Annotated in this window: 43 protein-coding genes (2 of these 43 only partly in view); 16 read left to right on the top strand and 27 right to left on the bottom strand. The window is 39.9% G+C overall.

Features of this window, described 5'->3' with window-relative positions; translation table 11 throughout:
* The 7 genes from AC1DDK_RS06075 to AC1DDK_RS06045 all read right to left on the bottom strand — a co-directional run.
* Positions 1-73, bottom strand: the beginning of a protein-coding gene (locus tag AC1DDK_RS06075; protein WP_288879174.1) for a RagB/SusD family nutrient uptake outer membrane protein. The gene continues 1,631 nt to the left of window position 1, outside the view; only the first 73 of its 1,704 coding nucleotides appear in the window; the start codon lies at positions 71-73; the stop codon falls past the left edge of the window.
* Positions 74-84: 11 nt separating this feature from the next.
* The gene (locus AC1DDK_RS06070) at positions 85-3,270 is read right to left on the bottom strand and encodes a SusC/RagA family TonB-linked outer membrane protein (protein WP_288879173.1); all 3,186 of its coding nucleotides are present in this window, start codon (positions 3,268-3,270) and stop codon (positions 85-87) included.
* Positions 3,271-3,465: 195 nt separating this feature from the next.
* Positions 3,466-7,551: a hybrid sensor histidine kinase/response regulator transcription factor gene (locus AC1DDK_RS06065; RefSeq protein WP_288879172.1), complete on the bottom strand. Its 4,086-nt coding sequence runs from the start codon at positions 7,549-7,551 to the stop codon at positions 3,466-3,468.
* Between the two features lie 163 nt (positions 7,552-7,714).
* Positions 7,715-9,406, bottom strand: coding sequence for a hypothetical protein (locus AC1DDK_RS06060; RefSeq protein WP_288879171.1), 1,692 nt, complete (start codon positions 9,404-9,406; stop codon positions 7,715-7,717).
* Between the two features lie 11 nt (positions 9,407-9,417).
* The gene (locus AC1DDK_RS06055) at positions 9,418-10,752 is read right to left on the bottom strand and encodes a DoxX family protein (protein ID WP_172660114.1); all 1,335 of its coding nucleotides are present in this window, start codon (positions 10,750-10,752) and stop codon (positions 9,418-9,420) included.
* A gap of 12 nt (positions 10,753-10,764) precedes the next feature.
* The gene (locus AC1DDK_RS06050) at positions 10,765-12,135 is read right to left on the bottom strand and encodes a RagB/SusD family nutrient uptake outer membrane protein (RefSeq protein WP_172660113.1); all 1,371 of its coding nucleotides are present in this window, start codon (positions 12,133-12,135) and stop codon (positions 10,765-10,767) included.
* Between the two features lie 23 nt (positions 12,136-12,158).
* Entirely contained in the window at positions 12,159-15,146 is a 2,988-nt protein-coding gene (locus AC1DDK_RS06045) for a SusC/RagA family TonB-linked outer membrane protein (RefSeq protein ID WP_246269448.1), read from the bottom strand.
* 451 nt (positions 15,147-15,597) lie between these two features.
* Here AC1DDK_RS06045 and AC1DDK_RS06040 point away from each other — a divergent pair, with 451 nt between their 5' ends.
* Positions 15,598-16,188, top strand: a complete 591-nt coding sequence (locus AC1DDK_RS06040; RefSeq protein ID WP_288879169.1) for a c-type cytochrome — start codon at positions 15,598-15,600, stop codon at positions 16,186-16,188.
* A gap of 6 nt (positions 16,189-16,194) precedes the next feature.
* Positions 16,195-17,439: a sulfite dehydrogenase gene (gene soxC / locus AC1DDK_RS06035; RefSeq protein ID WP_288879168.1), complete on the top strand. Its 1,245-nt coding sequence runs from the start codon at positions 16,195-16,197 to the stop codon at positions 17,437-17,439.
* Here the strand turns inward: soxC and AC1DDK_RS06030 are convergent.
* Positions 17,426-18,055: a hypothetical protein gene (locus tag AC1DDK_RS06030; protein WP_172660109.1), complete on the bottom strand. Its 630-nt coding sequence runs from the start codon at positions 18,053-18,055 to the stop codon at positions 17,426-17,428. The genes soxC and AC1DDK_RS06030 overlap by 14 nt on opposite strands.
* A 71-nt stretch (positions 18,056-18,126) precedes the next feature.
* Entirely contained in the window at positions 18,127-19,086 is a 960-nt protein-coding gene (locus AC1DDK_RS06025; protein ID WP_216854331.1) for a Dyp-type peroxidase, read from the bottom strand.
* Between the two features lie 144 nt (positions 19,087-19,230).
* Between AC1DDK_RS06025 and AC1DDK_RS06020 the strand changes: the two genes are divergently transcribed.
* Positions 19,231-20,154: a bestrophin family protein gene (locus tag AC1DDK_RS06020; RefSeq protein WP_288879167.1), complete on the top strand. Its 924-nt coding sequence runs from the start codon at positions 19,231-19,233 to the stop codon at positions 20,152-20,154.
* A gap of 1 nt (position 20,155) precedes the next feature.
* On the opposite strand, the gene AC1DDK_RS06015 is transcribed toward AC1DDK_RS06020, so the two are convergent.
* The 4 genes from AC1DDK_RS06015 to mobA all read right to left on the bottom strand — a co-directional run bounded on the left by AC1DDK_RS06015 (position 20,156) and on the right by mobA (position 24,569).
* Positions 20,156-22,495 (bottom strand): FdhF/YdeP family oxidoreductase, encoded by a 2,340-nt coding sequence (locus AC1DDK_RS06015; RefSeq protein WP_288879166.1) that lies wholly within the window; start codon positions 22,493-22,495, stop codon positions 20,156-20,158.
* 3 nt (positions 22,496-22,498) lie between these two features.
* Positions 22,499-22,849 (bottom strand): DUF7009 family protein, encoded by a 351-nt coding sequence (locus AC1DDK_RS06010; RefSeq protein ID WP_172660106.1) that lies wholly within the window; start codon positions 22,847-22,849, stop codon positions 22,499-22,501.
* A gap of 53 nt (positions 22,850-22,902) precedes the next feature.
* Positions 22,903-23,799 carry a formate dehydrogenase accessory sulfurtransferase FdhD gene (gene fdhD, locus AC1DDK_RS06005; protein WP_288879165.1) on the bottom strand — a complete coding sequence of 299 codons (897 nt, stop codon included), beginning with the start codon at positions 23,797-23,799 and terminating at the stop codon, positions 22,903-22,905.
* A gap of 200 nt (positions 23,800-23,999) precedes the next feature.
* Positions 24,000-24,569 carry a molybdenum cofactor guanylyltransferase gene (mobA, locus tag AC1DDK_RS06000; protein ID WP_337716797.1) on the bottom strand — a complete coding sequence of 190 codons (570 nt, stop codon included), beginning with the start codon at positions 24,567-24,569 and terminating at the stop codon, positions 24,000-24,002.
* A gap of 216 nt (positions 24,570-24,785) precedes the next feature.
* On the opposite strand from mobA, the gene moaA reads away from it, so the two are divergent.
* The 5 genes from moaA to moaCB all read left to right on the top strand — a co-directional run bounded on the left by moaA (position 24,786) and on the right by moaCB (position 28,613).
* On the top strand, positions 24,786-25,766 hold the full coding sequence (gene moaA, locus AC1DDK_RS05995; RefSeq protein ID WP_288879163.1) for a GTP 3',8-cyclase MoaA: 981 nt from the start codon (positions 24,786-24,788) through the stop codon (positions 25,764-25,766).
* 6 nt (positions 25,767-25,772) lie between these two features.
* Positions 25,773-26,951 (top strand): molybdopterin molybdotransferase MoeA, encoded by a 1,179-nt coding sequence (locus AC1DDK_RS05990; RefSeq protein WP_288879162.1) that lies wholly within the window; start codon positions 25,773-25,775, stop codon positions 26,949-26,951.
* 67 nt (positions 26,952-27,018) lie between these two features.
* Complete coding sequence (locus AC1DDK_RS05985; protein WP_288879161.1) at positions 27,019-27,252, top strand: MoaD/ThiS family protein; 234 nt, start codon at positions 27,019-27,021, stop codon at positions 27,250-27,252.
* Positions 27,253-27,262: 10 nt separating this feature from the next.
* A complete protein-coding gene (locus tag AC1DDK_RS05980; protein ID WP_288879160.1) occupies positions 27,263-27,703 on the top strand; it encodes a molybdenum cofactor biosynthesis protein MoaE in 441 nt (146 codons plus the stop codon).
* Entirely contained in the window at positions 27,666-28,613 is a 948-nt protein-coding gene (gene moaCB / locus AC1DDK_RS05975) for a bifunctional molybdenum cofactor biosynthesis protein MoaC/MoaB (RefSeq protein ID WP_288879159.1), read from the top strand. Before AC1DDK_RS05980 ends, moaCB begins: the two co-directional genes overlap by 38 nt.
* A 21-nt stretch (positions 28,614-28,634) precedes the next feature.
* On the opposite strand, the gene ppsA is transcribed toward moaCB, so the two are convergent.
* The 7 genes from ppsA to AC1DDK_RS05940 form a co-directional block, all read right to left on the bottom strand.
* A complete protein-coding gene (ppsA, locus tag AC1DDK_RS05970) occupies positions 28,635-31,298 on the bottom strand; it encodes a phosphoenolpyruvate synthase (RefSeq protein WP_288879158.1) in 2,664 nt (887 codons plus the stop codon).
* Between the two features lie 171 nt (positions 31,299-31,469).
* Entirely contained in the window at positions 31,470-32,972 is a 1,503-nt protein-coding gene (locus AC1DDK_RS05965; RefSeq protein WP_288879157.1) for an arylsulfatase, read from the bottom strand.
* A gap of 127 nt (positions 32,973-33,099) precedes the next feature.
* Positions 33,100-34,077: a DUF5007 domain-containing protein gene (locus AC1DDK_RS05960; protein WP_216854330.1), complete on the bottom strand. Its 978-nt coding sequence runs from the start codon at positions 34,075-34,077 to the stop codon at positions 33,100-33,102.
* Positions 34,078-34,095: 18 nt separating this feature from the next.
* Positions 34,096-34,791: a hypothetical protein gene (locus AC1DDK_RS05955; RefSeq protein ID WP_288879156.1), complete on the bottom strand. Its 696-nt coding sequence runs from the start codon at positions 34,789-34,791 to the stop codon at positions 34,096-34,098.
* An 18-nt stretch (positions 34,792-34,809) separates the two neighbouring features.
* A complete protein-coding gene (locus tag AC1DDK_RS05950) occupies positions 34,810-36,276 on the bottom strand; it encodes a RagB/SusD family nutrient uptake outer membrane protein (protein ID WP_288879155.1) in 1,467 nt (488 codons plus the stop codon).
* A gap of 29 nt (positions 36,277-36,305) precedes the next feature.
* Positions 36,306-39,554 (bottom strand): SusC/RagA family TonB-linked outer membrane protein, encoded by a 3,249-nt coding sequence (locus AC1DDK_RS05945; protein WP_288879154.1) that lies wholly within the window; start codon positions 39,552-39,554, stop codon positions 36,306-36,308.
* 716 nt (positions 39,555-40,270) lie between these two features.
* Positions 40,271-40,963 (bottom strand): alpha/beta hydrolase, encoded by a 693-nt coding sequence (locus AC1DDK_RS05940; protein ID WP_172660090.1) that lies wholly within the window; start codon positions 40,961-40,963, stop codon positions 40,271-40,273.
* A gap of 195 nt (positions 40,964-41,158) precedes the next feature.
* On the opposite strand from AC1DDK_RS05940, the gene AC1DDK_RS05935 reads away from it, so the two are divergent.
* The 7 genes from AC1DDK_RS05935 (at position 41,159) to AC1DDK_RS05905 (ending at position 50,745) form a co-directional block, all read left to right on the top strand.
* Positions 41,159-42,553 carry a S41 family peptidase gene (locus tag AC1DDK_RS05935; protein ID WP_288879153.1) on the top strand — a complete coding sequence of 465 codons (1,395 nt, stop codon included), beginning with the start codon at positions 41,159-41,161 and terminating at the stop codon, positions 42,551-42,553.
* A 71-nt stretch (positions 42,554-42,624) separates the two neighbouring features.
* Positions 42,625-43,182, top strand: coding sequence for an RNA polymerase sigma factor (locus AC1DDK_RS05930; protein ID WP_172660088.1), 558 nt, complete (start codon positions 42,625-42,627; stop codon positions 43,180-43,182).
* Between the two features lie 92 nt (positions 43,183-43,274).
* Entirely contained in the window at positions 43,275-44,264 is a 990-nt protein-coding gene (locus tag AC1DDK_RS05925; protein WP_288879152.1) for a FecR family protein, read from the top strand.
* A gap of 123 nt (positions 44,265-44,387) precedes the next feature.
* The gene (locus tag AC1DDK_RS05920; protein ID WP_288879151.1) at positions 44,388-47,726 is read left to right on the top strand and encodes a TonB-dependent receptor; all 3,339 of its coding nucleotides are present in this window, start codon (positions 44,388-44,390) and stop codon (positions 47,724-47,726) included.
* 4 nt (positions 47,727-47,730) lie between these two features.
* Positions 47,731-48,507, top strand: coding sequence for a hypothetical protein (locus AC1DDK_RS05915; RefSeq protein ID WP_172660085.1), 777 nt, complete (start codon positions 47,731-47,733; stop codon positions 48,505-48,507).
* A 140-nt stretch (positions 48,508-48,647) separates the two neighbouring features.
* On the top strand, positions 48,648-50,087 hold the full coding sequence (locus AC1DDK_RS05910) for a hypothetical protein (protein ID WP_172660084.1): 1,440 nt from the start codon (positions 48,648-48,650) through the stop codon (positions 50,085-50,087).
* Between the two features lie 217 nt (positions 50,088-50,304).
* Positions 50,305-50,745, top strand: coding sequence for an SRPBCC family protein (locus tag AC1DDK_RS05905; RefSeq protein WP_172660083.1), 441 nt, complete (start codon positions 50,305-50,307; stop codon positions 50,743-50,745).
* A 9-nt stretch (positions 50,746-50,754) separates the two neighbouring features.
* Here AC1DDK_RS05905 and AC1DDK_RS05900 read toward each other — a convergent pair whose 3' ends face one another.
* The 4 genes from AC1DDK_RS05900 to hxlB all read right to left on the bottom strand — a co-directional run bounded on the left by AC1DDK_RS05900 (position 50,755) and on the right by hxlB (position 53,876).
* Complete coding sequence (locus AC1DDK_RS05900) at positions 50,755-52,158, bottom strand: sulfatase-like hydrolase/transferase (RefSeq protein WP_172660082.1); 1,404 nt, start codon at positions 52,156-52,158, stop codon at positions 50,755-50,757.
* An 11-nt stretch (positions 52,159-52,169) separates the two neighbouring features.
* Entirely contained in the window at positions 52,170-52,481 is a 312-nt protein-coding gene (locus AC1DDK_RS05895) for an antibiotic biosynthesis monooxygenase family protein (RefSeq protein WP_172660081.1), read from the bottom strand.
* Positions 52,482-52,623: 142 nt separating this feature from the next.
* Positions 52,624-53,256, bottom strand: coding sequence for a 3-hexulose-6-phosphate synthase (gene hxlA / locus AC1DDK_RS05890; RefSeq protein ID WP_172660080.1), 633 nt, complete (start codon positions 53,254-53,256; stop codon positions 52,624-52,626).
* 29 nt (positions 53,257-53,285) lie between these two features.
* Positions 53,286-53,876, bottom strand: coding sequence for a 6-phospho-3-hexuloisomerase (gene hxlB / locus AC1DDK_RS05885; protein WP_172660079.1), 591 nt, complete (start codon positions 53,874-53,876; stop codon positions 53,286-53,288).
* A 203-nt stretch (positions 53,877-54,079) separates the two neighbouring features.
* On the opposite strand from hxlB, the gene AC1DDK_RS05880 reads away from it, so the two are divergent.
* Positions 54,080-54,952, top strand: coding sequence for a helix-turn-helix domain-containing protein (locus AC1DDK_RS05880; RefSeq protein ID WP_288879150.1), 873 nt, complete (start codon positions 54,080-54,082; stop codon positions 54,950-54,952).
* A 13-nt stretch (positions 54,953-54,965) separates the two neighbouring features.
* On the opposite strand, the gene AC1DDK_RS05875 is transcribed toward AC1DDK_RS05880, so the two are convergent.
* The 3 genes in view from AC1DDK_RS05875 to AC1DDK_RS05865 are tightly spaced (at most 17 nt apart) and all read right to left on the bottom strand, a layout consistent with a single transcriptional unit that may run on beyond the window.
* A complete protein-coding gene (locus AC1DDK_RS05875) occupies positions 54,966-56,225 on the bottom strand; it encodes a polysaccharide pyruvyl transferase family protein (protein WP_337716795.1) in 1,260 nt (419 codons plus the stop codon).
* Between the two features lie 17 nt (positions 56,226-56,242).
* A complete protein-coding gene (locus AC1DDK_RS05870; RefSeq protein WP_337716793.1) occupies positions 56,243-57,628 on the bottom strand; it encodes an SGNH/GDSL hydrolase family protein in 1,386 nt (461 codons plus the stop codon).
* A gap of 6 nt (positions 57,629-57,634) precedes the next feature.
* Positions 57,635-57,671, bottom strand: the final stretch of a protein-coding gene (locus AC1DDK_RS05865) for a hypothetical protein (protein ID WP_337716791.1). 1,898 nt of this gene lie beyond the right edge of the window; only the last 37 of its 1,935 coding nucleotides appear in the window; its start codon lies beyond the right edge, outside the window — the gene reads right to left on this strand; the stop codon is at positions 57,635-57,637.

The raw sequence follows: 57,671 nt of genomic DNA, 5'->3' as shown, positions 1-57,671 counted from the left end.
CCTTTTTACATGAACTCAGTGCCAGTACACCGCTTAATAAAATAAAAACTGGTATGCTATATTTGTACTTCATTTTTACAAGATTTAAAATTTAACGTTTGCACCTAAATTGATGATCCTTTGCTGCGGATAAAACTGTCCGCTTTCGCTGCTACCTTCAGGATCATAGTCTTTTACTTTAGTGATTGTGAATAAGTTAAAGGCACTTGCAAATATCCTTACTCCGGAAACCTTGATCTTTGATAGAAAATCTCCTTTCAGGTTGTAGGCAAGCTCTACGTTCTTAAGACGCAGGAATGAAGAATTATTCAGCCAGAAATTGTTTTTATAAGCACCCCCACTAATGGCGTTACCTGCACGTTCAGTCACTTTTGGAAAAGATCCGTTAGGATTGGAAGGGCTGAACCTATTATCGGCCCAACTGCTATAAAAATTACCTATACTACCTGATTCTGGCAATACATACTGGCTTACCCTTGCCTGTCCTGCGAACAATACCGAAAGATCGAAGTTTTTATAAGAGGCATTGAAGTTAAAACCATACGTAATTTGAGGAATGTTACCATATTTTGCCATGCTCATATCATCTGCGTTGAGCACGCCATCACGATTATAATCTTCATAGATCAGGTCGCCGATTTTCGCTCCTGAAACATGAGGATTATTATCCAGATCAGCCTGGGTACGGAAGATGCCTATCGCATTGTACAACAAATAACTGTTCAGTGGCCTGCCGGTCTTTTTTTGGTAATCTAACGTACCAGAGGCTTCATCGATGAAGATGACTTCACTTTTAGCATAAGTCATGTTACCAGACACACCCCAGTTGAATTCATTTCCACGATGCGTATAGCCCAGTGTACCCTCAAAACCTTCACTGTTGACTTTACCAATATTTTCTGAAGGAACTAATGGATTGTAATTTGAACTGCCATCATTATAAGGATTCACAATACCAGAAGATCCAGGAAGAGAGGCATTACGTGTTGCAAGGATGTCGGACCTTTTTTGTTTGAAATAGATCGCCTCAAATGTGAAGTTTTTCAGGAATGTAGCGTTAATCCCTATGTCAAGTTTTTTTGATACTTCCCAGGTAATATTCGGGTTAGCAAGTTTTGACAAACCCACTCCCGGTTGAATAGTTGGCGCACCACCTGGTGCTTGCGCCACAAAGCCATTACCTACCAGAATGTAATTATCATAGTACTGAAATGCATTAACATTGTCATTACCCAACGAACCATAAGAAGCTCTTAACTTCAGTTCGTCGAAGAACTTCACATTATCACCGAACCATTTTTCTTTATTGATGCGCCATCCAGCAGAAACCGAGGGGAAAGTACCCCATTGTTTGCCAGGAGCAAAGATGGATGAACCATCGCGACGCAGTTGACCTTCAAATAGATATTTATCGTCGTAGGCATACGCCAGTCTGCTGATTATACTTTTGCGGGTATAGTTTGAACTGTAACCGGAATTCAGAAAATCTGTTGCTGCTGTTCCTCCCTGAGAAAGCTCAGGCAATTGGTTTGACAGGTAATTGAAGCGATCAGCGTCAAAGAACTCAAGGTTATTTTTGCTTTGCTCATACCCCACAAAGGCGTTAATATTATGTACACCAAACTTACGCTCAAAATTCAGTTTAATGTTTGAAGTAAGTAATGATTCTCGTTTTTGCGATTCTTTAAGGGTGGCTTTATTGTTATTCCCTCCATAAACACCTGAAGTGTATGTATCGGTTGATGCTTGATACTCATACAATAAATAAGGTTTATTAAAGGTTTTCACAAATACATTAGACTTGTCTACAGAGAAAAATCCATCTGCCGACAGGCCTTCGATACCCGGTATCTGGTAGCTGCCTTTCAAAATAGCATTAAGCACCTGTGTAGGGTTATTGCTAGTCCCCCCCAAATCCGTTACAAGTACTGCAGGGTTTGAGCCTTCTATCCCTCTGGTTGGCAATCCATTTGGATAAAATGCAGCTACAATAGGTTTAGAGCGGTAAAGTGATCTGAAAAGATCATTGGCGCCAGTTATTGGAAATTTGCGATTTTCTTCGCGGCCGGCAAGTGATAATCCCACTTTCAGACGCTTGCTCACATTTGCATCAATATTTGAGCGGAAATTGTATTGTTTATAGTTGGTAACCCCATTTTTATAGATTCCGTCCTGATCGATCATACCAAGCGACATGTAATACTTCACATCATCAGTTCCTCCGTTTACAGACAAACTGTGCTGATTCTGCAGCGCAGATTTCTTGAGCACTGTTTGAGCCCAGTCTGTATTCGGGTACAAGATCGGATCAGAACCATCCCTGAATTTCTGAATTTGTTCTTCGGAATAAGATTGGTTCAAACCTCCGGATTCACTTGCGTAATAGTTGATCTCGTTCATGATCTGCGCATACGTTGCTGCATCCGCAAGTTTTGGCAAACGGGTAGGTGAACTAAAACCCTGGTTAAAGCTGTAGCTTATGGTAGGCTTACCTGTTTTACCTTTTTTAGTGGTTACAAGGATTACTCCATTGGCAGCTCGATTACCATAGATCGCTGCCGAAGCATCCTTCAGTACCGACACGCTTTCAATGTCGTTCGGATCCAGGCGTTCCAAACCTCCGATTTGTCCGGGTACACCATCTACCACTACAAGCACGGCATTGCTACCGGTTGTGGCTTGCCCGCGAATTGTGATGCTCGAACCATCGTATCCTGGTTCTCCTCCTCTATTATTGATTACCACACCCGAAAATCTTCCTGCCAGTGCATTGGATAGGTTGGGCTGTGGACTTTTAACAAGTTCAGTTCCCTTTACCTGCGAGATAGATCCGGTTACCGTTTCTTTCTTTTGGGTACCATACCCAACAACAATCAGTTCATTTAATGAAGTCTGATCGGGAGTGAGCTGGATATTTAGCAAAGTCTTTCCTCCAACAGGCAATTCTATTTTTGTATACCCAATATAAGTGAAGACAAGGATGGCATTGTCAGGCGCATTTATACTGTATTTACCTTGTGCATCAGTGATTGATCCGGTTGTTGTTCCTTTCACAATTACACTTACTCCCGGTAAAGGGTTGCCTGCTTCATCGCGCACTGTACCTGTGATCACAGCTTGCCGAGCATTAAATGTTGAGGGTTTTACTATCAGCTCTGATGCTTGTGTCGACTGCGCCGAAAGCAGTACCGCGTTTATTACCGTTGCAACAAACACCTTCTTTGTCATCGGCCAAAGCGGAGAATATACATTTCGTATAGTTTTTCTCATATCGATTTATATTTGGTTTTGAAATTATCCTGTCAACTGCTCCCGTTCAAACACAGGATTTATGTTGTGCGCACAACATAAATACCCGATCTTCGATTGAGTCGACAGGGCTAAATTCGATGGATTTACAGAGAATCAAAGGGGGTAAACAACCAATATTAGAGGGGTAAAATTTAGATTCCACCTCAAAAAAGGCTATTTCCTTACTACATCCTTGTTTAGGGTAATATTTTTTGAAAAATTCTTGCGGTATTTCTTGATGTAGTCTGAAGGATTCATCTCGAACAATTTATTAAACTGCTCTCTGAAATATTTAATGTCATTCATGCCCACCATAAACATGGTCTCTGAAATGGTATTGTCTGTATTAATAAATATTTCAGCAGCTTTCCGTAAACGTATAAAACGAATAAAACTGTTAGACGATCGTCCGGAAATAGATTTGATTTTGTTAAACAAGTTAGAGCGCGACATACCAATCTCATCGGCCAGGATCTGAATATTAAAGTTTGGATCAGTAATGTGTTTTTCTACAATCCTGATGCAGTCTTGAAGGAAATCTCTGTACTCAGCCGAGATTCTAAAATTATTTGGGTTCAAAGTAACCTCATTGTAGAAATATTGCTGAAGGCTGCTCTTGCTTTTCAAAATACCCGCAACCCTGGCCACCAACAAATCCTTATCAAAAGGTTTACTGATGTAATCATCGGCACCGATCTCAATACCTTTCAATTTAATTTCAGGCGATGAACTGGCGGTCAGCAACACTATTGGAATATGGCATAAAGAGGTATCTTCCTTGACCAGGCTACAGATCTCTATTCCGCTAATGCCTTGCATCATGACATCACTGATGATGAAATCAGGAAGAAATTCCCGGATCATCTTCATCCCCTCCTCCCCACTTGCAGCAACATACAAGTTGTACTGGGTTTTAAAAACCTCAACCAGATAATCCCGGATGGATTTATTGTCATCTATGATAATGAGGGATTTTCTTTCTGAAGCAAAGGCAGCGTCATATTGTTCTACAGTTATACTTTCTTTTTGATCAAGCGGATTCACCTCATCATCGGCCAATTCCTTTAACAGTAAAGAACTCGTTTCCGAAACCGGGAGAATCTGATCTATGTTAAGGTGCGTTCTTCCTTTCAGCAACGTGATAAAAAAGGTAGTCCCCTGATTCTGGCTACTTTTATAACTGATCGTACCGCCATGACTCTCAATGAAATTCTTTACCAGATATAATCCGATACCGAAGCCAGTTCTTAAAGAATTGTTATGATCAGGCTCCTGATAAAACCTGCTGTAAATTTTCTGTCCTGCGTTGTCGGGAATGCCAGATCCGCTATCATTGACCTGAATCTTTACTGTATCCAAAGTTTCTGACACCTCAAGGGAAACGCGTCCTTCATCTGGTGTAAATTTTATTGCATTTGAAAGCAGGTTAAATATGGCAATCTCTAATTTTTCGCGGTCTGCATAAATCTGTATATGATCTTGTGAAGAGATAAATTCATAGTTTATCTTTCTTGAGCGAGCCTGATGTGAAAAACACAGGTATACTTCTTTACACAAATTGACGATATCCAGATCTGCAGCTTTCAACTTATCTGCCTGGGTATCAGCCTTTCTGAAAAGCAGTAGCTGATCAACCAGGCTCAGTAGTCTTTTTGCATTCCGATAAACGATATTAAGGTTACTGGTATCTACATTTTTATCATCATGATAAAGCAATTCCTTAATCGGATTGATGATTAAAGTAAGAGGAGTTCTGAATTCATGAGAAATATTGGTAAAAAAAGAAAGTTTTTTCTCATTGAGTTCCTTTTCTTTTTCACTTTCGATATTGGCTACCTTTATTTTATACTTCAGGTCTTCCTGTTTATTTCTGTACAGTATATATGCGTAAATGGCCAGGCAAACTGCTGCCGCATATAAAAGATACGCCCACCAGGTCCAGTACCATGGCGGACTGATATGGATAACCAGAATCCTTCCCTTATTGTTCCATACACCATCATTATTAGACGCTCTTATCCAAAGTTTATACGTTCCCGGATTTAAGTTTGTATAAGTTGCCTTACGTTGTGAACCAACATAATTCCATTTCTTATCAAAGCCTATTAATATATATGCATATTTATTTTTTTCTGGATACCTGTAATTTAGGCCCACAAATTCAAATGAGAAAACACTTTGCTCATAGTCAAGAGTCAGTTCCTTTACGATATTCAGGTTTTCTTTTAAAGGCCCTTTGGAGGTTGGGAGAACAGATTTATTGAACAATTGAAAATCAGTAAAATATACTGGTGGTATGGTTTTATTTGAATGGATAGCCAAGGGATCAAATTTGATAATTCCCCTACTTCCGGCCAGATGTATGTTTTGCCCATCATTAAACATAACCGAATTCACGTAAACCCCATCAGCCTCATCGAAATTCCTAACTGATATATGCTTAGGATCAAATGTTGATATTCCACTTTCAGTAGTTACCCACATATTTCCTTCAGCATCTTCAGTAATTCCTCTGAATACATTATTGGAAAAACCATCCTTTTTCGAATATGTAACAAAACGTTTCTCTTTAGCTACATATTTGTTTAATCCATCTGGTGTAGAGATCCAAATGTTATCATTGGAGTCCTGATAAAGGCTTCTGATAATGTTGCTACTGATTCCAGTACCTGAGCGTTCTGAAGACCGGATCACCTGAAAGCGTTCTGAGTTTCTGTCAAAACGGTTTAGTCCGCCCCCATATGTTCCAATCCAAATATCACCTCTTTTGTCCTTTAACAAGGAATAAAGGTGGTTATTGCTTAAGGAATACCTGTCGTCCTTTTTGTTATAATAATGCTTAAAAGTATTGTTATTGCTATTGTAAACTTTAAGCCCCGCATCGGTTGCAAGGTAGTAGATGCCGGGGTCAACCTCAAGGATATCCCGAAAAACATCTTCGTTAAAAAGACTGCCCAAAGCGGAGTGATGATTATGGTGAACAAATAAGTTGCGCTCCTGATCGTAGCTATCAAATCCATTTTCGGTCAAAATCCATAAAACCCCCTTGCTATCAAAATAAAGCTTACTTATGTCATTGCTCTTTAAGCTAGTTGTTTGTACATTTTTTTTAAAGCCAGACATCTTTCCAGATTTATAGTCTAGCGTAAACAGTCCCTTGCTGGTACCAATCCAAAGCGTATTACTTTTACTTGCCAGGCTATTCACTTCGCAATTCTCCAGCTTAAGATCTGTCAAATCAAACTTATATTGCTGACGATCAATCTTCAAAACACCATTCCTGCCGTTAATCCAAATGATACCATTACGATCTATGTAGGAATCTCCAAAAGCATAGTTTATCACATTTTTAATAGGCTCCCATTTAGAATTCTGAGTATTCAACCAATAGAACCCATTACTTGCTCCAACAATGAGCGTGTTTTTTTGTATTGGCAAGATACTGTAGACACCATTACTGGCCCTATCTGGCAACAGAACTGACTTGAAATTGTTTTTTTCCGGATCGAACTTAAACAGACCACTCCAGTAAGTACCAATCCAAATTATACCATTTTCATCATATGCAAGTGACCAGATGTCGTTTGGATTTTTAAGTCCGGGTAACTGCGTCTGCTGAAAATTGGTGAAACGCTTTGTGTGCTTATTAAACTTATTCAGTCCACCACTCCAGTTTCCAAGCCATAAGCTTCCGTGTTTGTCTTCGACAATAGCGTTAACTGATTTCCCAACCATAGCACCTGGTATACCCGGATTGGGCTGATAAGTGGTGAAGGATCTGGTTTGTTCATGAAATCTATTAAACCCATCATCTGTTCCAACCCATATGGTTCCCTCACGATCACAAAGTATCGACCATATTTTATCATTACTGATCGAAGAACCTACTTTTTCATCATGATGAAAGCCCTGAAACTTTTCAGTAAGTGGGTCCAGTAAATTTAAGCCATCCATTGTCCCAACCCATAACCTACCTTGATGATCCTCTACTATTGTGCTAACATAATTATTGCTGATAGAAGTATGATCTCCTTCCGCATGGTAAAATACTTTAAATGTATAACCATCAAAACGACACAAGCCGTTTTCAGTACCTATCCAAATAAAACCTCTTCGATCCTTAAGAGTGGCTGTCGTATTTTTAGAAGGCAGTCCATCTGCAATAGTATATGTTTTAAATGCATAGCTTCGATACAAAGATTGTTCATTGTTCCCCTCTGAACTTAGCTGTGCTTGAACAGGCAGAGACTGAACTTCCATCCATATTAAAACAATAAAAAAATAAAGTAAACGCATGATGAACCTATGGATAGTAGGGTATAGTTGAGACGGAAATTATCCTCGAAGATAACATTTAGCCATCAATTTCAACAACCATCATGAATTTTTCGCTCATACGACCCATATGAGCGAAAAATTTTGTTTAGTATTTTCCTGCGCTAAGTTTACTTTCAGGCAAAACGTATTTCCTGTTAACTTTATCCAATACAACATAAAGAGAATCATTATTCTCATTTAATCCTTCCAGGATAACTTTGTTTCCATCAGTGGTATGGTAATTCAATGTCAACCTGGCCCGATTTGAACTCCGCTCAGGACGAGCAAATTCACGGTCTCTTCTGGTAGACCAGGCGCGTTTATCGATCATCCTGTTTTCATCACCTATATTCTTCCATGCCACTTTACTGATCCAGTTATCTGTTTTACCGCTTTCCTTCTCGTCGGAGCCACCCCTTCTGCCTCGTCCACCTCTAGATGCAAGGGCATTTTTATCCTGTAGATAAAGTACATGTTCTACAGTATCAGCATAGTAATGAAAAGCACGCTGTCCGCCTGCGGTACCGGCAATTTCGAATGTACGTTGTATATCGCGCATTGGACTGCCACCACCATTGGACGGGTCAACTACTACTGGTTTATTAATCCTGAATGTCAGCGTGGTCCATTTTTCAAAGGTGGCTTCCTTCCATCGTACACTATCTAATGGGGAATACGGAATCTCCTGTCCATTTATTTTAAACACCGTAACATTATAATTGCCCCTTAGTGTTTTCACCCCTGCTGTTGATGGCTGTTTATAAGGATCATACTTAAAATTAATCACTTCGGTATAAGTCAGAATTACAAAGAAGATAAGGATGGTAAGTCCTTTTAATGCAAACCTGGTATATTTATATATCGGCTTACGGTAATCCGGATAGTAAAATTGTGGTACGGTATAGCGTTCAAGAATCAGCAGGTTGTATAATCTTGGCACATCTGCAGCAATGACTAAAGTGCCCAGCAAAACAAAATAGAAGGCATATACATGCACTCCACCATCATAAGCATAGTTCACAAAAGTGATATCGCCCAATGCACCAATAAGTAATACAGCACCATAGGTAGCTGTCTTTCTGAAGAGCAATAAGGCTCCGGCAGCAAGTTCTACTATACCACCAAATACCTGATACCAGGGTACTATACCTACGGAAAGCCAGTAGATTTTTTGTGCGGTAAAGTCGCCAAAATCTGTATTCAGGAGGCCCAGTGAAGGAAACGGCATTTGAGTTGGGAACAATTTTGTAAAACCAAAACCAATAATCCCTATAGCTGCCCTAAAACGTACAACTACGGTTAGCCAGTAATATAATACATTGTAAGACTGCCTTTTTCGGTCGAGCAAACTCCACACCAGCCCTACTACTACTGCTATAGCCAATGCATTTCCCCATGAACTGTAGTCGCTAAGCCAGCTTCTTTTTCTCTGAACATTACTTTCATTGCGTTGTGATCTCTCTTTATCTGAATCAATCTTTGATGATTCAGCACCTTTTGCCCGCGTTAAGGAGTCGCTGCGACGCTGTTTTTGAGGACTGGCAGCTTCTTGTCCTTCCCCATCAGCAATGTTTGGCCGTCCTGAACCACCAAATAGCACAGGGGGTGTATTGGTACCGAAGCGTGCAATATCATATATATCACGATAATGTGGATTTAGCCAATCGATGGCAATTAAATTTTTATACCAACCACTACTTAGCGGAATGGATACCAGCAAGAAGAACACAAACGTAATGCGAAATGCTATTTTTTTGCCTGTCGACCACTGAGTTGGTGTATTTTCTGAATTATTCATTTTCATTTGTATTAAAGTTTCAGACGATTACGACGGCCAAGTTTAATGGGATACTTCTTGTCTATTTTGTTCAGTAAAACGTAAACAGAATCTTTTGAATTGTTAACGCCCGAAAGGATTATTGTTGCGCTATCTGGCCTGCTATACTTCAGTACCAGTTTATCGTTCTTGTAATTACTGTTTTTGTTTTGCAGTAATAACAGATGGTTTACTGTATCTGCTTTATAGCTGTAATAATGTCTTCCACCGGAACCGGCCAACTCGTAATTTCTGTCTTTATCTTTATAGCTGATCTGTTCATAGTTGGTAGAATCAAGTATAACCGGTCTGTTTGAACGGATACTTATTGTGGCCCATTTTTCAAACACCACATCCTTCCATCTTGTTGAATCCGTAACAGAATAAGGGAATACTTTGCCATTGAGTTTAAACTCACTAACATTATAAATCCCACTAGCTCCTTTTAATCCTTTTGCTTTTGGAAACTGATAAGGGTCGGTCCTATACCCTTTGTAGGTCTTAAACCCGTAAACAAATACAAAAAAGAAGATCACTGCACTTTTCAAAACAATCCTGCCATTTTTTAACCATCCGGTAAATACGGGCTTAAATAAATTCGGAGCAGTTGGTTTGCCCAGTGAGATCAGGTTATAGATTCGCCCTGCATCATAGGCCAATACAAATATAGCCAGCGAGATCAGGTAAAAGCTGTACACATATTCTCCGCCTTCGTAAGCAAGATTTGAAATGAATACATTCCCTGTAAACACCAGTATAATAAACGCGCCTATTGAGGCTGTTCTTCTGAAGAACAAGAGAATGCCTGCAAGCAGTTCCACTCCACCAAGAAAAGACTCGTAACCCGGCACTACACCAAGGCTCAGTGAGAATATCTTCCAGTCGGTAAAGTCGCCATAACTGGTATTCAGGTTACTGATGGATGGAAAAGGTGCCTGCAACGGAAAAAACTTGATAAGCCCGTAACCGATAACTCCTATAGCCAGCCTGTACCTCAATATGGTCCTTAACCAGTAGTACAAAATGCTATAATCTGTATCTGGTTTCTCTTTTTTAGCCCATACTGCGGCCCCAATGGCGGCTATGACGGCAATAATGATCCAGTCGATGAAACTTCCTGTGGCAGAACCAAAGCTGGGGAAATACCTGGTAATGAAAAAAATATCTCCATAATTGAGGTTGAGCCAGTTAATGGCAAAGATTCCTTTATAGTACTTCCAGTCCAGCGGGATGGTTTGAAGAATGAAATAGATGAAAAAGAAGCGCAGAGCGGTTTTTTCATAACCATTCCATTCAGGAGAAGATTGATCTAATTTAATAGTTGTCATAATCTATAAATTTTAATATCCTGGATTATTTGGCCCTAATGCCGGATCTATCAGCAGCTGATCATTAGGAATAGGCATCAGGTATTTTCTGACGTCAGTAATGTTCAGTACAACGGATGCTCTTCCTGTTCTTACCAGGTCAAACCAGCGGTGCGGCTCAAAAGCAAATTCAACTCTTCTTTCATTTTCAATAGCCAACAACACATTTGCTTTGGTAACTGCAGGTGTTCCCGCCAGTCCAGCGCGGTCTCGCACCGCATTCAGGTCAGCAATGGCACCGGCTAACTTATCATTAGCAACAGTCGCACCGTCGGGAGCCTGGTTACTTCGTGCTTCGGCGCGGATCAAATAAAGTTCAGCTATGCGAATCAGATAAGAAGGATCTGTTGCAGGACTCCTGTAATATAAATTGCCATACCAACGGTTCTGGTTGTCTTTTGCCACCAAAACACTTCTTGTACCTCCAATCAGTGGATCATTTACCAATGCTACAAATGCATCATTGGGTGCCCATTGGCGAGTTCCCCCATTTTGCTGAGGCTGCCATTGTCCACGATGCCCATTGGTTTCTGCAGCGCTGTAAAAGAGTTCGAACACAGACTCCTGAGTGGCCCTGGCATCGTTCTGAAAGAAACTTCCAAAAGGTTTCAGTAATTTGTAATTCGCGTTATCAACAATCAGCTTTGTTGCATACAATTCTGCATTTGCCCAATCGCCTCTATATAAGTAATACCGCGACTTTAGCGCCCATACTGTTTTTCGGGTAGCTCTATGTCTGTCCGTAGTTTCAGTCAACAGAGGTTCTGCTTTATCCAGATCGTTCAACACTTGTGCGTATACTTCATTTTGCGGACTGCGCGGAATCCCACTGTTATCAGTTGCCGTTTCAGTAGGCTTGGTGATCAGCGGTACGCTGCCCCAGGTTCGGGCCAGATCGAAATAGGCTAATGCACGAATAAAATAAGCCTGACCAACGATCTGGTCTTTTGTACTTTGGTTAAGGAGTGGATCTGTTACTCCAGGAACCTTTTGAATAACCTGGTTCGCCCTGCTAATGGTTAGGTAAATGGCCGACCAAGCGCTGCTGATGGTAGAGTTGTCAGCACTAACATTATGATTTATGAATTCCTGAACCTGTGATTGTGAACCTGTCCATTGTATGTTATCACCATTGAGATATCCAATTGACTGAAATGTGGTACCATAATAAGACCCGGATGCCAGTGCAGCATAAACCCCGGTTAGTGCAGTTTGTGACGATGCATTGTCGTAGATCGTTTGCTTGTCTGACACTGATGCACGAGGCTCTACATCCAGGTATTTCTCGCAAGAGGAGAAGGACAGGATGCTAAAGAAGGACAAGATATATATTGCTTTTTTCATGATTTCTAATTTCTTATCCCTAATTATAGGGACACATTTATACCAAATTGAAAACTCCGTGGCTGTGGTGGTGTACCCAGATCAATTCCCTGCGCATTTTGTGAACTACTGGCAGAAGACTCAGGATCAAGGCCTGTATAATTGGTGATCAGGAACAGGTTATTAGCCGTCACAGACAATCTCACCCTATCCAGCTTAACCCGTTCTGTAATCGATTTAGGAAGTGTATAACCAAGTACCAAAGAGCGTAAGCGCAGGAAAGAGGCATCTTCCAGCCAACGACTGCCATCATCTTTATAGTTGTTGTTGTTAATTCCATCTGGCCTTGGTGTGTTCGTTACATCACCAGGCTTCTGCCACCTGTCTACGTTACTGGCAAAAATGATACGGTTGGCATCACGTGCTCCGCCAGCTTCACCAAAAAACCTGTTGTGGTTATACACCTTGTTTCCATAAGAAAAGGAAAAGAATACACCCAGATCTAATCCTTTATAAGCAAAATTATTACCCATACCGCCAAAGAACTTAGGCCATACGCTCCCGTAGACCTGCCTATCTGCAGCAGTGATCTTACCATCCTTATTGTAATCATCATACACCACGTTACCCGTTTGTGGGTCTACATAAAGCTCTTTATATAGGTAGAAAGAGTACAAAGGGCTTCCCTCTATATTCCAGATCAGGTCCCTGCTTCCAAACTTCACCGGTGCAGATAATTTCTCTATTTTGTTCTTATTTCCGGATATATTGAAGCTCGTTGTCCAGTTAAAGTCCTTTCCTTTAATATTGGTAGAGCTGATTCCCAGCTCATAGCCCCTGTTACTAATCTCTATCTGATTTTTAGTATAACTACTAAAGCCTGTTGTAGCGGCTAACGGGCTGGAAATTATCCCATCACTGGTATATTTTCTGTAGTAATCAAATGAAAATGCCAGCCTGCCCTCAAATAAAGAGAGATCAAATCCTGTGTTGAACTGAGTAGTTTGCTCCCAGCCAAGATCAGGATTGGCAATTTGCTGAGGTGCTGTACCTGGGTTTCCAAGGTATGATGAACCTCCAGACCAAAGGCCAAGTGAAGAAAAATCATCGGCACCATTCTGGCTTCCTGTAATACCATAACTAGTTCTGATCTTCAGATCAGTGATAAAGTCCACATTTTTCAAAAAGTTTTCTTCTTTAACCTGCCATGCTGCACCTACGCCGGGAAAATACCCCCATTGCTTGTCCTTTCCGAATGCAGATGATCCATCCGCACGCAGACTGAAATCAAGCAGGTATTTGCCATCGAAATTGTAATCAAGCTTAGTAAAGAAGGCAGCAAGATTCCTTCTCGACCACCTTTCTGAACCAGTAGTTACCGCAGCGGAGGAAATAAGCTTATACGAATTGTTGGCAAAGCCTCTGCCGGTGGCCGAAGTGGTACTACTCACATCGCTTTGCAATGTATTACCCACTAAAATGCCAAATGTATGTTTGTCATTAACCTTAAAACTATAGGAAAGTGTTTGCTCATTAAGCAGCGAGGTGCGCTGACCAACGGATGAAGTGGCCAGACCATTTGGACTTCCCGAGATCAGGAAAGTATTCCAATATTCAGATTCAGGATAATTGGTATAGTCCAAACCAAAACTGGAACGGAACTTCAGTCCTGGTAAGAGTTCTGCCTCACCGTATAGGTTACCAATGTAACGTAAACTGGTAGAGTTGATGTCGTAATTTTCAAGCAAAAGCTGTACATTATCAAAGCCGGCTCTACCAACCAATACACCCTGTGCATTATAAGGTGACAGATATGTAGGTGTGTGCAGTGCCGCCTGAAGTAAACCACCAGCTGGCCCATCTCCTGCCCGGCCTTCATTGCGGTGGGTCCTGCCAAGGGTGTTGCTTATACCCACTGTTATTTTATTAGTGATCTTCTGATCAAAATTTGCCTTGAAGCTGGCGCGATCGAAAGATATAGGTGCCAGAATGGACTCCTGTTTGTTGTATCCCGCCGAAATGTAATATTTTGTTCCGTTGTTTCCTCCAGCCAAAGAAACATCGTAATTCTGCAGCGCAGCAGTACGAAAAACCTGACTTAAGCGGTCGTAAGTTTGCTGCTCTTCAGGTAAGCCTCTGCCTCCTTCTGAAACAGGACGGAACGGGCGGGTAGCAAAAGTTCCACCAGTATTGATGTAATTCTCGTTAATCAATTCAGCATGTTGTGGGCCGGTTGCCAGATCCCATAGTTTAATGGCTTTTGCAAAACCATTATTTACATTCAGATCAAGCTTCGGCTTCTGGTTAAAGTTACCACGCTTAGTGGTAATGATAACAACCCCATTGGCTCCCCTAACCCCATAAAGCACAGTTGCTTCAGCATCTTTCAACACAGAAATACTCGCAATATCGTTCGGGTTAATATCAGCAATAGGCGATGTGGACTTACCACCTGTATCATAAGTCTGCAAGCTGGTATTACTTATAAATACCCCATCTATCACATACAAAGGATTGTTGTTTCCGTTAATACTATTAGCCCCGCGCAGTCGAATGTTTACAGTCTCGCCTGGCACACCCGTATTATTGGTGATCTGTACACCAGCTACTTTTCCCTGAAGCTGCGATTCAAAGCTACCACCCGGAATGTTCTTTACATCATCGAGACTGGTTTTTACGACAGATCCGATTACGTTTCTGCGCTCCTGCGAACCGTAGGCCACTACTACCACATCATTTAATTGGTTAGTAATCTCCTTTAATTCTATTTCTATAGCTTCAGTTCTGGCTATCACTTCCCTTTTCTCATATCCGATAAAAGTGATAACCAAAGTATAGGGCAGTTTCTGGCCAGTTACAAAGTTGAACCTACCATCTTTGTCAGTCTGTACCGAATGTGTAGTACCTGTAATGCTTACACTGGCACCGGCGATTCCTTTTCTGGTTACCTGGTCTATAACCTGCCCTTTTAATGTAGAATTGACAATTGTTTGGGTTTGAGACCTGGAAATCAATGGAATAAATAAAAACATTATAAGACCGCTAAGCAGCAGTAATGTTTTTTTAACAAAGGAGCGAGCACTAGATAAAGGCCTCTCCTTTTTAAAATTTTGCATAACTTTAAAAAGTTTTAATTAATTAATCGTTGGTTGAAACTAGTGGCATTTCAGTAGGTGATTGGCGTTGCATACTGATGGCCAGCGTAAAGGCAGGATCTTATCCTGTCTTTATTTTTTTAAGGGAGTAGCAAAAATGCTATTGCTCGAAACAGCAACAACAGTAAGCTGAGAATTTCAACTTCAGGCGAATAGATGTGGCGTCTTCTTTTTTGTGGAGTAATTGTTTTTCCATGTGTTTATTTAATCATAGTAATTGATTCTTTTTCCACAAATGTAACGGCATTTTTTACAAAAACAAATTAATTCTATCGATTTACTAGATTTTATTATATTTGGCCGTCATAAGGTCAATTGTAAATTAGAAATGAAAATAAAAATTGTTGTTGGAACAGCCCTGCTAGGTCTGAATTTATTTCATCAGGTATCTGCCCAGCAGCCCGTCCCATCAACGCATAAAAATGAGACAGGTTATCCTTCAAGATTTGGCTTTGGCAGGTTGGCTACAACAGCAGAAATTGCCTTATGGGATATAGACGTACGTCCAGATGGAAAAGGACTTCCTGCGGGGCAAGGTGATGTATTAAAAGGTAAAGTAATATATACATCAAAATGTATGGCTTGTCATGGCAATAACGATACAGATCTTTCAAAAATCAAACTCCCTGGTCCCGTCCTGGTTAGCGATACTTTAGCGAAAAGCAGGCCTAAGGCCATCGGAAATTACTGGCCGTATGCAACTACATTGTTTGACTACATCCGTAGAACAATGCCTTACAACCAACCCGGATCATTGACCGATAACGAGGTATACAGCATTACTGCCTATCTTCTTTATGCCAATAAAATCATTAAACAAAATCAGCTGCTGAATGCAAAAACATTACCAGGCATCGTTATGCCTGCAAAAAAACTGTTCATTATGGATGACCGTAAAGGAGGGCCTGAAGTCAGGTAAGGAACAATGAAAGCGCAAAAAAAAGACAAACAAGTTATAAAATCCAACAAGATAAGCCGCCGGACCTTGCTTGGCAGTATGGTTGCTGCCGCTGTTTTACCAGTGAATTCGATATTTGCAAAACATGTACAAACAGGACCGCATATTGCCCCTGAACCACCAGAAGATCCGACAAAAGCAATAGGCCCCGGCCCAAGTGCGCAAGGCAAGCGCTCAACGTTTGAACATCCTGTACGCAAGTTTTCGGAGACCTCTTCACGTAGCCCTTTGCAGGATTTTCATAGCACCATCACTCCTTCCGATCTTCATTACGAAAGACACCATGCCGGCGTACCAGCCATTGATCCACAAAAATATGAGCTGCTCATCCATGGAATGGTTGAGCGTCCAATGAAATTTACACTTGCAGAGCTGAAGCGTTTTCCCGCTGTGAGCCGAATCTGTTTCCTGGAATGTGCCGGTAATTTTCGTGGAGGAAAGGAAGAATTAACTCCACAGGAGATACTAGGGCTTACCAGTCAGAGCGAATGGACCGGAGTTATGCTGTCAACCCTTTTTCGTGAAGTGGGTGCTGATCCAAAGGCTTTATGGTTCCTGGCAGAAGGCTCAGATGCTGCTGTCATGACCCGCAGCGTTCCGGTAAAAAAGGCCTGGGACGATGCTATGATCGTTTATGCACAAAATGGAGAGGCTATCAGACCAGAACAAGGATATCCGGTACGCCTGCTGCTCCCGGGATGGGAAGGCAACATGAACATCAAATGGCTGAGAAGAATAGAGTTATCAGACGAACCCTATATGACCAGGGAAGAAACCTCAAAATACACCTACCCTGTAAAAGATCGTATACGAATGTTCAGCTTTGAAATGGATGCCAGGTCGATTATTACTTTTCCTTCTTATCCTCAAAAGATAATGCCTGGCTGGGTTGAGATCAGGGGAATTGCATGGAGTGGCAGAGGAAAAATTGAAAAAGTTGAAGTGAGTACTGATGCGGGGAAAACCTGGCAGGATGCCAGACTACAAGATCCGGTGCTAAGCAAGGCGCATACTTATTTCAGGCATCTCTGGCAATGGGATGGTAACCCAACGGAAATACTAAGCCGCGCTGTTGATGAAACAGGATATGTACAGCCAACCCTTCGGCAACTGGCTGAAGCACGTGGCACAGCTGTGGGTGGTTACCACATGAATCCCATTACATCATGGCAGATTAAAACAGACGGCAGCACATTGTTTAAGCCCGAATAGATAGCAACCCTTTTACAAGGGCTTTCCATTGAGGATAAGACAGCCCAATTTTAGCACCCCAACCTACAAATACATTGCGGATGTTATCAAGGGTGTTATCGGTACCGGTATTAGGCATCTCGTTCCTACCGTGTTCCTCTGCACTAACAGTATTCCCCATACGTTTGACCTGAAAGGTCGAGGTTGCCTCATCTGTGAGAAAATGCGCTGTATCCTCTTTGTCGTTTAAAGGGTTAGCAGAAGGCCGTACCGTGATGCTCAATACTTCTGCACCATCCAATTCCTCGGTTATAATCTGTTCAATCCGAACCCAATCATAGCCTTTACCTGCAACAGTTCCCGGACCAGGAATATCAATTTTAATATGATCGCCATCTATTGCAAACCTGCTTACCTGATGACCACTAGAATCGGTAAGGTAAAAATTTGACATTTCAGTGCCTGCGATCTTTGCCCATTGGTTTATATCCAGCAATCTTTCCTTCACAATTTTAAAAAAATCTACCGCCTCGGCTACCGAGGCTAGTTCGACCTTTTCTACGGCATTCATTTCTGTTCCGTTCTGTTGTTCAGGGACATGACTTGCTCCCGGATCATTGTTATGATTTGTTTCCATGATACCAATAGCAACTGATACAATCCTAAAAAGTTTTGATTTTAAATAAAATTATAGTGGTCTTCTCTTAGTCAGGAAACACCATCTGCTGTATACTGCTTCAACATATTCGTTGATGGGGCAAAAAACAAGCTGCCGGTGCATGCAGTGCTGAAATCGAGTATCCTATCGTAATTTCCAGTCGGAACTCCAATAAACATTCTTTCCAGCATTTTATGAGTAGTGCTAAAAGTGCTGGCATATGCAATAAAGTATGTGCCAACCTCATTTTTTGATGGAGATCCGAAGGGCATATTGTCTCGCACGATCTTCAGCTCGTTGCCATCTTCATCTTCTATAGCTGCCAAAGCACTATGTGAGTTGTCAGGTTTTAGGTCATCAGGCATCTCAATATCGCTCATTTTATACCGACCTATTACTTTTTCTTGTTCTTCGACTGGCAGTTTTGTCCAGCCTCGCATATCATGCAGATACTTTTGTACAAAAAGGTAACTTCCCCCTGCATAAACCGGATCCTCGTCACCAACCGTGGCAAAGAATTCGCGTTGATCGCCTACGGGATTTTCTGTGCCATCCACAAAACCGAGGATCGATCGGCCATCCCAATACCTAAAACCATGTATTTCTTCCAAACAATCTGCAACCGGGTCTAATATTTCGGTTATAGCGGTCAACATATCAAAACAAACGGACATATCGGTACCACGTAAATGAAAATGCAGATCCCCTGGAGTAGCTACAGCCGTATGTTTTAAACCGGTAACAGGTTCAAAATTCTTAAGTTCTTTGGGTAGTGGTGTGGGCAATGAAAGTTGAAGCCAGGCATCATGACCAATACCCAATACACAACTTACCCGCCCACCAGGAACCCGTATAATATAAGAATGGTTAAGGTTAGCTACCAGAGCGCAAAGTTTTTCGAATGCAGGTTTGATTTCTATATTGTGCTTAAACTTCCACACAGTGAATATGGTATTATTATTTGGGTAGTCCGTTATATTTTGTGACTCTTGCGTTATTGGTCTTTTCATATCATTCTAATTTAAGATTTAAAATTAAAAACATGAGACAAGATTTCTGCAGAAAAAAAAGATTCAGAGGCTTTTTTTGTAATTTTGTTATCCTTTTGATTTATGAAATAAAATCTCCACTATAAGTAAATACTTAAATAAAAGATGATCACAAGACAGCGCACCAATTGGCTGAAAATGTTATTTATATGGAAAGGATCCGTAATAAATAAAATTATCGTCCAGCTTATAGTTATTGCAGTATTATCATTGATCACCCTATACTTTAAGGGGAAAATATATGACTATAAAGTACACCTTAATCCCACAATTTTCACCTTAATTGGCCTGGCTTTAGCTATTTTTATGGGCTTTTGCAATACGGCAAGTTATGATCGGTATTGGGAAGGGCGAAAACTTTGGGGCGCATTAGTTATTGAATCCAGGTCTTTGACAAGGCAGGTGTTGACGCTTATAAATGATCCTTCTCCTGAAGGAAAAAAAAGCAAAGAAGATTTCATAAAAATGATAGCAGCATTCTGCTGGTCTCTTAATTATCAATTGAGAAATAAGTCCGGAACAGAACATCTTTCCCGACTGCTTTCGGCAGAGCAAGTGGATTATTTAAGAGATAAAAGACATATTCCAGTGATCATTTTAGATTTTATAGGAGAATGGGTCAGCAAACAAGCCAAGAAAAATCATATTGACACCATTGTTTTAGCTTCTATAGATAACAGGCTTAATCAGTTTTCACAAATCGTTGGAGGTTGTGAACGAATTTCCAATACGCCTTTGCCGTTTGCATATAGTGTCTTATTACATCGTACCGTTTATTTTTACTGTTTTTGGCTACCCTTTGGTTTGGTAGATAGCTTAGGCTGGATGATGCCTTTGATCGTGTTACTTATTAGCTATACTTTCATTGCTTTAGATGCGATTATACAGGAAATTGGCGAGCCGTTTGGAGAAGAAGAAAACGACCTCGCTCTTAATACCATTTGCAGGACTATTGAATATTCGATTTTTGAGCAGGCACAAATTCCACAGGAAGACTATAAACCTACCAATTCCTATTTTGTAGACTAACTTATAATTGGTCTATTAATTCGTATATTTTAGGATTATGCTTTTTGATCTTAATTTTAACAAATTTTGATGCTGGCATATTACTTCCCCGAACAACATTATTAATAGAAACCAACACGTTGGTTTCAGGAAAATAAGTCATGGTGTTCCCTTCTGGTATCTGGTATGAAACGATAATGAATAATGGAGCGATCCGTTCGATGCCGTTGTCATAATTAAACAAATCTACCTTTTCCCCATCGGCAAATCCCGCTTTCTCAATATCTTTTTGATTCATAAATATTACCCGACGCTCATTCTTAATCCCTCGGTACCGATCGTCAAGCCCATATATAGTCGTGTTAAATTGGTCATGCGTACGCGTTGTCGCCATCATATATTCATCCGGAGCTAGTACATTTTCAGGTATGGATGTTAGGGTAAATGGAGCCCGATCGCCAAATTTCTTGGTAATGAAGTTCCCTTCTCGTGCAGCATTAGGCAAATAAAATCCTTCTTTATGCCGCACCCTTAAATTATAATTCTCAAAACCTGGGATGCACTTTTCAATGTCGTCCCTTACCGCATCGTAGCTATTGGCATAGCGTTGCCAGTCGATAACCGACCTCCTCCCTAAAGTTGCAATCGCCATTCGGCATACAATCTGTGTTTCGTTCACGAGCTTATCCGATATTGGCTTTAGCATGCCCTTAGATGATTGTACTACGCCCATTGAATTTTCCGTACTCACAAACTGTGGTTCACCATTAACCATGTCGATATCACTGCGTGAAAAGGTTGGAAGAATCAATGCTTCCTGCCCATGCACCAAGTGGCTTCGGTTAAGTTTGGTAGAAACCGAAACGCTTAAATTAAGCTTCCTTAATGCTTTAGCAGTAAAAGTAGTGTCGGGTGTTGCCGATAAAAAATTTCCACCCATACTAAAAAAGACTTTCACTTTGCTTTCGTGCATAGCTTTGATTACCCCAACCACATCGTATCCATGTTCACGGGGAGGATCAAAGCCAAAAACTTTTTGAATGCGATCCAACTGTTCGTTACTGGGTTTTTCGTTAATCATCATGGTTCGATTGCCCTGAACATTGCTGTGTCCCCGAACCGGACAAACACCAGCACCAGGCTTACCTATGCTTCCTTTAAGCAACAGTAAGTTTACGATCTCCTGAATCATCTCTACTCCGTTAGGTTGCTGAGTAAGCCCCATTCCCCAACAAAAAATAATCCGCTTTTTGAATGCCAGCATTTGGGCAGCCTCATAAATTGCAGCTTGTGATACCCCAGAGGCAGCTGCAAGATCTTCCAGTTTGTAATGGTCAAACTGTTTGATAAAGGCATCGTACCCAATAGTTTTATCTGCAATAAATTTTTGGTCAAATACCTCGCCTGGAGATTTTTTTTCAAAATCAATCAGCAGGAGCCCGATAGCTTTTAAAAGCTCCATATCACCATTTATTTTTACAGGCAGATAAAGATCTGCAAGCTTAGCACCACTTCCAATAATGCCATTTATTTGCTGCGGGTTATGAAAACCCATCAGTCCGGCCTCTGGCAAAGGATTAATCGCAATGATTTTTGCCCCGTTTTTTTTACCTTTTTCCAATGCACTCATCATTCTGGGCGCATTGGTTCCCGGATTTTGCCCAATGATCACAATCACATCTGTATCGTAAAAATCATTTAGTTTTACAGTTCCCTTTCCAATACCAATGGTTGGCAACAAAGCAGTACCCGATGTTTCATGACACATATTAGAGCAATCTGGCATATTGTTGGTACCAAATTCTTTTGCGAATAGCTGATATAAAAATGAAGCTTCGTTACTCGTTCTGCCAGAGGTATAAAAAGCAGCTTGATCCGGTGTTTCTAGTGCATTTAGATGTTCCGCTATTTTTTTAAAAGCATCATCCCAGCTGATAGGCTGATAATGAGTGCCGCCTTTTGGCAAATAAACAGGTTCGGCCAATCTCCCTTTACGGCCTATTTCAAAATCCGTTAATTTGGCCAGATCGAAGACAGAGTTCTTTTTAAAGAAGTCTGCAGTAACTTTTTTGGTAGTTGCTTCCTCTGCCAGAGCCTTTGCCCCATTTTCACAATATTCGCCCAAAGGAGATCGATCATCATCTGGATCAGGCCAGGCGCAGCTTGGACAATCAAAGCCTCCCATTTGATTCATCCTAAACAAAGCCCTTGTACCACGAATGGGTACCCCCTCCTCAAAAAGATCACCAAATGCCGCCATCACAGCAGGAATTCCTGCAGCCCATTTTTCAACCTTTGTTAATTTCAGGTCTAATAATTTGTATGGATTTTCTGCAGCCGGTTCTTTTTTCTCTTTTTCCATAGCTCATTTGTTTAGTAATGGATTGGGAAAATTATCACTCTGGTCCTCTTCAACATTATCAAGACAAGTAAAGTCTTTTTCAATGAGTAAGCTAACAGGCCCCTTCCGATCATCAAAACCCACCCTATCTGTATTGTTGAGTTCATCAACCATTGTTTTTGGTATGCTTAGTACAATCCGATCGCCAATGTAATCAGCCGACAGACCATCACCATCTATAGTTTCAATGGCATACACCAGCGTTTTACCCACAAACTCAGAACGTTCCTCTAGAAAGCCTTCAGATCCCAGCTTTGCGACGTCAGATTTGGTCAGTCTATATCTCAGCGAGTTGCCTTTAATTCTAATTTTCATCTGTGTTTTATTTGTTTTTCAATTGCGACGAAGCTATCAGATTTTTCACGCCGCTATGTGGTTTGAGAAATCATGATGGTTTCGTACGATGTTGGTATTAATATTCTACTGCTTAAATTGTAAATATTGAACCTGTCTTCTTTAAGGAAACCCAAAAGCGTAATATCAAATTCCGCAGCAAGTTCCACTGCAAGACTCGATGGCGCGCCAATGGCTGCAACGATTGCAATGCCAGCCATGGCGGCTTTCTGAATTAATTCAAAACTTGCCCTTCCGCTCAGCAATAAAATATGCCGATCCAATGGCAGGTCGTCGTTCAGTAACGCCTTGCCAATTAACTTGTCAAGCGCATTGTGTCGCCCAACATCTTCCCGCAACAGTACTAAATCACCTTTGACAGTAAAAAGTCCTGATGCATGAATACCTCCGGTAGCTGCAAATCCGCTTTGGGCTGCACTTAACTTTCCTGGCAATTCATATAAAATATCTGTTGATAAATTTAATTGAGGTTTATCCTGATTACTAAAGGCGCTAACTGTTCTAATGGATTCAATAGAGCCTTTTCCGCATACGCCGCAACTAGAGGTGGTATAAAAATTCCGGTCGGATTGCTGCAACTGAGGCATGAAATTTTCAGCGAGTTCCACCTGCACAATATTCTGCTTTTGTGAGGAACATTTCATATCTAGGTGATAGGCATCAGTCACATCCTGATAAGAAGGAATGATTCCTTCTGTAAATAAAAAACCTATTGCGAGTTCCAGATCATTACCTGGCGTGCGCATGGTTACAGATATGTTCTTTTGTATCCGCTCTGACCGGGGGCCATAAACTATTCTTATTTCAAGGGGTTCTTCTACGGAAAGTAAATCCGATAACGGTGTACTTGTTAAACCATTAACCTTTCTAACAAGTATCTGCTTAATGGAAACTAATTCTAAATCCTCCATTTCCGTACGGTTTTAATAAAATAATCGTTCTTAAAATTAAGAAAAAATCAGTCTAAAAAGAATTGTATGAGAGATATTCGCTCTTTTATGGTGATATTTTCACATGCTCCAATCTTTCTGAAAACGAACAAAGCGCACAAAAACGAATAAAACGTACAGAAACGAAAATTACGACAGGTGGCTTTTTTATTTCCACGACATTAATCACTTAGTGTGTTATAATTATCGAAATAAGCCTTCCATTTTTCAGAAACAGGGAGATAACGGACGTCTAGTTGATCAAGCGCATACTTCATACTATGCTTGCGCAGTTCTTGATTCATATACAAGGCATATATCTTGTCCAATGCCTTTGCTGAATATATGCCGCATAGCGGTTCAGGTTGCTGTTCATTCACAAAGACCAATGCATCAGCCGGCTTATCGTTGTACCGGTGAACAAGGAAGTCTAAAAGATCAACTTCCATGTTTATCATGTCACAGGCAAGTACAAGTAAATCTTCCTTCGGATAAATAAGATGCACGGATAAGATGCCTTTAAGTGGACCTCCGATAGACAAGGCAGGATCATCTGTGATTAATGAAGAGGTTGAGAAGAGAATTTGGTATATTGGTAATTGTTGTGTATTTACGGATATAGAGACAGGAATTAGTAATGATGACAACTTAGCAAATGCTTGTTGCGCCCATGTTTCTTGTCCATTTTGCAACAAACCTTTATCCTTACCCATTCTTAGGCTTTGACCACCTGACAGAACTACTCCAATCATTTTTATCAGTTTATTGAAACAAACTTAAACATTCTATAAGCATAATTACTATCCAATAAGCATAGAATTTTGCTTTATTTCTATGATTTAACATAAAAAAAAGCAAAATTGCGTCAAAAAAAACGTATTTTAATAGCTTGTTCTGGAAGCAGTTCCAATTATTGATTCAATACAGGTAAAACATGCAATAGATTGCAACAATTTAATTAAATACTAATGATAACAGATTCTTTTGGACGAGTGCACGATTACCTGCGGATATCACTTACTGATAACTGCAATTTCCGCTGCTTCTACTGTATGCCAGAGGAAGAATATGACTTTACCCCAGCTTCAAGGCTGATGCAGACAGAAGAGATTGTTCAGCTTGCAAAAATATTTGTAGAACAGGGTGTAAAAAAAATCAGGTTAACCGGTGGAGAGCCTTTGGTGCGTAAAGATGCAGCCGCGATCATAACTGCTTTAGGCAAGCTTCCTGTAGAATTGGTGATCACCACCAATGGAACGCGTATTGCAGAAATGCTCCCTGCACTAATTGCAGGCGGCATTAAAACAGTTAACATTAGTCTAGATACTCTTCAGCCAGAAAAATTCTTATTCATTACACGTAGAGACCTGTTCCATCAGGTACGTAGCAATATAGAACTGCTTTTACATCACAAAATTACTGTTAAAATAAATATGGTAGTGATGAAAGGGCTCAACGATAATGAAATTAAAGATTTTATAGATTGGACAAAACATAATCCCATCCAAATCAGGTTCATTGAATTTATGCCATTCAGCGGGAATAAATGGACCAGCAATAAAATGTTTTCCCTTGATGAAATACTGGCTACCATAGCTAAAGATTTCACCATGCTTCCGGTTAAAGCCGCACCACACGATACAGCAAAAAGTTTCATGATTCCGGGACACGAAGGTTCTTTTGCCGTTATAAGCACCATGACAGCACCATTTTGCAGTACTTGTAACAGGATGCGGTTGACTGCTGATGGGAAGCTCAAAAATTGCCTCTTCTCTGATGGAGAGACAGACCTATTGGGCCCTTTAAGAAACAATCAAGACGTTCTTCCGTTGATCCAAGCTTCTATTTGGAGTAAGAAAAAAGAACTTGGCGGACAGCTTATTGAGCATTTCGAAAAACTGGATGCGGACTCTATCAAGAACAGAAGTATGATTACCATAGGAGGATAATTTAAAATGATAAGCGTCAACGAGGCAAAACAACTGATTTCAGATCATACTCAACCGTTGCAAGCTCTAAAATTAAGTCTAAAAAAGGCTTCGGGGCACATTTTAGCTGCAGACATCTATGCGCGCTATGATATTCCGGCTTTCAAACAATCGTCTATGGATGGATATGCTTTGGTTTATCAGGATTCCTCATCAGAATTAGAAATGATCGGGGAAATGGCCGCTGGCACCAGCCAACTGTTGTCCATTAACCCCAATCAAACCACCAGGATTTTTACCGGAGCCCCCCTGCCTGAAGGTGCGGATACAGTTGTGATGCAGGAAAAGATCAGTAGACAGGGAAATAAGATCACGCTTCAGGATCCAAAGCTGTTGCCCGGAGCAAATGTTCGTCAAATAGGATCGGAGATTAAAGCCGGAGCACTTGCCATGCAAAAAGGAACCGCGCTAGGCCCCGCTGCTGTAGGATTTCTGGCCGGAATTGGCATTCAGGATGTGGAAGTTTTCCCGATGCCTAAGGTAGCCATCATTTTAACAGGTAAAGAACTTCAGCAACCTGGCATGGAGCTTAATTTTGGTCAGGTATATGAATCTAACTCCTATTCCTTAACTGCCGCAATAAAAAATGAAGGAATCACTGAAATTGAAGTAACAGAGGCTGATGACAATCTGGAAATACTAACAGATGTGCTTAGGTCAGCATTACAGGAACATGATGTTGTTCTGCTTACCGGCGGTGTGAGCGTAGGAGATTACGATTTTGTACTGGAAGCCTCAAAGAAATGTGGGATTGAGCAGATCTTTCATAAAGTAAAGCAAAAGCCAGGTAAACCATTATTTTTCGGAAAAAAAGATCAAAAACTGATATTTGGTTTACCGGGAAACCCATCTTCGGTTCTTAACTGCTATTACAATTATGTATTGCCGGCTCTGAAAGCAATTTCGCACAAAGAAAATAGCGTAAAAGAAATAAGTGCCGAACTGACGCATGACTGTCAAAAACCGGCTGGGCTTACCCATTTCCTTAAGGGAAGTTACAAAAATGGCAAGGCAACACCATTAAATGCTCAGGAGTCGTTTCGGTTAAGCTCTTTTGCACTGGCAAACTGCCTGATCTATCTTCCCGAAGAACAGAAGGATTTCAAACAGGGAGATGTGGTAACCATTATGCAATTGCCTAACTAGAACCATGACTGGGCGATTATCTTGCAATTTATTAGCAAAATCAGCATTTTAAGGGTAAATTAGCATTATGGAAATTCAGATTATCAGTTTTGGAAAAATATCCGAATTTATAGCACATCAGAAGATCGAAATCTCTGACATCCGCAATACCGATGAGTTAAAAGCTTATCTGGAAACATCATTTCCATTGCTTAGCAATATGAAATATAAGCTTTCCCTGAATAAGGATATTGTTCAGGAGAATATGGCGATTTTAAATCAAGATACAATAGGCATCATGCCGCCTTTTTCAGGAGGATAATACCATAGAAGTGGAAAGAAAAGTAAAAAAAATATTTATTGACGGAAGGATCGAACCTGCATTCATAGCTGATAGTATTTCCAAACACAGCGCAAAAACAACTATTGGCGGTCACAGCATATTTATGGGACAAGTGCGGAAAGATGAGATTGAAGGAAAGCTTGTGGCAGCCATTGAGTATACAGCTTATCAGGAGCTGGCACTAGAGAAAATGCATCAGATCAGGGAAGATATTTTTCAAAAATATCCGCTTCATTGCATGCATGTTTACCACAGCCTGGGCACAATAAAAGCGGGTGAGATCTGCCTTTTTGTATTTACCTCATCTACACGCCGCAAACCGGCAATAGATGCCTGTGCAGAAATCGTGGAGAGATTAAAAGCAGAACTGCCAATTTGGGGCAAAGAAATATTTGAAGACGATACACATCAATGGAAAGAGAATAGCTAATATGGTAAACATTACAAAAAAATCAAGCACACTAAGAATAGCTATTGCAACTGCTACAGTAAAAGTATCTAAACAGGAAACCATTGCAGCCGTTGAACAAAGAAAAATACCCAAAGGCGATGTTTTCGAATTTGCCCGTGCGGCCGGACTTTTGGGTGTAAAAAAAACGAGCGACCTCATACCTGATTGTCATCCCCTTCCAATAGAATATACCTCCATTACCTACGAAATTGATGGACTAAACATCCATATTACTGTTGAAGTGCATACTATTTACAAAACAGGTGTAGAAGTTGAAGCCATGCATGGTGCCTCCATTACTGCCCTCACCATGTATGATATGCTCAAACCCATCGATAAGGGTGTTGAGATTCAAAATATCAGGTTGCTAGAAAAATCCGGTGGTAAATCTGACCTCAAGAATTTACAGTTTCCAGATATCAAGGCAGCTGTAGTAGTCTGCTCTGATTCTATATTTGCAGGTAAGGCTCAGGATACATCAGGAAAAGCCATTGTTGGATTATTGGAGCAACTTGGCATCGAAACACTCAAATATGAGATCCTTCCAGATGAAGTTGACAGTATCAAAGAAAAGGCTATTGAACTCTGCGGAATTGAACATCAGCTCCTGATTTTTACAGGAGGTACCGGACTTTCTCCGAGAGACGTCACGCCAGAAGCCATTAGCCCCTTAATTGAACGTAAAATTGATGGAATTATGGAAACAGCGCGAAGATACGGTCAGGAACGCATGCCTTACGCCATGTTATCCCGTGGTGTTGCAGGATTTATAGGCGAAACACTTGTACTCACCTTTCCAGGTTCGAAAACTGGGGTAGAGGAATATATGTCGGCCTTGTTTCCACAATTACTGCACCTTTTTAAGATCAATAAGGGGCAAAAACATTAAACCTTTTGTCCAGATTTTTCCCTAAAGTATTTCTATATATCCGTCACTTCCGTTCAGCCTGATGCGCTGACCATCTCTGAGCAGCTTTGTAGCATTGTCTACTCCAACAATTGCCGGCAATCCATATTCGCGTGCAATTACTGCTCCATGCGTCATCATTCCGCCAACTTCTGTAACCAGACCTTTTATCGATACAAATAAGGGCGTCCAGCTGGGGTCCGTGAAGGTGGTAACCAATATATCTCCATCTTCCAGGTTTGCATCTTCCATATTTAAGATTACACGTGCCCTACCCTCTATCACTCCTGAAGAAACCGCCAGACCTGCAATAGCATCGGTCGGAAGGTTTTTTTCATGCTTGTATTTACCCGAAACAATTTCACCGTCTGATGTGATCACCCTTGGCGGGTTTAGTTTTTCGTATGATTTGAACTCGTCTTTTCTTTTGCCGATGAGCTGGTTGTCTGGCTTATGGGTACGTACCATTTCGCGAAATTCTTCAAAGGTAAGATAGTAAACATCTTCCCTATCTGGAATGATGTTGGCTTGTGCAAGTTGTTCCGCTTCTTTCAGCAAAGCCTGCTTATAAACGAAGAAGCGATTAACTATCCCGTATTTTGGATATTCGCGATAACCTGCAAAACTCCTGAGCAGGCTGATCATTTGTTTTGTCTCCCTGATTTTTTGTTCTCCATCTGGTAATGATGCCAACCGGCCTACTAATTCTTCTTCTTTTTTCAGAGCTTCCTGTCGTCCTTGTTCAAATTTTCGCTTGCCGGCCCCAGATTCAAAGTTTTTAATATTGCTCAAAATTAAAGGGACAAGTATAGTAGGGTTTTCGCTCCAACGGGTTTTGGTAATATCGATCTCACCGGCACATCGCATACCATATTTATCGAGATATGCGTCAACAGCGTGACGGGCGTCTTGTCCACCGTTAAACTTAGCAAGTTCGTCCAGATAATCATCTGCTTTTACCTGTTGCAAGTATTCAATTATTTCCGGATAAGGGCGGATTACATCCGCTACATCCAATAGTGCCAAACCCATCTCCGAAGTAATATTGTTTGATACGGATTGAGAAAGTATGTCTGCCACATTTTTTTCACCTAGCCATTCGCTCATCTTTTCATTGAGCCACGATGAAGCATTCATTGCAGCTATGATCACACCCATATGTTGTGCCTCAAATATTGTCTTCTTTGATTGCTGGATATCTTCCAGAATAAAATCAAACACATCCGTTCCTGATTTCGTTTGGATGTTTTGTTTTAGCGCTTCTACCGATGTCTCATTGTGTTTAATCAAGTCAACAACGATTGCCGGGTCGTTTCCCACTTGCGCCAAAATATCCGTGGACGATATACCCTTAGTACTTTTAACCGGCATAGGTGCTTTTTCATCATTTGGTAACGATTTTATAAAATCTCGCCGCTCTGCAATGGTCAGAAGCGCCTCTTTTATGAGCGGATCATGTTGCCCCATCGCCTCTAATAAATTTTCCCTGCCAGCAGGTGTAGCCAGAGTATCTGCAACATCAACAAACAGCCTTCCTCCAGCTTTGAACATGGGTCTGGCAGCTCTTAACTGCCATAGCGACAATCCCAGTGGTTTCATAGGGTCAGTCATCATTTGCTGATGACCAACAGATATATAAACATGGTTCTCCTGATCATCCGCTTCGGGGATCGGGTAAAAGGTAGTAATGGGCCGGCTCTGCACAATATAAAACGTATCATCCGCCAAACACCACTCGATGTCTTGTGGGTTACCGAAATGCGCTTCGATCTTTCTACCCATGCGTTCCAACTGTAAAATCTGCTCATCCGTTAGCGCCTGGGCATTCTGCTGATCCGGCCCGATTTCCTGCTCCTTCGTGCCTCCCTCTTTTAAAGCATAAATAGCCAGTTTCTTATTGGATATCTTCCTATCGATAATATTGCGCTCAGAAACTTTATAATTATCTGCATTCACAATTCCGGAAACCAATGCCTCGCCCAATCCAAAACTGGCCTCAATAGATACTATTTTTCTGTTTGAGGTAACCGGATCTGCTGTAAACATAATTCCTGCCACATCCGGGGAAACCATTTTCTGAACAACAACCGACAGGTGGACCTTCCTGTGATCAAATCCGTTCTGCAAACGATAAGTTACAGCCCTATCTGTAAACAGTGACGCCCAGCATTTGCTGATGTATTTTAAGACTGCCTCTTTACCAATAATATTCAGATAAGTGTCCTGCTGCCCGGCAAATGATGCAGAAGGCAGATCTTCCGCCGTTGCACTAGATCGTACAGCAAACGCATCCTTTTCATCAAACTTTGTGAGAAATCCTACAATCTCTTTCTCCATATCTTCAGAAATGGATATTCCTTCGATAACCTTACGTATTTTGTTGCTAAGCTCCCTGATTTTAACTCGCTCTTCTACCTTAATATCACTTAATTCATCCAGCAAACTGTTAAACTTCTGATTATTTTCAGTTATTCTTTTATACGCTTCAGTGGTCACGCAAAAACCTTCCGGCACCCTTATTCCTTTGATTCCAACGAGTTCTCCCAGATTGGCGCCCTTCCCTCCTACAGTCATAAAACTTGATCTGTCGATGTACTGAAAACCAATTACATTTGTGTCCGTTTTTCCTGGCTTTTTTGCTGAGTTGAGTTTGTTATCCGGTATCATACTGATGGCTTTTAGAGATGTGCAAAGCCAAAAATATAAGTTATAACGTATCAAAATGCCGTTTTTCAACTATATTTTTTCAAGCGCAATAATGAGAAAAGTATCAACGTTATCTATACAAACAGAGCATAATAGCAACCATACGGGGTTCTACTTTAAATCGACTCCAGCTTACTTTTTCCCAGATTTATTTTCCAAAAACTCCCATTCCAGCAAATGAGAAACTTGATGCTCTTTCTTAACGATCTCGTCAAAACGCTTGGTTAATTCAGGATGTTCTGAAGCAATATCTGTTGTTTCGTTCCGATCTGTTTTCAGGTTAAAGATCTGCCATGGATTATTTAAATTCTTGCGAAGATTTACTTTTACACCTTTCCAATCCCCCATCCTTATTGCCAGTTGTCCTCCCTTTTCAGGGTATTCCCAATAGATATAATCGCGCTGCTTCTGCTCTTTATTTTTTCCCAACAATGTTGGCAGTAAAGATATACCATCTGTATTATTCGGTTTTGTACCCGTTATCGCGGCAAAAGTAGCCATCATGTCGAACTGTGCAGATACAAAATCACTGGTCGTATTTGCAGGTATCTTACCAGGCCACCTGGCAATAAATGGTTCTCTGATCCCTCCTTCATATACATCCATCTTTAATCCACGCAAGCCATCGACACTGTTAAAGAACTTAGCATTTACCCCACCATTGAATGTGGCTCCGTTATCGCTTGAAAACATAATGATCGTATTGTCGTCTAGCCCTAGCTTTTTAATTTCGGCCATAATAATCCCAACCTGATCATCCAGATAAGTGATCATAGCAGCATAGGTTGAATATGGGTACTTAGTTGGTGCGTATCCCTGTTGTCCGTAGTAAGGATACTCATTGAACTGCCCTATATACTTTTTAACATATTCATCAGGTGCTTGTAACGAAACATGTGGAATAGTATAAGGCATGTATAAGAAAAACGGCTTCGATTTTTGCTCATTAATAAAACGAACAGCCTTTTTAGTCATTATGTCTGGCGAATACACTTTGCCTTTGTAATAATCAAAATCCTTATCGGTCGCTTTTGTAGAATCGAGACCTTTATGGACGTACATATAAGGATTATCAAGCATAACCTTCTCATCATTTTCCCAAAGGTGAGAGGGATAAAAATTATGGGATTGCTTTTGGTCCAGGTATCCATAATAATAATCAAATCCTTGCTTTAAGGGTGACCCTGTTGTGTTGTTCATTCCTAAACCCCACTTGCCGGTTAGAGCTGTGACATAACCAGCTTCCTTTAACATTTTCGGAATCGTAAATGTTCCTTCGGGCAATGGCATCTGCCCGGCTTCCAAGCTATCTGGGAAACCGCCCATTTCATAGTTACCACGGATGTAAGAATGGCCACCGTGTTTGCCAGTCATTAGCATGCAACGGGCGGGAGCACAAACTGGTGTACTGGTATAATGTTGAGTGAATTTCATCCCCTCTTTGGCCAGTTTATCCAAATTAGGAGTCTTAATCTTTTTCTGTCCGTATGGGCCAATCTCAGCGTAACCCAAATCATCCGCGTAGATGTAAATGATATTTGGTTTCTTTTGTTGTGCCTTTCCCTGCGAAAAGACGAGTTCAGGAAATAGCAACAGTAGTGCAACTACAATGTGTTTTATCTTGACAATGTTCATCCTCTAAATACTTTAATAGCTAAAGTAATAAATAATGAAGATGACCAGGTCAAGAAAAGTCAATAGGAGTTTCTTATTAAGGGGTGCCAAAGAAATATTGGCACCCTTTTTTGATGTACACTACTTGCTACAAGACATCTCTTGTGGCATTTTTAATTCTAACCGTTACCTCGTAAGTTCCCTCCTGATAGATTCGGAAAGTAAATCGCGGATTAATGCTATAGCCTCGGTCTGGAGTTGGAGTAAGACCTGGGTCGAGTTTGGCAAAGTTGCCTGGAATTCTGTAATAAATGGTATAACCCTGTCCAGGAGGGCCCGCAACAAGCGGGAATGGAACTACTTCAAAGTTACAGGCCATTGTAGAATCTGTTAATACGAGGGGATGGAACCTGGCAAAAGTATCAAAGCTATTCCTGTCTCCACGTTTGATGAACTCATTTTTCTTTGGATTAAATGGAGTGCCGTTTTTATCTACTATTTTTAGAATAATCAATGTACCTTCGTTGGAAGTCTTTTTAATCTTAACTTCTGGCTCTCCAATATCCCCAGACGCGCTGGATCCATCCTTAAACCACGCACCGCCCCCTGCAGATTGCTCCGCTACGGGCCCATCATATAAAGAAAACTGGCCAATGTTTTTAAAATCCTTTGAACCATTCTCATTGGTTGCCCGAATATCAAATTCATAGGTCCCAACAGCCACATTTGCGGTTGTTCCATAAAAAGTAAATGCTCCGGTATGTGTATTAAATTCAACCGGCGGTGCGTTTAATAATTGCCTGTGCTTATTTAGCAATTCAACAGTTGTATCCCTATTCACATCAAACTGAGAGATAAAAATATACCGCTCGTAGTTTGTATATAATAGTTCTGCATGTTTTTTTGTAACCGCATCACGAATATCTAACAATTCATAAGTTACCGGTGCACTGGAGCCATCATTGTCTACCGGCTTAGTTTGAACTGTTATGCCTTTTTGAATTTTTATTGGGCTATCCCGGTATCTGATCTGATTGCTGAGAAAACCGTTTTCGACTTTTTTACAAGAGAATATGATCCCCATCGCTACAAAGCCAAATGTTATAAGTTTTATATATCTTTTCATATTATTAGCTTAAAATCATTAATTCTTGATATCACCGAAAAAAGTAAACGTGTGGTTGTTATTTACCACATGTATCACACCGGTGTTGGTAATAATCCCTGAGGTTTGCACACGTGCCTGCAGCAATTGTTCAGGATCAACCAATGGGAGTTGTGTAGAGTCAGTAGGAATGGTACCCGTTCCATCCTCCTTTTTAACTATTTTAGTGAGGTAAACATATTTTGGTTTAACTGGGAAGATGTTAGGGTCGGTATAATCTGTTGTTGGAATGGCCTGAATTAACCTGAATTCCCCATCGTTAGATTTCCTTAATTTCCCCACTTCACTTAGTGCCTCTACGGGGAGTCTGTCTTTAAACAAGTAAGCCCTCAAAGAATCCTTCAGCTCTGGGAGCTTTAAAGAATCGAATGTAAAAACAAGGTTCTCATCATTTAATTTAATACGCAGATGTGCCTGTTTTTCTTTAACATAATTACTTATAGCGTAATTAGTTAAAGCAAAAACCGTCCCACTGGCATTTACTTCATCTTTTAGACCCATCCGATCTACCATGATGATGAGCGTATCAAACAGCTTTTTGGTTTTTAGATAATCGTATGTGGTCATATCAACCTTAGGGTTGTAAAGACTACCACCGATCACATAATCTTTCTTGCAAGAGTAAACAGTAACCACTGTGACTATTGCAATGCATATCATAATTAATTTTTTCATATCTGATTCATTTAATGATTAAAGCCTTCCTTGCCAGTATGGCGTTTGTGTTAACGTAAAGTCGTCTTTGAACATTCCAGGATCTATTGGCCATAACCAGCCACCTTCAGGAGTGCCATTCATGAACTGGTCTTTAAAGCGTTCGTTATAGGTAGGAAGTGTTTTGGTTCTTACCATATCGTAGTAAGACTGGCCTTCGAAATATAGTTCACGAAGCCTTTCTTCTAGGATTGTTGTGCCCAAAGCTGTGCCTCCCCCGACATACTCAGCAACCTTAGCTCTTTTTCTGATGGCATTGAGCAGTATAACCGCCTCTCCATCACGACCCAATTTGTTCAACGCTTCTGCTCGTAGCAAATAAATATCTGCCAAACGGAATATGATCAGGTTATTGGATAGCCTCGGATCATTTTTTGCCGAACCATCGGCGTAGGTTACATTAGAGAATTTAATGGTCTGACCCTCTGACGACTGCGCCTGGAAGAAGAAAGTTCTATACCTGATATCAGTAGTATCTTTATAGATTTTATTGATGTAAGAGGTATTTACAGGCCATTGAATATCTGCCTTGTTGGCTACATAAGGTCTTCTTAGAGTTGGGGCATACCCTCCTCCGTTTAAAGAAATACCTTCACTTTGTCCATAGCTGATGTTGATCTCGAAGATTCCCTCAAGAGATTTACCGATAAACACTTTTGAATAGTTTGTAGAGTCGCTTAAAGCATACCCTCCATTCTTAATTACATCATCCGAAGCGATTTCGCTCCCTGCATAATCTCCTGTCCAGGCTTTTATGTGTGCTTCCAAAGCAAGTGCACTTCCCTTATTTGCCCTTACAGCTCTTTGATTTTCATCACTGTAACCAAAAACAAGATTAGCTTTGGCAAGTTCAAGATCCTTGATGCATTGAGCAAGCACTTCGGCCCCAGGTGTACGAGGAATATTTTTTGCCTGATTAATATCAAGATCAGGTTCAAGTCTTAACGGAACATCGCCCCATATTCTGCTCATGTAGAAATAAGTGAAAGCACGAAGAAAATAAGCTTCTCCTATGATACGTTTCTTATCATCCTGATTGGTAAATTTCTCGATAGCGATACCTGGAACCTTGTTAATTATCAAATTTACCTGCTGTAACAGTTGATAATAAGATTGCCAGTTCCAGTTCCCGGAACCTACGTTTAAACCAGTAAATTCTCCATTTGAAATGTTATAATTTTGATTGTCCCTATCAGATCTGATGCTAAATTCACCTGAAGGCGCATCACCATACACATGCCACGAATAATTGTTTAGCAATACCCTTCTTAGAGAAGAGTATGCTCCGGAAATGGCACTATTTGCATCTTGTCCATTAGTAAAATAAGCTCCGGTAAAGGTCGAATTATGGGGTTCGAGGTCCAGAATTCTTTTGCAAGCAACAGAGCTGATGACTAGTATTAAAAGCAAAAGCCCTGTAATATGTTTTTTGAAATGTATTTTCATGATTTCATATTTAATAAATGATAAAACTATTAAAGCCCTATTTCCAGACCTATCGTATACTTTTTAGGTATGGCGTAACCGCTGCCGTTGTAAATACCAAAGGCATCAACCTGCTCAGCATCCGGTAAATTGGCCGATTGAAAAATATGAAGGTTATCTGCCATAGCATACACCCTTAGCCTGCTTAATGATAGTCTTTGTAATACTTTTGGCTTAAATGCGTAGGCTAAAGTGGCCGTTTTTATACGGATATAAGATCCGTTTTCAACCCATCGAGAGCTTACTGCAGCGTATTTGTAACGCGTGCCAGAGAATGAACTTAAAGAAGGATAATTTGCATTGTCTCCCGGATTCCGCCAGTAATTAATGCCATTTAAATATGGAAATGCATTGTTGCTTAATGCGTGCAAAGGATCAGGATCACCATCATCTGTTGGTACTAAATGCGAGAGCTTTCCTACCAGGTAATCGTTATAGATATCTCGTCCTAACGTAAATGTCGCAAATACGGAAAGGCTAAAATTCTTATAGCTGAAGGTATTTACCATACCTCCTGTCATTTTTGGATTTGGATTCCCGGCAGGTACATAATCTGTAGCGTCAAGAATTCCGTCTCCGTTCTGATCCTTCCATATTGGATCTCCACCTTTAAAAGGATATCCATAAAAGCTCAGCACACTTCCGTCGATGGGATTTACAGGAACATCTCCATCAGTGGCATATATGCCTGTTTGCTCAAATACATTATACTGATTGATAGACTGCCCTTGTCGCAAAAGGAATTTATCTAAATAGATATCCCGGCCACCATTTGGCAGCGATGTGATCAGATTTTTATTGAAAGCAAAGTTGAAATTGGTTTCCCACTGAAATGCTTTTGATGGATTGAAATAATGAGCAATGAATTGAGTTTCGATACCACTATTTCTTGTACCAATGGCATTTGAAGTTATAGTTGAGTAACCTGTAGTAATAGGGAGTGCAAGTGTAAATATTCCCTCGGTCGTATTTCTGACATAAGCATCGGCCACAAAATTAAATCGGCCATTTAAAAAAGTCAGGTCTACACCAATATTCGCTTGTTTTGAATGCTCCCAGGTAAGTTCACTGTTTGACAAACCTCCTGAAAAGTTTGGAGACACTGAAGGAACTCCATTATACGTATTCGATTCGTTTTGACCTGTTGATGGGTTTGAGCTACCCGGGAAACTGCCCGCCCCAACGTTATAGGTATTGAACGATAGGTAACTATCGCCACCATCCGGTTGTCTGCCTGTGATACCATAGCTACCACGAATTTTAAATAAGGTTAACCAGGAGCTGGCACCTTTCATAAAAGGTTCATCACTAACGATCCATCCAGCGGAGAATGATGGAAAGAAACCTACCCGGTTACCTTTACCAAATTTTGATGATGCATCGGCATTTATTACGCCCGAGAACAGATATCGCCCCTTAAAATCATAGTTAGCTCTGAAAAAGGCAGTTTGGATACCGCTTTCGATCAAATCTGAATAGGCATAAGAACCCATTTTATTGATCACTTTTACTACACTAATCTGATCGTTAGGTATACCATCAGCCTCGGCATATGTTGCCCTGTATTGATGGAACTCTGTATTCTGTCCGGCAAGTAAATTTAAATGATGGGTATCATTAATAGTGGTCGAAAACTGAATGGTATTGCTCATCAAATAGTTTGCAGAATTGTCTACAAAGCTCGTTGCATACCCTGTTCCACTTCTGCGAACTGTTCCTGGTGTGAAAGTATCCTTTCTGCTATTTGCAGTTTCATAAGATATGATGGTGTTAAATAACCATTTGTCAGAGATTTTCCAATCGATGGTCGGACTTATGCTTAAGCTGTTATTGGTATTGGCATCTGTTTGGATATTTGTATTTCCAAAGATGAAATCTCTATTTGCATCAGGGAGAAAAAGATTTGAAGATGGCAGTGGACTGCTTGCATAGTATCCTCCATTAAAAGGGCTGTTACCTCCGCTTAAATCACTAACAGATCTTGGTCTGTCGAGACGGTTATAGCGAATCTGAACACCAACGTCCAATTTAGGGGCAAGTTTTACGCCCATTCTGCTGTTGATACTATACCTGTCGAAACCTGATTTTTTAATGATACCGTCTTCAGAATAATAATTTAACCCATAACGATAAGTAAATTGCTCTGTACCACCGGTAAATGACAGATCATAATTATCCACTTTACCAGTCTGATAAAGTTGGCCTCTATAGTCATTCGCATTATTAAAAGCACTGTTTAAACTATCAGTAAGTATTTGAGGAATGTTTTTTAGGTTATCATACGTTCCATAATGGTTGATCAGTTCCATTTTTGCGCGGCCTTCTTCTGCTCCTATCAGTACCTTATCAAGGTTTGGGCGTTCTGTAATACCATGGTAGGTAGAGAAATTAATTTGCGTTTTTCCGGTTAATCCTTTTTTTGTTGTGATAAGAATAACTCCATTGGCTCCACGAGATCCATAGACTGCTGCAGCTGATGCGTCTTTTAAAATATCGATGTTCTCAATATCACTAATAGGTATACCTGCTAAGACATCTGTACTGGTTCCGTTACCAAAATTCAAAGCCGCAATATCCTCCGTACTCTGCATTACGTTATCCACTACATATAGCGGTCCGCTAATCGCTCTGGCCAAGCTGGCTTTACCAGAAGCCGAATTGGGATTATTGTCGATGTTTCTGCTCACGGCGGTATTTCCGCGCAATACAACAGTACTTCTTACCCCTGGTTCGCCTGAAAAGTTCTGCACGTTTAATCCAGCAACACGACCTTGCAATAAGGTACTTAGGGACGGCGCCGGAACATCAGCAATAGATTTAGGATCAACTGAGGTTATAGCAGCACTGGCCTTTCTTCTGGAAACTTTCTGGTAACCAATAACAACTACATCATTTAACGTCTTTTGATCAGATTCCAGCTGAATTTCGATATTGGTATCACCAGCTTTTACTACAATTTCTTTTGCTTTATAACCAAGCATACGAAACACGATTGTACTTCCAACAGGCATGTTTATTGAATAACGCCCCTGATCGTCTGTAGAACTGCCGTTGTTGGTACTCTTATTTATTACCGACACCCCTGGTAATGGCTGATTGTCGGTTGCATCTTTAACGACACCGTTAATATGGATTGCTGTGGTGGATTGGGCGTAGCCACTAAAAAATATAGTTCCTAGTGCTATCTGCAATAGCATTAGTACGCCTAGTATTTTATTCTTATATAAAATTGCATTCATGAATTTTAAATTAATACCTGCTCCCTATTTGTCATCAGGAGTCCAGGAGTTCAGATTGATTGGTTTGGTTTGAAACATTAAAGTTTCCATTGGTTGGTTTAATTTTGATTGTTAGGTTATTCCATAGGCTAAATTGTTTTAGTTAGATTTATTTGTTTAATAGTCGGTTTATTATTATATGTTGATAATTTTTAGGTAAAACGATTTAGCTATTTAGAACTAATTTGGCTTAAATGTCAAAAAGTGAGCAAAAAAAGTTTGGTTTTTAAATAATCCGAATGAAAATCAGGCTACAAAGAATACAACACCCAACAATTCAATTATTTCATGAAGCTAAAGTAATATAATTTTAAATTCACTGGTATTTATTTTGATATTTTTAATAAAAAAACTTCAAAAACTAATAAAAAATAAAATAAATTAAATAAAAAAGCGTAAAAATATATGCTATACAAGAACTTAATACTCTATTTAACAAAATAAAAGCAACAAAACAACATTACAATTAAACTTAATAGAATATTTACTGTCATTGGCAACACAACAGAATATCTATTAGGAATATCTCAATAAAACCTAAGCTACTGACCGTATTTATAACTTTGAAATTCGTTTGGAGACATGGCAGCATGTTGCTTATAAAGACAAAACAATCCATTTATAAAAAACCGTATACCGGCTAACCGGTATACGGGTAAATATTCTTGATTTTATTTCTATGCGTTTTCAGCCGCCTTAACAATCATTTCTGCAACAAGTTCAGGTTGTGACATAAAAATAACGTGGCTCCCTTTAACTTCTTCGACAACGGTATTTGAACGTTTGTACATATTTCGCTGAATTTCAGGATTGATGCTTTTATCTTCAGTTGCAATTAATCCATATGAAGGTTTATTTCTCCAGGCAGCATCTGTAATTGGAGTTACAAAACCCTTTGCATAAAACGCACCCTGAGAGGCATACATAAACTCAGCTTCTTCAGCATCGATATCCGCACAGAAACCTGCGTGATATTTGTCTTTATCATAATAAACTATACCTTTTTCATCAGGCGGCAAAACGCCGTTTTCTGGTGCTGGCGGAGCAGTTTGCAGCCATTCCAAAGCTGATTCTCCATTATCTGGCTGGAATGCTGCGATATAAACAAGTGCAGCCACATTTGGATGATTCCCTGCTTCGGTAATTACAGCTCCACCCCATGAATGGCCAGCAAGAATAGCTGGTCCTCCTATTCTATCAAGCGCCACATGTGTAGCAAGGACATCATCCTCAAGTGAGGTTAATGGATTTTGTACCACTGAAACATTGAAACCTTTTTTTGTCAATACGTTATAAAGTGCTTTATAACCAGAACCATCAGCGAATGCGCCATGTACCAGAACAACATTCTTAACATTTAAATTTTCCATCGTTTTATTTTTTTATGAGTGATTGAACAATACAAAGTTGCACCATAAATTCTGGGTTAGGAATGGACAGTCTTCCCGAAGGATTGTAATTTTTTCCCTTTTTAACTTATTGTAATTAGAATAACTATCGTAACCGTAACTTAATCCTCGCTTAATCCGGATCATTTACCTTCATCTACGATTTAAAGTAGTGAAATGGCAATCTCTGGCAAGAAATTCAGCATATTCTGTATTAGTTGGCTCCTGCTTTCATTGCAATTTATTGCTTGTCGGAAATCTGACCCAGAAAAACCAGATTACCCTGCAGGTTCCAACGAAAAAATCAACAGCTGGGTATTAGACAGCATGCGGGTATACTACTATTGGCAAAATAGTCTACCTTCTAATCCAGAAATTACTAAAGCTCCTTTGGATTTTTTTTCATCAATTAAAAGTACTGAAGACAGATTTTCGAAATTAGTCAATCCAACTTTGCCAGAAAGCTACTATCCCTCACTGGTACATAATTTCGGATTTGACCTAGCGATTTATCGCGATAGTTCGGGAGAAACTAAGACGGTAGTGACTTTAGTTGTACCTGGCACTATAGCAGAGCACGATGGGCTGAAAAGAGGAAGTATTATTCTAAGTATTAATCAAACTACTCCGTCGGCTATAAATGCACCTAACCTCATCGCCGCAAGCATTAAACAGCGTAAAATAGTATTAAAACTTCAGCAAGGAGAAGAACTCATTCTCGGAGCAGCAATTGTGGCTGAAAATCCTGTATACAAATATAAAATCATCAGCAGTACCGGTAAATCTATTGCCTATCTGTTTCTAAATTCTTTCGAAGGGCGATCAAAATATGACCTTCAGAATGCTTTTGCCTATTTTAAACAAAATAATGCAACTGAACTCATATTAGACCTTCGATACAATCCAGGAGGAGATATCGCCATGAGCGCGGTAATGGCAGCCGCTATTGCACAGGTTCAGGCATCTGACGTATTTATAGAGTACAGGGGTAATAAGAATGCCCCCTTAAGAAGGGAAAATTTTGCCAGTACGATAGCCAATATTTCTGCAGGATACAATTTCAGTTTTGAAGAAATAGCTTCTATGCGCCTACAAATAAAACAGGTATTCATTTTAACCGGAAACCATACTGCTTCGGCAGCTGAATTTTTGATTAAGGGTTTAAGACCCTGGTTAAGCGTAATTCAGGTCGGGCAGAAAACCTTGGGCAAAGACATGGCTTCCTTTCAGATCAAGGAGAACGAGAATACCCATACTTTGGCCAATTGGAGCATAGAGCCTATGGTATTTAAATTATTTAATAGCAATAGTGAGGGAAATTACCCCACTGGCCTAAACCCTGATATCACAGTAGATGAATTCAGCGAAGATTTGATCCCTTTTGGTGATCAGGCTGATCCGCTGATAAAAACCGCAATCGGTCGAATTGCAGGAGAGTCACTAAAAAGATCGTCCTTAAGCAAGGACAACATCCAGATACTATTCGATTCAAGGGACATGATAGATCAGATCGGTAGATCTGTTAGTGTTACAAAAGTGCAAAGCCCACCTAAAGGATTAACAAATAGATAATTGTAAGTTAACTTAACTATGAGGTGCCTTAAATACTTTTGTGTACCATCAACCCTTATATTAAATGACCAATGAAAAACTTAGGACACAAAGTTGTGGAGGGCTTCATCAATGGCAATGAAGAATCTTTCAATCAAGTTTTTGACGTATTTAGTCGCTCCATATGGTCGTTCTTTTATCAAAACACTCGATCGAAGGAAATCACCGAAGAGCTGGTGAACAACACCTTTATGAGGTTATGGAAATACAGAAGTAATATAGAGCCTGAAAAGGGTATTAAAAATTACCTAAATAAAATTGCACGAAGCATATTTTACAATTGGCTGGAGCAAGTTTCCAGAGATGAGAAAATGAAAGAGCGGTATAGCTCCGATTGCAAGCACAACGAGCAAAATCAACAGGAATGCAATGACCTTGATACATCAATTGACCTTAAACTCTTAATTGATCATGTACATGCGCTTTTGCCAGAAAAAAGAAGAAAAGTCTTCCTCCTTTCCAGATTTGGCGGTATGTCTTATGCCGAAATCGCCTCACATCTTTCTATTGGAAAAGAAACGGTAAAAGACCACTTGTCTAAAGCATCGCAAACACTTTCAGCATTAAATAAGACGGGAGACTATATTTAAAATATATTTTACCCTCAAGCCCCCCTTACCCACAAGTTGTACTGTATATATTCATGTAAAGGCAGTTAATTGAACTGTCTGAATAATATACAATGGATAACGATAAAAGAAAAGAACTGCTCGAAAAATTTGCGAACAGAACATTAACGCCTAAAGAGCTTGACGAGTTTTGGATGATGATAAAATCCGGAGCACACCAGGAACTTTTGGACGAGGATATTGATTTAGAGCCTTTAAATGTCAGAGAAGTACCTGTAGACATAGATGAGTCCTTGTCAAATATAAAAAATAGTCTCTCTAGTCAGATTGCACAAAAAAAACACCCACTAAAGCTTATTTACAAAATCACCGCAGCTGTAGCAGCCATAGTTTTACTTGTTGGAGGGTTTAAAGGTCATCAATATTTCAATTATATACAGGACACAAAAACTTTTATTACGGTAAATGTTGCCGTTGGTAAAATGCAGAAATTGATTCTGGCGGACAGTTCAGTTGTTACAGTCTCTTCCGGATCAACTTTTAGCTATCCTAAAGCATTCACAAAAACAGAACGACGCGTTTTTCTTACAAATGGAAAGGCATTGTTTGAAGTAAAAAAAGATCCAAGTAAACCATTTAGTGTAGAATCCGGAGACTTACAGACTACAGCTTTAGGAACTTCTTTTACCGTTCAATACAATGAGAGTTACCAGTGGGAAAAAGTAAGCCTTTATACCGGAAAAGTAGTCATCAAACCGAGGAACAAGGCATCTAAACAAGCACCCGTATTCCTTACCCCAGGCAAGGCCTACGAATACAATTATGGCAGTGGAAACATGAGTAGGTTTGATGTGGTTGTTAATGATCCAATTGGCAAACCAGAATTACTTTTTGAGCATACTTCCCTTAATGAGGCCTTATTTAGAATTAGCTCTTATTACAAAATAAGGATTGACTTCAATCCCAAAACCACACTTTCATTTACAGTTAACGGAGATTTCAGCAATCAAACTGTTGATGAAACATTAAAAAACCTTGCATTTATTCACCAATTAAAATTTAAGAAAACTGACAGTTTAAACTACAGATTAATGAAGAAATAAGCTACTAAAAATTAAATCTCAAAAAGAAAGTGCCGTTCGGTAAAACGGCACTTTACAATGCGGGAGCAACCCGCTACTAAAAATTAAATTTCATACTAATAGTAAAAAATTTGTAACAAAAATATGCATTTTAAGATTCATATCCTAACGGATAAATTCATACAAAAAAAACCTAACAGCCTTAAATTCAACCTCTCATTTTTATTTATTCTGTTCGCCACACCTTTATTTTCTCAGGCATATAAAGATATCAGTATACCAGTAAGCATTCATTTTACAAAAGTAAAGGCCTCTGCCCTTCTTAAGGAGCTGAATAAGCAAACAAATTACAAATTTTACTATGATGATATGCTGGAACAGGTTGAACTGGAAAGCCTCAATTATACAAAAGCACCTTTAGGGAAAGTGCTCTCAGAAATGACTCCGTTAGGATTTGGATTCTCCCTTGCTAACAACTCCATTTCGGTAAGGTATTCCAAAGCTTCTTCCAATATAAAGCGTATTAAGCAAGGCAAGATCACAGGAAAGGTGATTGACGAAAAGGGACAGCCTATGCCTGGAGCTGGTATAAAAATAATTGAGAACGGAAAGGTTATTCAAAGTAGTGTTGATGGCACATATTCCATAAGCATTGATCCGGGAACTTACACCTTAGAGGTAAGCTATGTAAGTTATCTGGCAAAACGTATTGGAGGTATACTGGTTGAGGAAGGCAAAACCACACCGCTTAGCATCGCTATGCAACCAGCTAATGAAATGCTGAAACAGGTGGTTGTACAGGGTAGTTATAAAAAAGAATCAATTGCCGGACTTTATGCCCAGCAAAAAAATGCAGCATCATTAACCGACGGTATCTCAGCCGAGCAAATTGCGAAAACACCCGACAATAATGTAGGTGCTGTGTTAAAAAGAATTAGTGGTGTAACAACTCTTGATAATAAGTATGTGGTTGTCCGTGGTTTAACAGAGCGCTACAATCAGGCCATGATAGATGGAATTGTAGTTCCCAATACAGATATGAACAGGCGTAATTTTTCTTTTGACCTGATACCTAATGAACTAGTGGCCAGTGTTGTGGTAAATAAAACAGCAACACCTGATGTGTCTTCAGAGTTTGTTGGCGGACAAGTTATTGTAAATACATTAAGTATCCCCGATCAGAATTTCTTAACGTTAAGCTTTGGAAGCGGTGGGAACACTCAAACTACCGGAAAAGATTTTTTAACTGCCGGAGGAAGAGCAAATAAAGATTATTTTGCATTTGATGATGGCAGACGTGAAAAGCCTGCCGGTCTTGTTTCGTGGAGCTTTGCAAATCGGCAGGACGACCCAAGAATAGAGCATACAGACGAAACAGGATATAAAACCGGCTACAGTGGCGCTATTGAACAAAGTAAAAAATTCGATAACAAGTCATTTGCGATTTACAAAAACCAGGCAATCCCAAATCAAAACTACCGCTTTACTTTAGGGCGTGTATACGAGATTAATGAACAAAAAGGACTTAAAATTGGCTTTACCGGTGGGTTGACATATCGTAATACGCAGCAAAGCAATGAATTTGAATCGGCCAGAAGTTTTGGGGCGCTTATTGATGGTTTTAAATCTCCTGATACACTTGGCCGTGGTACAGGCTATATATTCAATACCACAATTGGTGCAGTATTAAATGGAGGTATACAAGGTGAGAAATTCAAATTAAACCTCAGGAATTTATATACAAAAACGCTCAATGAGGATTTTTACCAAACAATTTTATTAGAAGATTCACAACAGAGTTTGTTCCAGACTAATCTTGTTGATCCTGTTTTCAGCAGCATAAATCAGCATAAAATAGAAGGCGAGCACCTTATAGGTAGCAATGGATTTAAATTAAGCTGGAGTGGAGCTTACACCCATTTAAATCAGGCACACAAAGACCTCAGGAGTTTTAAATATCTCCAAATGAAAAACACGCTTGGAAAGTTTTATCAACAACCCAATGTAATGGCGGTGGACGATTTGAAAGACAATTACTCTGGTGACTATCGTTTATGGAGTGCAGTGAATCAGGATGATTTAAACTGGTCTTTGAATTTAAGCCAGCCATTTAATTTTTTGAACGAGAAGAGTTTGTTAAAAACAGGATATACCGGCTGGTACAAAGAAAGAAATCAGGATGTAACTATTGCAAAAATATACGGTAAGAGTAGAAATGCTGAGCCGGTAGGTGCCCCTGATTATATAGATAAATATGAAGACCTTTTAACTCCAGAGCGTGTAGGCTATGGGTTAAATCAAGCCTATTACTGGCTTGATATTGGGAATGGAGACATCAGCAAGGCAAATTCAAAATATCACGCAGGTTATTTAATGCTGGATCAGCTTCTTACCAAAAAGTTGCGCCTGGTATATGGAGTTCGTGCTGAAAACTTCAATCTACAGAATAAACAGGAAGCCGAGATAAGAAAAAGAGAGCAGGAAGAACAAAAATTTCCAGACAAAATATATCAAGGCACGGTACCAGAACAAACAGGTGAAAAAAACTGGTATTTTCTTCCCTCTGCGAATGCGATTTACAGTCTGACTTCAAAAATGAACTTTAGAGGTGCATATAGCCAAACGATCATACGTCCGGATTTTAGAGAAACCCAGGTTTATGGTTTTCCTGATCCTCTATTACAGGCATTTATTATTGGAGGCAATATTAAAAGCACCCGCGTACAAAATATTGACCTTCGTTATGAGTTCTATCCTAATCCCGATGAAATTATCTCCATATCGGCATTTCACAAAAAACTAGACAAGCCCGTGGAGCTGGTGAATGAAACACCTCATGCAACTCAAACTACTTTGACCTATAAAAATCAGCATTCTGCAATAAATTATGGATTTGAAATGGAATGGCGCAAATCTCTGGGTATCATTGCCGAAGAATTGAAAAATTTTAGCTTGTATGGAAACGCTGCGGTAATTTGGAGCGAAATAAAAACATTTCAAAAGATGGAAAATCCTGATTTTAATCCGGATAAACCAAAAGACGCACCTCGGTATATTGATGTAATACAATCATTAAAGCGACCATTAATTGGTCAATCTCCATACATTATCAATGCGGGACTCGCTTATCAGTCCAAGTATTTCGGGACAAATGTTTCTTTCAACAGGTCCGGTTTTCGTTCTTATATCGTATCCACTCCTTCTGCTACGGAATTTCAACGGCCTAGAAGTCTATTGGACCTGCAGCTGAGTGGAAGAATTCTTAAACAAAAGGCGGAGATCAAACTGAACATCAGCAATATACTCAACGCAGCAGACGAGTATTATACCAACGCGAACTCCTGGTCAGAAACCTCCGATTCATTAGAGCCTTTCAAAAAACTAAAGGGAACAGACAGGTACGAACCTGAATTAGGAGACTTATTACGCTACCGGGTTAAGTACGGCCGCAGCTACAACTTATCTTTTACTTATAACTTTTAAAGGCATGTCATTCTATAAAAAAATAATCCTTTTAACACTGTCACTAGGTTGTTTCCTACTTGCATGCAAGAAGGAAATTGCACTAACAGCTCAGCGATTTGGAAAAATAAATTTTGGAAATCAAACATTGGTTAATCCATTGATCATCGATTATAACGGAACCACAATTTCGGTGGGACTTGATCTCACTAAAAATATCAAAGTTCCCATTGGAAAAGGCAAATTGAGTTTTAAAGACGACAAAGGCAAGGTATTAACTGATACAATTATTACTGTTGAAGAGAACGGCATCAAGAATTTAGTACTGTTTCAACCTTCGTCTGAGGCAAAGCCAGCATTAGTTGAAAATACCCAGGAAAATGAGCCGAAACCCGAAGAAGGTTTTATGAAAATTAAAATTGCCAATCTCGCGCAAAAATGTTTACCGAAAAACGTAGATATCATTATAAAAATGTTTGACAATAATCTTGGAGATTTTGCTGATCTGGATACCATTGAAAACGTTAGCTCTAACTTCGGAGGATACACTAACTACAAAACCTTTACTCCTGTAACTGGCGACGGCTACCTCATATTCTATATTATCGATTCCACAACAAAACAACCTTTACATGAAGGTTTTGCTGGGGTTGTTGATATTAACGATTATAATAATGGAATCTTTTACAATATCATCACCTTATATATCAATGAGCAGACTGTAGAAGCATCAGGTGCGAATATGGTGGGTACTGACGGCAAACCCTACCAAGTGCAGGTAAACGCATTATTTATGAATTAAATCGGCCTATCTTTATATAAATAAATACTTAATATAAATAACATAACAATTTGAATATTAAATTATTAAAATAAATAAATAATATTAATTTAACACTACATCCCTTAACTTAGCAGTACTAAAAATTAAAATCAAAAAAAATGGTAAAACATTTGAAAAACGCAGGCCTGGTAGCTATGGTAGCCGCCGCCGCTCTTACAGTATCAAGCTGTAAAAAAGATCAAAACAACGACGGAAGCGGTAACTTCAATCGTTCTTTATCAGCAGGATTTTCGAATCCAACTCAAAGTATTCCGGTAAACACAGATGGTGTGATCCAGGACAACTTTGACGGAAATGCAACAGACAACATCATTAATCTAACCAGCAGCAAAGTTTGGTTAATTGATGGAGTTAGTTATGTACCTTCTGGTAAAACTTTAAAAATTCCTGCAGGAACAATTCTTTCCTCAGGAGTAGACAAAAACTACACCGGTACTCAAACCAATCCTGATACAGGATTACCGGAAACTGTTACCAAACCAATCCACGGTGTTCTAGTAGTAGTTAAAGGTGCTAAAATTGATGCTGTAGGTACTGAGGCTTTGCCAATTGTATTTACCTCTCCGGCAGCTCCAGGTAGTCGTGTTGCAGCAGATTTTGGTGGTATCATTTTATTAGGTAGTGCACAAACTAATAAACCAACCACTACTGTAATCGAAGGATTACCTACTCCTCCTGCTGGCGTTGATGTTAGTTATGGTGGATCAACAACTGCCGACAATTCAGGAACATTAAAGTATGTAAGGATTGAATATCCTGGATTTAAACTTTTTGCTGACAATGAAATCAATGGTTTAACCTTAGGTGGTGTTGGTTCTGGTACTACTTTAGATCACATCCAGGTAACCTACTCAGCTGATGACAGTTTTGAATTCTTCGGTGGAACTGTAAATGCAACTTACCTTGTAGCTGCTGGTGGCGATGATGATGATTTCGATTTCGATTTTGGATATACTGGTTCTATCCAGTATGCAGTTGGGTTAAAAGCAATCAATTCTACTCACAGTACTTCATCTGGAAGTTCTGATGCAAATGGTATTGAGTCTGACAATGACAAAACAGGAAGTGCTGCAACTCCAAGAACAAAACCTACTTTAAAAAACTTCACCATACTTGGAACAAATGCAAATAACACTGCATTAAAGTTGGGTAATCGCTGGAGAAGAAATTCAGGTCTTGACATTCAGAATTCTGTGATCGCTGGTTTCCCTGCAGGTGTTATCTATGAAGGTGGTGCTTCAGGTACTTATACCAATAACATCCTGCATGCTTTTGCCGCAGCAGGTGGTTCTGTAACTCCTGACAATACTGGTGCTTCTGCAAATGCTTATCTAAAATTAGGTTCTGCACTCCCTACTTCTTTCTACGCAGGCCCTACAGCAGCAAATTATACAACTTATAGCTATAGCCCTGATGTATTGATCCCTCAGGCAACTTCTCCGGTAGGAACCCGTGGTGCAATTGCAGCCGGAACAGCTGCTGGTACTACCTGGTTAAAAACCTGGACAGAGTTTAATGCTCAGAAAAAAGTTTATTAACCCTCAATTCCCCTTGTTCCCAGAGCAGCCATTTCATGGCTGCTCTTTTTTATGTTGAAAAAATCTGCCCTATCCAAACCATATAAAAATGAAGCTGTTTATAAGAGATAAAACAAGTCGTAATTAAGCCCTTAAATTGTCGCATCAATACCTCATACGCGCTTACTTTTTTCTATAGTTTTGTTAAACAATATATTAACCCTAAAAAAATATTACTATGAAAACATTACAGTTCACAAAAGAGATCAAAGCACCGGCCCAAAAAGTTTGGAGCACGCTTTGGAATGAGCCAACTTATTCACAATGGACAGACGCCTTTAATCCTGGTGGTGGTTCCAAAGTAGAAAGTGATTGGAAGGTTGGTGGTAAAACACTCTTCCTGGATGGAAAAGGTAATGGTATGGTTAGTACCATTAAAATAAAAAATGAGCCTTATCACATCGTGTTTGAGCATTTAGGTGAAGTAATAGATGGCAAAGAAGATACCACCAGCGAAAGGGTGAAAAGCTGGGCAGGCTCCCTGGAAGAATACCATCTTTCTGAAGACAATGGTATTACTAAACTTAAAGCTTCTGTGCAGGTAGGCGAAGAATGGGAGGAGGTTATGAATAACGGCTTTACCAAGGGCCTGGAAGAAGTAAAAAAACTTTCAGAATAGATAAAATAATTATTTTAGTTTAGGAAGTGATGTCCACCATTTATCCAATTTGGTTTTCAATCCCTGAACAATTTTTGGGTTATCTGCGGCCAGGTCTTTGGATTCATTTTGATCTTTTTGAATGTTATACAGTTGTGCATTGCTACCATCGCTGTTCATCAAAAGCTTCCACTGCCCTGACCGTATAGCCAGATTAGGACTTTTATCGCGACCTTTGGGAAATTTAAATGCGATATCATTACGGCCATATTCCCAATACATATCCATATTTCTGGGAGATGGCTTTCCCAGCAACGCTGTACTACGGTCTTTACCGTCGCCGCGATAGCTGCTAGGTAGTTTTACCCCTGCTATTTTAGCTAATGAAGGTAACAAATCAAGTGCGCTTAATACCGAGGTCTCGTCGGTTGTACCGGGTGTTATGTGGCCCGGCCAACTGATCATAAATGGCATGCGGGTGCCCCCCTCATACAAAGAAAGTTTAGTACCGCGTAATCCGGCAGCCCGAGTGCCTCTAAAGCTTGGCAGCGGCCCATTATCGCTGGTAAAAATAACAATGGTGTTTTTATCTAGCCCAAGCTTTTTCAACCCATCCAGCAGCCTGCCAATCTGGATATCGTATTCTTTTAATACCAATTTAAATGCAGCCTCTTCTTCCGGATTCATCGGATATTGGCCTGTATATTCTGTTTCTTTTCGAGGTACCCATGGAGTATGTACATCATCAGGCCATAAATTAATAAAACAAGGTTGTCCTTTATGTTTCTGCATAAATTCCAATGTTTTATCTACAAAGTATTTAGTACGGTCCCATCGTTTTATACTATCTTTTTCAGACCAGATCCAGTTTGTAGCAGTAATTAAAGGATCGGGATCAGGACTTTCGTAGGTACTAGCATGCTCATCAAACCCATATTTCTCAAATCCAGGCGCATTGGTAACATCACGGCCTCCACCCAAATGCCATTTTCCGAAATGTCCTGTAGCATATCCGGCGCTTTTAAAAATTTTAGCAATAGTGGGTGCTTCAGGGTCAAGAAAATCTGCTTGCTGCGCATTACGGTTATGTTTGCGATTATCTAAGTAAGTCGAAAAATTCCATCTTGCTGGATAGTTACCTGTTATAAAACCCGCCCTTGATGGGGAACAGATTGGCGCAGCACTGTAAAAATGAGTAAATTTCCTGCCGTTAGCAGCAATCCTGTCAATATTGGGTGTAGGTACAAAATTACCCCCAAAACTACTCACATCGCTATACCCCATATCATCAGTAAGTATATAAATTATATTTGGCCTGTTAACCGGCGGATTAGGTTTTGCTTTCGAAGGAAATACCCACCCCAGCAAAGGCACTAGTATAAATGCAATTATTCCGAAAGCTTGTAATTTCCTTTTCTTTTGATTTAATAACATATTTTACGCCTTTAATGTGCTGGTAACGGATTGGTAACCACAACATGAAAGTGTTCTACTATTGGAAATGGATCGTAATAATGATGTAAAGCCTCTTTCCAATTGTTATATACTTCAGATTGTCTGAATCCAATTGTATGGTCTTCGAGATTTTCCCATTCAACAAGTAATAAGTATTTGTTGTCTTGTTCAATACATTTCTGCAAACTATGTCTGATGTATCCGGTTATTGAACTTATATATTGACCCGCTTCTATAAAATCTGATTCAAATTGATCATTTCGTCCTTCCTTAATATACAGGGCAGCAACTTCTAATATCATATTGGGCTTTTTGTTAATGATTAACAATATAGAAAATTATAAATTGAAAATGAATTAAGAAGGTCTTTCAATTGCGATTAAAAGACCTTCTTAATTCATTTTCAAAATCGTCTACATTCTTAAATAGCAAACTCAAATGGCGCTATACCGCATCAATTGCCTCACGCAATTCCTTCGCAGCTGCTGCCGGATCTTCGGCTCCATAAATTGCTGCACCTGCAACTATCACTTTTGCTCCCGCTTCGACAACAGCGACCACATTACTGATGTTTACACCACCCGCTACAGAAACAGGAACTCCAACTCTTGCAGCTTCGTCTATCAATACCTGAATTGAATAACCATCTGTCCACTGTTCGTCTAAACCAGCGTGAAGCTCTACAAATTCCACTCCCAGTTTACTTACTTCCTGAGCGCGTCTCACCCGATCCGGATAACCAATCGTGTCTACAACAACCCCTTTGCCATGGGCTTTTGCTGCTTTAACAGCGCCAATGATTGTAGCATCTCCCGCTGCTCCCATTACTGTAACTAAGTCTGCACCAGCAGTAAAGGCGACATCAGCTTCCAACTCACCTGCATCTGCAGTTTTAAGGTCTGCAAAAACCAATTTATCAGGATGCGCGTTTTTCATCGCTGTAATAACTGCCGACCCCATGTTCTTAATCAGAGGTGTCCCCAGTTCAATAATATCTACATAGGGTGCTACTTTAGCTGCCAATGCCAATGCCTCTTTTGTGGTTAATAAATCTATTGCTACTTGTAATTTTGCCATAATGATAATATATAATTGATTGATTGTATTTATTCAAGATTTGCATGCCTTTTCCATAGCTCTGCGGCTGGTATACCATTAAATTTCCACAATGACTGAAATACTGAATCCATTAATAACAGCAAGAATTGCTCAAACAAACTTCCTGCATATTGCCTAGAGCGACTGCTCTCAAGATCTTGCTTTCCTGCTGCAGGTATCAAAATTAATTGATCTGCAAGACCAGAAAGTAGCGAGTGCTCTTGAGTTGAGATCGCGACAACAATGGCTTCAACTTCCTTTGCCTTCTGTGCCGCCCTTACAATTGTACTAGTTGTTCCGGATCCGGAGGCCGCAATTAATAGATCTCCTTTTAGTATGGCAGGCGTAATGGTTTCGCCCACAAAGTAAACTTTAAGCCCCAGGTGCATAAATCGCATTGCAGCCGACCGCATCGCAAAACCAGAACGCCCGGCTGCAATAATAAAAATATGATTAGCAGACCCAACATAATTAACCAGAGTGGCCACTTCGTTGAAATCCATTTGTTTTAACAACCAGGTATTTTCAACTAAAATCATCTCCAGACTGGCACGGATATCATTAGCAATCTGCTTCTCACTTATGTTTTCAATCTCCATTTTTCTTATTGTTTAATCCTCCGTAAAAGTAATGAGGGCTAATCGGTTTAGCCTTACACAATCAGCGCATTATGTGGGACAATCAGGAAAATAAAGGGTCAAAAAGTCATAAATAAGCCACAAAAAAAGAAGGGTTTCCGAATAGTCCACCATAATTTCCCAATCGTCCAATACAACAAACTCATAGTCCTTATCTTTATGCCATGATAAATGCAGCACTGCAACCGGGACTTGAAAAATCGTTAATTTATATACGGAATTTGGGTAATTGCCCTCCGAGTTATCTTAATGACCCCGGACGGAAGGATTTTTTTGAGATTGTCTGGCTAAAAAATGAAGAAGCCCTACACGCACTAAAAGACACAGAACTGGAGGCAAAGGCTGACTGGATTTATCTGATCCCCCCATATAGGGTTCATCAATTGAATAAAGCGGGAAAAAATGGCGAGCTGATTTCTTTTAAAAGAAGTATGCTGGAAGAAGAAGATAAAGAATTTCTTCTTGATCTTTTCAAAATATTTAATGTACAGGGTGAATTTTCCTGCCTCAGGCTAAATGAAACATCAGCCACTGAACTTTCGGGAATATTCCAATTACTGGATAAAGAATATACCAGCAATAATATTATTATGGTAAGGGCATTGCTCAAAGTTTTTTTGCTTAAACTGATCCAGGTAAAAGAACATGAATTCACCACCCAGGATATCCATCAAAAAAGGGTATATGAATTTTTAATGCTGTTGGAAAGTAATTACCAGCAAGTTCGAAACACTGATTTTTATGCAGGCAAATTAGGGATTAGTTCTAAACGCCTCAACCAAATCCTTAAGGACAAACTAAATAAGACAGGTATGCAACTGATTCATGACAGACTTATTTTGGAGGCAAAACGCAGTATCATTCACAGCGAGAATACCATTAAAGAGATTGCTTATGAGTTGGGTTTTTCTGACCGTCCGTACTTTAGCCGATTCTTTAAAAAGCAAACCGGGCAAACACCAGAAGAATTTCAGAAACAAGCCAAAACTCATATAAAGATAAAATTCAACACTTTAGTTGGCGATATAGAAGGCTAAACTTGGGTATTGATTATATCTTATGTATGGAGTCTTTTTGCCTGCTGACCACAAATTCTTTTGCTTTTGCCAATTTCTTTAATGTTTTGGGATAATTGGAGTGAATTTCCATCAGGGCATCTCCTATCTGATTTCCGCTTGTAAAATCTATTTCAAAAAGCCACTCTGCAAGACCAATATCGGCCCACATTTGTCCTTTTCGGGTATCTGTGGGTTGCCTCAGATGAATAGCAGGAACATTTGATGAAAAGGCTATGATCGGGGAGTGCATTTCAAAACTGACCAGTGCTCTTGCCTTAGCATAAACTGATTGCGCTTCATCCGGAATCCAATAGGTATCTCTCCATATCACATGTTTTTTAACATCTTCGGGCAGTGGGTCTATCAGCATTTCTTTGGCCAGTTCTACCTGATATGTGACTTCGGGACACGCCAGAATCTTTAATCCCGTTTCCCGTACCCATCTGATCATTACATCACGAAGTTTCGCATGATCGGTGTCTTTATAGTACTGCGAAATCATGTATTTCTTTGATTCCTCCTCTGTTGGCTCTATGTTCTTCATTTTCCAATAAGGGGTGTACCTCAGTCGTGGTATGACACAAATAAATTCCCCACTTTTCAATCCTTTCGAATCCAGGTAATCAGCAGCAAGTTTATCATTACGAAGATTGATTGCAAAAGTTGCATCCGGGGCAAACTCAGTTATCGGACATTTAGATCGCAGTGATTTCAGGTAATCTAATGAAGCAGTATCTCTGCAATAGATAAATGAGGCTTTATTAATTAGATCTAAAGATTTGACATCTGCATCTACCAGCGAAATTCCGTACATTCCAAAGGGCTTACCGGTTTGTTTATGCCATGCGGCGAGATCAGCAGGAACTACAATCCAGGGTCCGGAACCATGTACCATGATGTCGCACGTTTCAAATGCCTCTTGCAAGGCCGGTGTTGTCGGTTTACCTGATGCATCGATCTTTCCGGGGGCAAGTTTTAGGTTCCTAAAACTCTTCTTTAGCAACACATCAACGCCATTATCCAGACTATTTGGCCATAATGTGATCTCTGCCTCAGGCAAATAGGTTTTAAACAGTTCCATTATTCCAAAAGTGTGGCCAATATCACCTATGTTTACCGTTTGCCAGGATGAGCGTAGTAATATCCTGGAATTCGCTTTAATATAGCCACTTTCAATAGCTCCCATAAGGCTGGAAATAACAGGAAGTGCAGCCATAACTGCAGCATTCTTAATAAATTTTCTTCTTTGCATCTTCAATCAAACTTTCTTTACTGCTGTTTAACAATCTTAAAAACATGAACCTGTGGCTGATTTACCTGATAAATAGTGTCGGCAAGTACAGACAATTGTCTGAGGGCTTCTGTTTCCGAACTCTTTTTCAGCAAGTAATTCTTAAATTGTTTCTGGTGATATTCATAATGCCCGCCACTTTTTAATGTTTTCAGTCGGTTTTTAAGATATCCAGCCACCAGAGTTGTATCTGATGCATCTTTAAGTTCAGAAAGATGCATAAATTCAACAAAGCGGAGATTGCGGATTACTGCTTCCACATCTCTGTATTTTATGCAAGTATTCATTACCGTTATGGCTTGCCGGTATTGAGGCGTATTTTTGTATAGCGCAAGATTAATCCCCGTCGAGAGGTTCTTAGCAGTAACCCCTGCAATAAAAACATCATCAATAAAAAGATGGTAGTTCCCCGGTAATATTTTTTTTACCTGCAATAATTCCGTATTAAACTCTTCATTAAAGGGAACCCATTTGAGCGCATCGGCAGCAGATTCCTTAATCGGAAAGGGCAGGCTTTTCTCAAGACATTCAAAAGTTAATGAGCTGTCTGTATTTGATTGTTTTCTTATTTCTGCGTTAAAGCTACCCTCTTGCGATGCTTTTAAATCATCTCCAATAATCAGTTTAGATACGTATTGGGGCGACTTTGTATCCTTCAAGAACTGATAGGCCATTACAAAATGTCCTGCCGACTGTGGGTGTACCCGATCTTTACCGATGATGGTAAAAGCAGGGTCTTTTAACTGCTCTTCGTTATTGATGCGGAGCAATACTGATTGAAAATCGACCAGGTTGGTATGATACTTTTCAGACAAAAATTGCATGTGTTCTGCACAACGCTGTAAAGCATCGTTTACACCATATAGGTTTTCTGTTTCCATAACTGCGGTCTGGTCATAAATAGATGGTTTCAGCAGCGTAACAGCTTCTACATTCTTTTTTAAAATTTTTACCGCGGCCTCTGTGCTGCTCCTATATGCTGCCAATGCCTGTTGCTTTAGGGTTTCATTAGAATTTGCTTTACCATAAAGTTCCCGTTTTACGTCATTCATGCCTATCATCATTACCGCTTGAGTTGGCCGATGGATGAGCACATCTTTATCCATTCTTTTTAAAATTCCCGTTGCAACATCTCCGGATATTCCGCAGTTGTAAAAACGTATTTTTTGAGCCGGGAACCGAGTGGCATAATAGATCCATAAGTCATTGTAGTATTCGCCATTGTTGGTAATGCTGTTTCCTATAAAACACACCCTGCTTCCGGCAGGAAAAAAACTTTTGTTGTTTTGCTGGGCAAACCCAAATGATGTAGAAATGAACAGGATAATAAATACTGCACTTAACCTTGGCGAAAATAACGGCATACTTTTTTACTTATAAGGTTTAAAAATCGTCACAACAGTTCCC

The organism is Pedobacter sp. 05T44, from assembly GCF_056395985.1.
Note: the sequence above shows the minus strand (reverse complement) of the source record. Positions and strands in the feature narration are given on the sequence as shown.

Bases quoted from the DNA above. Each gene is read 5' to 3' on its own strand.
- AC1DDK_RS06070 (WP_288879173.1), bottom strand. From the start codon at position 3,270: ATGAGAAAAACTATACGAAATGTATATTCTCCGCTTTGGCCGATGACA.
- AC1DDK_RS06065 (WP_288879172.1), bottom strand. From the start codon at position 7,551: ATGGAAGTTCAGTCTCTGCCTGTTCAAGCACAGCTAAGTTCAGAGGGG.
- AC1DDK_RS06060 (WP_288879171.1), bottom strand. From the start codon at position 9,406: ATGAATAATTCAGAAAATACACCAACTCAGTGGTCGACAGGCAAAAAA.
- AC1DDK_RS06055 (WP_172660114.1), bottom strand. From the start codon at position 10,752: ATGACAACTATTAAATTAGATCAATCTTCTCCTGAATGGAATGGTTAT.
- AC1DDK_RS06050 (WP_172660113.1), bottom strand. From the start codon at position 12,135: ATGAAAAAAGCAATATATATCTTGTCCTTCTTTAGCATCCTGTCCTTC.
- AC1DDK_RS06045 (WP_246269448.1), bottom strand. From the start codon at position 15,146: ATGTTTTTATTTATTCCATTGATTTCCAGGTCTCAAACCCAAACAATT.
- AC1DDK_RS06040 (WP_288879169.1), top strand. From the start codon at position 15,598: ATGAAAATAAAAATTGTTGTTGGAACAGCCCTGCTAGGTCTGAATTTA.
- soxC (WP_288879168.1), top strand. From the start codon at position 16,195: ATGAAAGCGCAAAAAAAAGACAAACAAGTTATAAAATCCAACAAGATA.
- AC1DDK_RS06030 (WP_172660109.1), bottom strand. From the start codon at position 18,055: ATGGAAACAAATCATAACAATGATCCGGGAGCAAGTCATGTCCCTGAA.
- AC1DDK_RS06025 (WP_216854331.1), bottom strand. From the start codon at position 19,086: ATGAAAAGACCAATAACGCAAGAGTCACAAAATATAACGGACTACCCA.
- AC1DDK_RS06020 (WP_288879167.1), top strand. From the start codon at position 19,231: ATGATCACAAGACAGCGCACCAATTGGCTGAAAATGTTATTTATATGG.
- AC1DDK_RS06015 (WP_288879166.1), bottom strand. From the start codon at position 22,495: ATGGAAAAAGAGAAAAAAGAACCGGCTGCAGAAAATCCATACAAATTA.
- AC1DDK_RS06010 (WP_172660106.1), bottom strand. From the start codon at position 22,849: ATGAAAATTAGAATTAAAGGCAACTCGCTGAGATATAGACTGACCAAA.
- fdhD (WP_288879165.1), bottom strand. From the start codon at position 23,799: ATGGAGGATTTAGAATTAGTTTCCATTAAGCAGATACTTGTTAGAAAG.
- mobA (WP_337716797.1), bottom strand. From the start codon at position 24,569: ATGATTGGAGTAGTTCTGTCAGGTGGTCAAAGCCTAAGAATGGGTAAG.
- moaA (WP_288879163.1), top strand. From the start codon at position 24,786: ATGATAACAGATTCTTTTGGACGAGTGCACGATTACCTGCGGATATCA.
- AC1DDK_RS05990 (WP_288879162.1), top strand. From the start codon at position 25,773: ATGATAAGCGTCAACGAGGCAAAACAACTGATTTCAGATCATACTCAA.
- AC1DDK_RS05985 (WP_288879161.1), top strand. From the start codon at position 27,019: ATGGAAATTCAGATTATCAGTTTTGGAAAAATATCCGAATTTATAGCA.
- ppsA (WP_288879158.1), bottom strand. From the start codon at position 31,298: ATGATACCGGATAACAAACTCAACTCAGCAAAAAAGCCAGGAAAAACG.
- AC1DDK_RS05965 (WP_288879157.1), bottom strand. From the start codon at position 32,972: ATGAACATTGTCAAGATAAAACACATTGTAGTTGCACTACTGTTGCTA.
- AC1DDK_RS05960 (WP_216854330.1), bottom strand. From the start codon at position 34,077: ATGAAAAGATATATAAAACTTATAACATTTGGCTTTGTAGCGATGGGG.
- AC1DDK_RS05955 (WP_288879156.1), bottom strand. From the start codon at position 34,791: ATGAAAAAATTAATTATGATATGCATTGCAATAGTCACAGTGGTTACT.
- AC1DDK_RS05950 (WP_288879155.1), bottom strand. From the start codon at position 36,276: ATGAAAATACATTTCAAAAAACATATTACAGGGCTTTTGCTTTTAATA.
- AC1DDK_RS05945 (WP_288879154.1), bottom strand. From the start codon at position 39,554: ATGAATGCAATTTTATATAAGAATAAAATACTAGGCGTACTAATGCTA.
- AC1DDK_RS05940 (WP_172660090.1), bottom strand. From the start codon at position 40,963: ATGGAAAATTTAAATGTTAAGAATGTTGTTCTGGTACATGGCGCATTC.
- AC1DDK_RS05935 (WP_288879153.1), top strand. From the start codon at position 41,159: ATGGCAATCTCTGGCAAGAAATTCAGCATATTCTGTATTAGTTGGCTC.
- AC1DDK_RS05930 (WP_172660088.1), top strand. From the start codon at position 42,625: ATGAAAAACTTAGGACACAAAGTTGTGGAGGGCTTCATCAATGGCAAT.
- AC1DDK_RS05925 (WP_288879152.1), top strand. From the start codon at position 43,275: ATGGATAACGATAAAAGAAAAGAACTGCTCGAAAAATTTGCGAACAGA.
- AC1DDK_RS05920 (WP_288879151.1), top strand. From the start codon at position 44,388: ATGCATTTTAAGATTCATATCCTAACGGATAAATTCATACAAAAAAAA.
- AC1DDK_RS05915 (WP_172660085.1), top strand. From the start codon at position 47,731: ATGTCATTCTATAAAAAAATAATCCTTTTAACACTGTCACTAGGTTGT.
- AC1DDK_RS05910 (WP_172660084.1), top strand. From the start codon at position 48,648: ATGGTAAAACATTTGAAAAACGCAGGCCTGGTAGCTATGGTAGCCGCC.
- AC1DDK_RS05905 (WP_172660083.1), top strand. From the start codon at position 50,305: ATGAAAACATTACAGTTCACAAAAGAGATCAAAGCACCGGCCCAAAAA.
- AC1DDK_RS05900 (WP_172660082.1), bottom strand. From the start codon at position 52,158: ATGTTATTAAATCAAAAGAAAAGGAAATTACAAGCTTTCGGAATAATT.
- AC1DDK_RS05895 (WP_172660081.1), bottom strand. From the start codon at position 52,481: ATGATATTAGAAGTTGCTGCCCTGTATATTAAGGAAGGACGAAATGAT.
- hxlA (WP_172660080.1), bottom strand. From the start codon at position 53,256: ATGGCAAAATTACAAGTAGCAATAGATTTATTAACCACAAAAGAGGCA.
- hxlB (WP_172660079.1), bottom strand. From the start codon at position 53,876: ATGGAGATTGAAAACATAAGTGAGAAGCAGATTGCTAATGATATCCGT.
- AC1DDK_RS05880 (WP_288879150.1), top strand. From the start codon at position 54,080: ATGATAAATGCAGCACTGCAACCGGGACTTGAAAAATCGTTAATTTAT.
- AC1DDK_RS05875 (WP_337716795.1), bottom strand. From the start codon at position 56,225: ATGCAAAGAAGAAAATTTATTAAGAATGCTGCAGTTATGGCTGCACTT.
- AC1DDK_RS05870 (WP_337716793.1), bottom strand. From the start codon at position 57,628: ATGCCGTTATTTTCGCCAAGGTTAAGTGCAGTATTTATTATCCTGTTC.